The following is a 57,671-nucleotide window of genomic DNA, read 5'->3' as shown; positions in this document are numbered from 1 at the left end:
AATTGTATAAAAAAGGCGGTATTAGGGGTGTGGAGATTGGCAGCGTAATGTTTGGGAAAAAGGATAAAGAAACTGGAGAGGAGATTCCAGCACCAATGGAATTGGTAAGGCTTGCCTTTCCAAGAAGGGTTTATACCCAAAGCCATTTTGATTACGCTATTGAAAAGATTATTGAAACCTTTAAAGACAGAGAGAATGCAAAGGGGATGAAGATTACCTGGGAGCCTCCATTTTTAAGGCACTTTACAGCAAAGTTTGAGCCTGTTGAATAGGGGGGTAAAATGGAAAACATAGTTGAAAAGGCTGAAAAACTTGTAAATGAGTATGTAAAAAGCGATTCATTGAAAAAGCATCTTAAAGCGGTTGCCTGTTCAATGAAATGGTATGCAAGAAAGTTTGGGGAAGATGAAGACAGGTGGTATGCCTGCGGATTATTACACGATTTTGATTATGAAAAATACCCTGACGCAGAAAACCATCCGTATCGAGGAGCAGAGATACTTGAAAAAGAGGGGTTTGACAAAGAGTTTGTTGAGGCTGTTTTAGGCCATGCGTCATACACAGGGGTTGAAAGAAAAACTTTAATGGCAAAAACACTCTTTGCTGTTGATGAATTAAGCGGTTTTGTAATTGCAGTTGCCCTTGTAAGGCCTTCAAAACTTATTGGTGATGTAAAGGTTAAATCGGTTAAAAAGAAGATGAAGGATAAGGCTTTCGCAAGACAGGTAAACAGGGATGAAATAAAACAGGGGGCAGAGGAATTGGGAATCCCCCTTGAGGAGCACATTCAAAATGTTATTACAGCTTTAACAGAGTGTGCTAAAGAGTTGGGATTTGAGGGATAATTTACTCTAAAAATAAACTTTTCCTTTAAAAATAATAATTTTGTGTTAAAAAAAGAATGGGTTTTTGAAAAAAGTAAGGGGAGGAGATTGTGGCTATACCAATTGATAGAGAACTTTTTAAAAAAAGATTAAGTGAAAGTTCAATAAACAGCCTTTCAACCGCTTCAATCAGGGAAATAAAAAAGCTTGCAGACATACTTGAAAGGGATACTGGAGAAAAGTTTATAAGAATGGAAATGGGAATTCCAGGCCTTCCACCTTTGAAAGAAGGGGTTGAAGCACAGATTGATGCTTTAAAAAAAGGGGTTGCTGCAATCTATCCAGATATTCAGGGTGTTCCTGAATTAAAAAGAGAGATTTCAAGGTTTGTAAAACTTTTCTTAAACATAGATGTTGACGCTGAGCATTGCGTTCCAACTGTTGGTTCAATGATGGGGGCTTTTGTTTGCTTTATGACAATAAACAGGATGTGGCCGGACAGGGAAGGCACGCTTTTCATTGACCCGGGGTTTCCAGTTCAAAAACAGCAGTGCAAGGTTTTAGGCCACGATTATATGAGTTTTGATGTTTACAATTACAGGGGGAAAAAGTTAGAGGCAAAGTTGAGGGAATTCCTTGATACCGGGAAGGTTTCCTCAATTTTGTATTCAAATCCAAACAATCCAACCTGGATTACATTTACAGAGGAAGAGCTTGAAATTATTGGCAGGCTTGCAAATGAATACGATGTTATTGTTATTGAAGACCTTGCATATTTTGGAATGGACTTCAGAAAAGATTACTCAAAGCCTGGAGAACCTCCATATCAGCCAACAGTTGCAAAGTATACAGATAACTATGTGCTTCTTATCTCTTCTTCAAAGTTTTTCTCCTATGCAGGGGAGAGAATTGCAATGATTGTTGTTTCAGACAAGTTGTGGGATAGAAGGGAAAAAGGGCTTTTAAGGTATTACACTTCAGAAAAATTAGGAGATGCTTTAATTTTCGGTGCTGTTTACTCCCTTTCTTCAGGCACCTCTCACTCGGCACAGTATGCACTTGCTGCAATGCTTAAAGCGGCAAACGACGGCAGGGTAAACTTTGTTGAATATGTTAAGCCTTATGGAGAAAAGGCAAAGATTATGAAAAAGTTGTTTACAAAGTACGGATTTAAAATTGTTTACGATAAAGATCTTGACAAGCCTATTGCTGATGGATTTTACTTTACCCTGTCCTATCCTGGGATGGATGCTGAAAAGTTACTTGAAGAGTTGTTAATTCACGGAATAAGTGCAATTTCTCTGATAATTGCAGGAAGCGAGAGAAAAGAGGGAATAAGGGCCTGCACTTCCCTTATTCAAATGGAGGAAATGCCCATACTTGAAGAGAGGCTTAAGATTTTTGCGAAAGACAATCCTATTACATAGAATTTTGGATTCTTGATGTTGGATTCTGGATTGAGGCATGATTTCTTTAAATAAAAGGATTTTTACCTTAATCCATAATTCATCAACCAAAATCTAACATCTTCTAATAAAAAATTTTGAATTTTGAATGCTGGATTTTAGATTAAGGAAAAATTTTCCAACAAATTAATTTGTAAAGAAGTCGAAAATATTGCCCAGAGTGCTTGAATCTTTTGCGTAAAATTCAGTGTACCCGCAAACTGTACAACTGATGGTTGTAAACCTTTTATTTTGTACATCAAAAATTTTACTGAAAAAGCCGCCTGTTGCTCTCATTTCACCCTTTTTGTATTCCCTGTTTCCGCATTTTGGACAAACATATCCTTCATTCATTTTTCCCTCCTAAAAAAACTTACTTTATTTTATACGAAGATTTTCTTTTTTGTGTTTTCGGAAAACAAAAAAGGCGGGTAACCCCCGCCTATGTGAAAAAATAATTGTGGATTGTTAAAACTTATACATCACCCTGAACCAGACAACTTTTTCATCCAGTGTCGGGTTATTTTCGTAATTTTTTGCATTGTAAAATGCAGCTTTAGCAAGGCAACTTAAATTTTTATTGATTTTTCTAACAACCAGAATGTCAAGTTCATCTCCGTACTTTTCCCCATATGTTACATTTTCATTTGTATCAAAGCTGTGGTAAACAATTACAAGTTTGTGTTGATAGATTTTTGTTGAAAACTGGACAAAGTAATCGTCAAGTCCATTAACAAGCTTTCCACCATTTGTTCCTAAAAACTGGTCTGCCCAACCATTAAACTTATGGGCGGTTGAGAAAAGGGTGTCAAATGGCCTGTCGTTTCCATCCTGTCCAGAGATTAAATTGCAACCTACTCCAAGTGCAAAATTTTCAAACTTGTATTCAATAAAGGCGTTAACCATATCTCCGCCATGATTTTCACCATCAGCAAAATCATTCTGGATAGCGTATGTTAAGTCGTAGTTGAAATTGTTGATTGAACCTAAAAACCTTAATCCGTATGTGCCACTGTCTCTTGAATCAGGGGAGTCGCTTTCTGTGTCAAGCAGGTAGGCAAATGCTGTAATCTTCATATTTTTGTTAACCTTAAATGTATCGTGTACTGCATAAAGCCCATCAAGATCAACATGGGTTAGAAGAATTGTATTTACCCTGTAAATGTATGCGAAACTTAAATTATTTCTATCAGTATTTACAGCAAGTACCGCTCCGTCAAAAGACTGGCCATTCTGCCTCCAGCCTACATTGCCTATTAACCTTGCGTCATCAAAAATAATCTCCTGTCTTCCAGCTTTAATTGAGAAAATATTGTTAAATTTGTAGGTGAAAAAGAATTGATGCACCCTTGAGCCATCAGGGTCAGCAATAACATCGTATGCTGGGTCTCCACCGCCAGGCCATCTGTAATCATCAACTATTTGAGAAAGGTTGTGCATCTGTAAAAACATTGAAAAACCGTTGTAATCTGCTGTTTTAAAGCCTAATCTTGTTCGTAAGTTAAGCCCTTTTGCACTGTCTAAATCTGCAGGGTCGTCTAAATCTGAGTATTCAAAACTGAACCTTAGTTCAAGTGTTGCCTTGCCGTCTTTTATTGAGTCAAGAAAACCACCTGCAAATGCGGGAATAAATGTAAACATTAATAAAATTGAAATAATGGATAATAGGTATTTTTTCATTTCTGGCTTCCTCCTTGATTTTTTTTAAATAAAAAAGGGGGGATTCCCCCCTTTTTACGGTATCATAAAGGTGCACTTGACATTACAAATGAAACTTCTTCAATCTTGTTATGCTTAATTCTGTAATTATAAATCTCCTGCATATCTTTGAATACCTGGAATAACTGGAAGAATCCATGCCAGTGGGCGTAATCAGGCCCATTCATTGCTGCTCCCATTCTTGCCCTTCTTCCAACATGGTGCCATAAGAAGTAGTAAAGTTCCTGGAAAGAATCTGACCATGGGTCTTTTTTAAGTAAGCCTTTTGCCTTTAAGTCTTTTAACATTTTATCTGCTTTTTCAAAATATTCATTGTAAAGAGCAACTGAATCATCAAGAGTTTCAAATGTTGCATCTGTCTGAGTTTTTGAGTGGCAATTCTGACAAACCTTTTTCATTAAAGGTCTTCCTTTTTTCCCGTTTCCTCTTTCTCCGCTTCTTACAACACTCTTTTTATGCATCAAATCCCAGTGCAACCTTTCGTTAACATTGTGAGTTGTGCTTAACTCTCCAATTCCGCTCATATGGCAGGTTGCACATGTTGGTGCTCTATAATCTCCAGGCTCCCACGCATCAGGGGCTGAATCCCAATTCCACTTTTCACCATCTGTTAAATACATCTGACCGTGCTTGCTCTCGAGATAAATCTCTATATTTGGATGGTCGGGGCCTAAGTGGCAGGATGCGCACGCTTCTGGCTTCCTTGCCTCTTCAATGGAGAATCTGTGCCTTGTATGGCAAACAGAGCAGTTTCCTATGCCTCCATCAGGGTATCTTGTTCCTACACCGGCAGGCCATGTGCCGTTTATTGGTTTTCCGTTTTTAACCTCAACCTTTGTTCCGTGGCACATCTGACAGCCGGAACGCCTTGTAGCAGTATTTTTCCCTATTCCCTTTTTTACACCCATAAATTCTCCACCTTCAAAATGGTACATAAGTTTTTGAAACTTTGCTTTGTCAACCACTGGAGCAGCGGCTAATTTGGCATGTCCACTTTTAAGGAATTGTTCAACTTCAGTTGGATGGCATTTTTGACAGGTTTTTGATGACACCATTGGAGAGATGTAAATGTTTGTCCCCTTAACTCCAGGACATTGAGATGCCATGGGGTTTGACTTTTTAACAACATGGCAGTCATAACAGGAAACCCCTGCATGAGCCATTCTTCCGTCTTTCCAGTCTGCAACTATCCCTGGTGTCTTTTCAGAGTGGCATTGAATACACTTCAACGCTTCTTTTGAATAACCTCTCTTAATTTTTAGATCCGCTTTTGAAAGGTTTGGATAGTTGTTACCTTTTGTCGCATTATTCTCCCCGTAGGCAAAAAGGGCAGTAAATGCGAATAATACCAGAATTAAGACACCTTTTCTCATAAAGCCTCCTTGTTAACAATTTTATTTGAGAGTTTAAGTTTTAAGTCACCGTGCCCCACATCCTGATGGCAGGATATACAGGTTTTATTTGTCTCCCCTAATTCATACTGTCTGTGGGCTTTAAATGCTTTGATGGGAATTCCCGGAGCAACTAAATTTACATGGCACTTTTTGCAACCTGACTCATAGGTAAACTCTTCCCTTCTTTCAAGGTTTTTGATCCAGTCAGGCTGGTAACCGAATATTGTGGCAACAGTATCCTTTGTACCAGAAACACCTTTAGCCCATAGATAATGCACTAAATTGTCGTGGGGAAGATGACAGTCAACGCACCTTGCCACAACAATACCTTTTTTCCCTGTACCGTGTACCCCCTCTTCCCATGCTACATGAAAAACTTCCATTGAATGACAACTGGCACAGAATTCAGGTGTTGAGGTGTGTTCAATTATTCCTATTTGAAAGATTATGAAAACGGTGGCAAATATAACCCCCACAATTAATCCTTTTACAAAGATCCTGTCTTTAAAAAATGATTTAATTTTTTTTATTAACCCTTTTTTTTCATCCAAAATAAACTCACCTCCTTTCCGTTAATTTAAGTTTAAAGTTAATTATGTAAATAGGGTGTTAAAGTGTGTAAATTTTGTTAAGCTATCTTTACATTACTTTTTTTTAATGATAAATTTTACTGTATGGAAAAAGTGAAGATTCTTATATGTGAAGATGATAAAGAGTTGTTGGAGATTTTTAACCTTATTTTAACGATGGAAGGTTTTGAAATCGATATTGCGGAAAGAGGCATTGACTTTAAAAATATGCTTGAAAGAGAAAAATATAGTTTGATATTACTTGATTTAGGGCTTCCTGATATTGACGGTGAGCATTTGTGCAAATTTGTCTGCGAAAACTATGATATTCCGGTTATTGTTGTTTCTGCAAAAGATAATGTTGCAACAAAGGTGCTTTGTCTTGAATATGGGGCGGATGATTATATTGTAAAACCTTTTGAAACTGTTGAGTTGGTTGCCAGAATAAAAAGTGTTTTAAGAAGGAGCAAAAAGAGATTTCTGTCTGAGAATAAGGAAGATTTGCAAAAAAGAATCCGATGGGGGGAGCTTGAAATAAATCCTTTGGGAAGAAAAGTTTTGAAAAAAGGAAAAGAAATTGCTCTTACCCCAAAAGAGTTTGATCTAATATTGTTTTTTGCCAAAAACAGAGGGAAAACTTTTCAGAGGGAAGATATTGTTGAGACTCTTTGGGGAGAAAAATCCCTTTATAGATGGTCAAGGGCTATTGATGTACACATAAACCATTTAAGAAAAAAGATTGAAGACAATCCTGCAAATCCTGTATATATTCAGACAATACCAGGTGTAGGTTACAGGGCAAAAAAATGAAATTAATTTTAAGATTAACAGTTTTTCTTTCAGTAATAATTCTGGTGCTTTCAATCTTTCTATTTTCTATTTTCAAAAATTTTCAGGAGGAAATGCTTTTAAATATTGCAAAAACAAGGGCAAAAACCTTATTTAATATGCTTGTTTTGACAAGACAATGGGTTGCAGACAGAAGAGATGAGGTAAAGCCTGTCCCTGCAATTGTAACCAAGGAATTATCCAATTATGCAAACAATTACTCTAATTTCTCTTTCCACATAACAAGTGATAAATTAATAAATCCAGAAAACAAACCTGATGAATTTGAAAAAAAAGCGATTGCTTTTTTTAAAAAAGGTAGCAAAGAGGTTTATTCTTTTAAAACAGATAAAAGTGGAAAGGTTTTTTTCAGGTATATGGCGCCTTTGTATATAAAGAAAACCTGTTTAAAGTGCCATAGTTATCAAGGTTATAAAGTAGGTGATTTCAGAGGTGGAATATCAATTACAATACCAGTTGAGGATTTAGAAAATTATGTTTACAAAAGCAGTTTTTTTCTGACTTCTTCGATAACCTTGCTCTATATAGCAGTAATTTTCTCTATAATTCTTCTTGTTTATTTTTATGTTATAAAACCTGTTCTTTTAATTAAGGATGCAGCAAAAGAAATTGAGTCAGGAAACTTCAATGTAAAAGTTAATATTAACTATGACAATGAGATAGGAGATCTGTCAAATAGTTTTAACTCAATGGTAGGGAAACTTGCTAAAAGTGAGGAAAAACTAAAAGAGGAAATTAAAGCATTATCGGAAAAATATGACAGGGTTATAAAAGAATTGGAGTTAAAGAGTTTAAAACTTAAAAAAGCTAATACTTATAAGAGTGAGGTGCTTGATCTTATTGCACACGAGATTAGAACACCTATGACAAAAATAATTTCCTACTCAGAGCTTTTAACTAAACCAGAGGTGAAAGAGAATAAAGAGTTGTACCATAAAATAGTAAATACAATTCAGAGAAACGGAAAGATATTAAGCCAGTTATTTGATAATATTCTTGTAATGACCAGGGTTGATTCAGAGTATAAGATAGAGCCTGTCGCAGTTGATATATGCAGGATGTTCATGGATATTATCCAGAGATTCAAAGATGAAATTGAAAGAAAGGGAATTAAAATTGAGATAAATTGCCATAGAAAATTATTAGTTTGTGCAGATGTTGATTTACTCCCCTATGTTTTTATTAACCTTATTTCCAATGCTATAAAGTTTAATAATGAGAAAGATGGTTTAATAAAATTTGAAGGTAGAAAAGTAAAAAATGGTGTAGAATTTTCTGTTTTTAACACAGGTGTTGGTATTGATAAGAGTAAAATAGAAAAGATTTTTAAAAGATTTTTCAGAGATAGGGAAAACTCTGGCAAGGTTGAAGGAGTTGGATTAGGTTTGTCAATTGTATCAAGGATAGTGGAGAGACATAACGGGAATATTACGGTAGAAAGTGAAAGAGATAAATGGGCTAAATTTATTGTATTTTTGCCTTTTGTAGAAAAAAAAGGATAGGCTTAATGGCTTTTATAAACTATGTTGACCTTGATTCTTTTCTTGAAAAATACATTGAGTTTAAATAAAGGGTTATTAAAAAATGAAAGTTATGGTTTTTCCTGTTAATGAGAGAAATATTCTTGCAGGGGTTAGTTTTAAAACAGAAGAAAAAAAGATTGTTCTTGCTGAAAAGATAAAAGATTTTGTAGGTTTTAATGATTTTTCATACCTTAATCAAATTCACTCTGGAAAGGTTGTTGAGGTAAATGAACCTGTTAAAGGAATAGATGGAGATGCACTGTTTACATTTGAAAAAGGGATAATGCTTTCAGTTTTTACTGCAGATTGTGTGCCTGTTTACATCTATTCTGATAATTTTGCAGGTATAATTCACGCAGGCTGGAGAGGATTTGTTAACAATATCTTTGAAAACTTTTTTGAAGAGATTACAAAAAGAGGGGTAAATTCCAAAAGATTAAAGGCAATTATTGGTGTTTCTATTTGCGGTAACTGTTATGAAGTGGGGGAGGATGTTGCAAAGCATTTTTCGGAAAAATTTTTAAAAAGGGGAAAAAATAAATTCCTTCTAAATTTAAAGTTATGCGCCTTTAACAAACTTCTGTCTTCAGGTTTAAAAGAAGAGAGTATTTCTATTTCCCCATATTGCACAATGCACCACAATTACTTTCATTCTTACAGAAAAAATAAAACAGAATTCAGAAATGTGAATTTTATAGGGATAAAGGGGGAATAATCCCCCCTATTTTACCAATGCAAGCTTAAAGACTTCATCAACATTCTTTACATAGTGTATTTTTAAGCCTTCAAGGTATTGAGGCTCAATCTCTTCAATCTCATTCCTGTTTTCTTTAGGTGCAATAATGTCAACAATACCCGCCCTCTTTGCAGCAAGTATTTTCTCTTTAAGACCACCAACGGCAAGTACATCTCCCCTTAAAGTGATTTCTCCTGTCATAGCAACACTTGCCTTAACTTCCCTTTCGGTTAAGGCTGATAAGAGAGAGGTTGCAAGTGTAATTCCAGCAGATGGCCCGTCTTTAGGTATTGCCCCTGCGGGGACATGGATATGAATATCTTTTTTATCAAAGGGGAATTCTTCTAAGCCGTATTTCTTTTCATTAGCCCTTAAATAGCTTAAAGCAGCCTGTGCAGACTCTTTCATTACATCCCCTAATTGCCCGGTTAAAATAAGCCTTCCATTTCCCCTCATAACTGAGGTTTCTATGAAAAGAATATCTCCGCCAAAAGGTGTCCATGCCAACCCTGTTGCAACTCCTATTCTGTTTTCTTTCAGCCTTCTATCTTCAAGTATTTTTTCTGCACCTAAAAATTCTTTTACATCTTTTGCTTTTACTGCGTATTTAATTTCAGGATTGTCAAATTCGTTGTTTTCAACCATTTTAAAGATGATTTTTCTAATCAATTTATTTATCAGTCTCTCTAAATTTCTTACTCCCGCTTCCCTTGTGTAGCCTTCAACAATCTTTTTAATTGCCCCTGAAGTAATTTTTATTTTACCCTTTGGTACACCGTTTTCCTTCATCTGTTTGGGGATTAAATGCCTTTTTGCAATTTCAACCTTTTCCTCAAGCGTGTAACCTGGTATGTGGATTACCTCCATTCTGTCTAAAAAAGCAGGTTGAATTGTGTCTAACTGGTTTGCAGTTGTAATAAACATAACACCGGATAAATCAAATGGCACTCCAAGATAATGGTCTCTGAACGAATTGTTCTGTTCAGGGTCTAAAGCCTCAAGCAATGCGTTTGATGGGTCTCCCCTGAAATCTGCGCCAATTTTGTCCACCTCATCAAGCATAAATACAGGATTCATTGTGCCTGCCTGTTTTATCCCCTGAATAATTCTTCCAGGCATTGCACCAACATAGGTTCTTCTATGCCCCCTGATTTCTGCTTCATCTTTAACACCGCCTATTGACATTCTTATAAACTTTCTATTTAAAGCATTTGCAATTGAGCGGCCTAAAGATGTTTTCCCGACTCCTGGAGGTCCAACAAAGCAAAGAATAGGGCCTTTCATATCCTTTTTTATTTTTCTCACAGCAAGGTATTCTAAAATTCTCTCTTTAACCTCTTTTAAACCGTAATGCTCTTTGTCCAGAATTTTTTTGGCCTTTAAAATATCAAGGTTGTCTTCAGTAAATTTCCCCCATGGTAGGTCAAACAGCCAGTCAAGGTATGTTCTAACAACGCTTGCCTCGGCAGAATCACCGTGCATTCTTGCAAGCCTTTTAATCTGTTTTTCAGCTTCCTTCCTTGCTTCCTCGTTTAAAGGGGTCTTTTTTAATTTTTCCCTGTATTCTTCTAATTCCTGTTCAAAGTCTTCTGATTCGCCTAATTCATGGAGAATGGCTTTTAATTGTTGCCTTAAAAAGTATTCTCTCTGGGATTTATCAATTTCATCCTTTGCTTCAAGGGTGATTTTTTGCTGCAACTCAAGGACTGCAATTTCCTTTGCAAGGTAATTGTTTATTTTTTCAAGCCTTTTAATAGGGTTTGTTTCCTCAAGCAATTCAATCTGTTCTTCAATTTTAAGATTAAGGTGATTTGTTATAAAATCTGATAGTTTCCCCGGTTCTTCAATTGTTGCGATAAGGCTTAAAAACTCAGGGGGGACTGTTTTTCCTAATTTTACTGCCTTTTCAAACTGTTCAAGAACTGTTCTCATTAAGGCTTCAACCCTGACATCCTTCTCAATTACCTTGTCGTTAACCCTTTCAATTGCGGCTTTGTAATAAGGCTTTCCGTCGTTTAAACTTTTAATCTTTGCCCTGTGAATTCCCTGAACCAGTATTCTCAGTGTCCCGTCAGGCATTTTAAGCATTTTTATTATCACTGCAACAGTTCCTATCGGGTACAACTGGTCTATGGTAGGCTCTTCAATTTCAGGATTTTTCTGGGTTGCAAGAAATATAAACCTCTGTCCTTCAAGTGCAGCATTTACAGCTTCTATTGAGGCAGGCCTTCCAACAGATAAAGGAATTAAGAAATAGGGGAAAACAACAACATCCCTTAATGGTAACACCGGCAGAATGTCCGGAGTATTTATTTCTGGTTCTGTAAAATTTTCTAACTGCTTCTCCATACCTACTCCTCTTCTTTGATTTTAACTTCCACTTTTTTTGCTTGTTCTTGAACAAATGGGATTGTTACTTTCAAAACCCCTTTTGATAAAACCGCTTCAATTTTCTCTATGTCGGGGGTATTTCCAAGGAAAATTCTTCTTTCAAAATTACCGAACTTACGCTCGATACATATGAAATTTAAGTCCTTATCCCCTGTTTTGTCAATTCTTTTTATACCGCTGATTTTCAAATGTCTTCCTTCGCTTTCTATTTTTATATCCTTTGCATTGAATCCAGGTAGATCCATGTAGATAATAACCTTACCTTCTTTTTCAAAGATATCCATAGGTGGAACAAACCCTGTTACCTGTCTTTCAGGGGAAAGAGATATTATTCTTTTTATTTCATCTTCAAGGTGTTTAAGTTCATAGAAGATGTCATTAATCACTTTTGCCCCCCTTTTTCATTAACCTTTGAATTTCCTTTAAAAATTCTTCAACATCTTTAAAGTCTCTGTAAACAGAGGCAAAGCGCACATAGGCAACGGAATCAAGGCTTTTTAGCTTTTCCATAACTATCTCACCAATCTCTGTCGCTGGTATTTCCCTGTCCCCCTTTTGATACAACTGAACTACAATGTCATCTATTAAATTTTCTATATCTTCAATTTTTACAGGTCTTTTTTCGCAGGCTTTTAAAATTCCTCTGAGCAATTTGTCCCTGTTAAAGCTTTCAATTCTTCCATCTCTTTTAATAACCCTTAAAGGGTTTTCTTCCACCCTTTCATAAGTTGTAAACCTCTTTCCGCAGTTTAAACACTCTCTCCTTCTTCTTATAACCCTTCCTTCGTTAATCTCTCTTGAATCTATTACTTTATCTTTGTTTTCACGACAATACGGACACCTCATACTCTAATTATAAGTTTAAAGTGATAAAAATCAAATTTATTAATTTAATGCAATGCTTGAGTTTTTTAATGTTAAAATTAAAAAAGAAACATACTTAGAGGGGGTATTATGAAAAAGGTTGTTGTAATGTTATTTGTCCTTTTTGCTTTCAACCTGTTTGCCGGGATATACAAGGTTTACTTTATTAACGGCGGAATTCTGGTTTTAAAAGAGAAGCCTGATTTTTCTAAAAAGGTAATTATAGGGATAACTCCTGATGGGAAAAAGATAAGTTTCCCAAAAAAACTGGTAGATTTTAAAAAGACAGAAGAGGCAAATAAACCTGAGAAAAAGAAAAAAGTAGTAGAGACTCAGAAAAAAACAATAAAAATTTTAGACTCAAAAGAGACAATTGAAAAAAAATCGAAGAAAAAACCATTGATAATTACAGAAAGCACAGTGAAGTTAGAAAAAAAAGATAAAAAAAAGGAAAAGAATAAAAAGGCTAACCCCTATATGTCCTGGAAAAATGAGGAACCAGAGGCAGATATAACAAATGATAGTGCTGCTGCAATGTCTCCAACTGAAGGGATGAGTGAAGAGCAGGCTGAAAAGTATTGGAGGGAGAAATTTATCACCCTGAATAATTCAATTAAGAAAACTAAAGAGGAAATTGATGCAATACAGAAAGAGCTAAACAGGTTGATGACGGAAAAACTTAATACCGATGATAATATTGTGATAATGAATATAAATGCCCAAATGACAAAACTTGAAAAGAAGAAGAAAAAACTTCAAGAAAGATTAAAAACACTAAAAAAACAAAAAGAGGATTTACAAGAACAGGCGAGAAAATCGGGGGCTCTTCCAGGTTGGTACAGAGATTTGATTTAATATGAACAACAATTTTTACGAAAAATTGTTAACAATCTGGGAAAGGTTAAACTCAGAGTTAGATATTGATTTTGTGCTTACAAATGCTATGAGTTTACTTGAAGAGGAGATAGGGGCTGAAAGAAGTTCAATCTGGGAAATTGATTCTGATAAAAATGAGATTTTTTTCAGAATTTTAAGTGGAGATGAGAGCGAAAAACTAAAAGAAATCAGGCTTAAAATGGGTGAAGGTGTTGTAGGTCACACAATATCTGAAAAAAAAGTTATTATAATCAACAATGTAAAACAATCACCTTATTGGTCAAAGAAAGTGGATAGCGTAAGCCATTTTGAAACAAAGTCAATTTTATCAGTCCCCCTTGAATACAAAGGGGAGGTTATAGGTGCTATCCAGCTAATTAATAAAATTAAGGGAGATGGTTTTTCGAAAGAAGATTCTGAAAAGGTTAAAATGATTGCAATCCCAATTTCAACAGCCCTTGTTAACGCAAAAATGTATAATGAGCTTAAAAATATTTTCTTTGAAACATCACTTGCTTTGGCCGATGCTATTGAAAAAAGGGATTACTATACAGCCGGGCACACAAGAAGAGTTATGAAGTATAGTGTGATGATTGGGGAGAGGTTAGGCTTTTCAAAAGAGCAGTTGTACTGGCTTTCTCTATCTGCAATTCTTCACGATATAGGCAAGATAGGTATTCCGGATGCAATCTTAAACAAGCAGGCACCATTGGACAGTGCAGAAAGGGAAATTATGAAAAAACACCCTGTTTTAGGATATGAGATTGTAAAAAAAGTTGAAGGGTTGAGAAAGGCTTTAGACGGTATTTTGTATCACCATGAAACAGAGGATGGAAGCGGATATCCTGAAGGCTTGAAGAATGGAGAAATTCCTTTGTTTGCAAAAATAATATCTGTTTGTGATACATTTGACGCAATGACAACTGATAGGCCTTACAGAAAAGCTTTAAGTTATCAAAAAGCAATTGAGGAAATTGATAAATATTCTGGAAAACAGTTTGACCCAAGGGTTGTTGAAGTGTTCAAAACTATTATCAATGAAAAGGTTATGAGGGAGTTGAATGAAGGTTGAAGTATTAGGTTGCTCAGGCGGAAAAGACAAAAATTCGAATCTTCCTTCTTTTTTAATTGATGGCAAAATTCTATTTGATTGTGGTTCTGTATGCTCTTCACTCTCTGTAGAGAGACAGGGAGATATTGAAGTTTGTTTTATATCACATGCACATTTTGACCATATATGCGACCTTCCCTTTGTTGCAGATAATCTATCTATTTCTGGGAAAAATCTTAGAATTTTTGCGACAAAAGAAACATTGAAATTAATCTCAGAAAATGTTTTTAACGGGAAAATATGGCCGGATTTTAGAAAAATTCCAGACAGAGAGAATCCTACTTTGATATTCGAAGAGGTTTCAGATGGAGAGGTTTTGAAAATTGAGGGATACGAGATTGAGTTTTTTAATGTATATCACACAGAGGGAAGTATAGGTTTTATTATAAGTGATGAAAAATCAAAACTGGCATATACGGCAGATACATACCAAACAAACGGGTTATGGAAAAAACTTTATGAAAAAGGGGTAAAGTCAATTATTACTGAATGTTCTTTCCCTTCAAAGAGGGGAAAAATCGCTGAAGTAAGCTATCACCTCTCTGTTGAAACATTTATTCAAGAATTAAAAAAGATGGACAAATTTGACAATATCTTTGTCTTTCACTTAAAACCACATTATAAAGATTTGATTGAAAAAGAATTGAAATCGTTTGATGTAAAAATTTTGAAGGACGGGGAAATTATTGAGATTTAACTTCAAAATAAAAGGCTTTGTCCTTGCTGCAGGGTTGGGAACAAGGCTAAAGCCAATCACTGATAACATACCCAAACCTCTTGTAACATTGGGAGATAAAACTCTTATTGAATACGGATTAAATCTGTTTAAAAAAAATAGAATTAAAGAAATTGGGTTAAATATTCACCATAAAAGAGAGCAATTGGAAAAATTCGCTAAAGAAAACGGTTTAATTCCATTTTACGAAAAAGAGATTTTAGGAACAGGTGGCTATCTTACAAATTTAAGGAAATTCTTTGATGCATATATGGTTACAATAAACTGCGACACTGTATTCTTCAATGATGAAGGCATATTAGACAGACTCATTAAAAGTCACATTGAAAATAAAAACCTTATAACACTTGTTTTGAAAAAATTAAAAGGTGAAAAAGCCACTCCTTTTCAGGTTGAGGGACAATCAATTAAATCAATAGGTAAAGGGGGAGATTATTTTTTCACAGGATTGCAGATGCTCTCCCCTGAAATAATCCCATTAATAGAGTACTCTATTGTTGATGTTTACAAAAAACTTATTCCTACTAAGAAAATAGGCTTTGTAGAATTTAGGGGGACATGGTTTGATTGCGGAACACTATCAGGCTTGATAAACGCAAATAAGTATATTTTTGGTTCTGGAAATTCAGTTGTTTATCCGGGTGGTGATGTCTCAAAAAATATCACTCTAAAAAATTCAGTAATCTATAATGCAAAGGTTGAGGGATACGGGGAAATAATAAACTCAATAATCTATGAAAATGCGTACTTAAACTTGAAAGGCGAGCAAATAGAAAATAAAATAATTGTATGAAACCGAGAGAAAAATTAATTGAATGTGGAGCAAATAAGTTAAAAGACGAAGAATTGCTTGCCATTCTTTTGAGGACAGGGATTAAAGGAAAGCCTGTTGTTCAGTTTTCAAAGGAAATTTTAAAAGAATTTGGTGGATTTTCTGGTTTGCTTGACGCAGATATAAAGGATTTAATCAAAGTAAAAGGATTAAATACTTCAAAGGCAACTTTGCTAAAAGCATTATTGGAGATTGTTCACCGATATTTCAGGGAAAAGATAACATTATCTGAGTTTAAGTTACAAAATCCAGAAAGTGTATATAAGTTTTTAATGTCTTCAATTAAATGGGAAGATAGGGAAAAATTCAGTGTCCTCTTTGTAAACAATGCTTCAAATCTAATAGATTGTGAAACACTTTTTATGGGAAATGTGAACTCTATCCCCCTTTTTATCTCAGAGATTTTAAAAAAGGCTTTAAGAAAGGGAAGCAGGGGGATAATTGTCGCCCATAACCATTTAACTGAGAATATTAAGCCAAGCAATGAGGATATCAGGTTTACAAAAAGGCTTTTAGATGCATGCAATATAGTAGAAATTGAATTGATAGACCACATAATCTATAACCCTCAGGGGTATTTTTCTTTCAAATCAGAGGGAATTATTTAGTATAAGTTTTAACATTTTGCTTGAATTCTGGTAAACTTTAAATTTGAGAACCAAAACTACGGGAGTGGGATATGAAAACTTTTCTGGATTTAGTTGGGAACACACCTCTTGTTGAATTAAAGAGGTTTTCAAAACCTGAAAAAAATGTGCGTATTTTTGCAAAATTGGAGATGTTTAATCCTTCTGGTTCATTAAAGGACAGGATTGTTAAATACATGATTGAAAAGGCTGAAAAAGAAGGAAAATTAAAAAAGGATATGATAATTGTAGAAGCATCAAGTGGAAATACAGGTATTGCCCTCTCAATGATATGCAATTTAAAAGGATACAAGTGCAGGATTTTTATGCCTGAAAGCAAAAGTATGGAAAGAAGGGTAATGATAAGGGCCTGGGGAGGAGAGTTGATTTTGACAGATCCAACCAATCAGAATAGCCATATTGAGGCTGCAGAGGAGTTGTGCTCAAAAGATCCTGAAAAATACTATTACTTTAACCAGAATGGAGACCAGGGCAATACAGAAGCCCATTATATAACTGGAAAAGAGATTGCACGGGATTTAAAGGATGAGGGGGTTGACTACTTTGTGGCAGGATTGGGAACAGGTGGCACTTTAATGGGTGTCTCAAAAGCTTTGAAAGAGGAATTTGGAGATAGAGTAAAGATAATAGGGGTTCACCCTGCCACTCCGATAAGCCATATTGAAGGTTTGCTGCACCTTGACGGAAGTTATGTCCCACCTATCTGGGATAAGGATAAAATAGACTCACTTGAAACTGTAACAGACGAGGAAGCATACAAATACACAAGAGAATTAGCACTTAAAGAAGGTATTTTTGCCGGGATATCAAGCGGGGCGAACCTATGTCAGGCATTAAAGATTGCTGAAAAGGTTGAAAATGCGAATATTGTTTTTATATGCGGGGATAGAGGAGAAAGATACCTTTCAACGAAACTCTGTGATGTTTACAGGTATTAGAAAGTAAAAAATATTAATCCGATATTTCGAAAAAATTTTGCCAATAAAGATTACTGCGTGTGTTTTAATTTTTACAAAGCTATTAAAGGTAAAAGTTATTGCAAAATGTAATTTAAGGTATTATCATATAAAAAGATAAGGTTTTATTAATGAGCGTGGGGTTTCTGGTACTAACCTTCTTAAATTCGAAAGGAATGGAGAGGTTATGAGGAGGTTAACTTTAATTTGTTTGGTTGTCGGGTTTGTGTTATTTTTCCCAAGCCTGGCAATTTCTGCCGACAAAGGTTTTGTCGGAGTGGACACATGTTCAGGTTGCCATGAAGATGTGGTAACGGCTTTTGATAAGTCATTCCATGCCACTTACTTTAAAAAAGGCGACCAATTTAAGTGCGAAGCATGTCACGGTCCTGGCGAACAGCATGCAGATGAAGAGGACCCGTCTTTGATTTATGGCCCTTCTAACAACAAATTTAAACTTGAAAAACAGTGCTTAAAATGCCACTCTAATGTTCTTCATGGATTAAAAGAAAAACATGTTATTGAGTATGGAGTAGGCTGCACAGATTGTCACAAGGTTCACCAGCCTGCTTTTAAAGGTAGTCTGGTAAAAGAGGAGAACAAACTCTGTATTTCCTGTCACAAAAAGGAAAGAGCACAGTTTTTACTTCCTTCTCACCACCCGGTTGTAAAAGAAGGAAAGATGAAATGCATTGATTGTCACAAGTTTGATGGCTCAGAAGAAAACAAGCTGGATGAAAGGGTAAATGCAAAGTGCTTAAGCTGTCATCCACAGTACAGAGGTCCATTTGTATTCGAGCATGCTCCAGTTGCTGAGAATTGTACAATATGCCACAATCCTCATGGAGCAGTTGCTGATAATCTTTTGAAGAAAAATGAGCCTTTCCTGTGCTTACAGTGCCACCAGATGCATTTCCATGCAACTTTACCCGGATATGAGGGAACTTCAACAGAGCCTAACCATCCGGATAGGGTTGTGCGTTCAGATAGGCAGTCTTTTAAGAGAGCGTTTACTACCAAGTGCACCCAGTGTCATACAAGGGTTCACGGTACAGACCTCCCGTCCGAGGGCTTAAGCGGACAGGGTAAGGCATTAACCAGGTAAGGAGGGAATTATGAGGAAGTTAATTGCACTTCTCGCAATATTGTTTGTTTCTGCCTGGTGTTTTGCCGGTGAACCCAAAAAAGAGAGCGCAAACTACGCTGAAATTGGGGCACACGGTAGCTCAGTAACTAAAGACGGCACCAAGGCAGCTGAATATGATGAAGCTATTACTCATGCTGAAGGAAGTTTAAAGTTCAGGTGGGTTAAAACAGACGGTGATGTAAAGATAAAATGGGAAGGTGAAGTTGAATCCCATTCTGATATGAATTTCAAACTTGTTATAAACAGTGGAACATGGTTTAAATCTACAACCACCTATAACAAATTCTTCCACAGGCTTGGACATGATAAATTAGCAAACCTGGAAGGAAGAGAATCGGTTGATCCAGTTAATAACACCCCTGGTGGAAAATTCGTATTTCACGAAGATTATGACCCTGATGTAGATTACTACACTGTTTATGAAAAATTCAGCCAGGTATTTGATTTTAACCTTGACAATGATAGCCCATTTAAACATGTTCAGGTTGGTTTAAGCTCAATGGGCAGAAAAGGTTATCATCAGATTAATGGGTTGTCTCACTGTGATTCCTGCCACATCACTTCCAAGGCAGGGAAGACTGATGAAATGACTTATGATTTATGGGTAAAGGCAGACGCAAAGGTTGGTAATACTGATATTTCTTACAAAGGAACATACTCAAAATTCAACAACAGGGCTGATCAATACTCCTTTTACTATGATTTACCAAGACACCCTGTAAAAGGCACTCTGGTAGATGAATTTGCCTCAAGGACAATCTTTGGTGGGGAAAGACTTCCTGCAGATTACAACAATGATAATGAGATGTTTGAAAATGCAGTTTCTATTGAAAGTGTAATTTCACCAAAAGACACAATTTATGCTAAACTTCTCTATTCTACTCAGAAGAATAAAGCCATTGACCTGCAAATGGACACTAAAGCAGGTTCTCTCCGTTACACAAGAAAATTCTCTAAAAACTTCAGATTTGATGCTTATTTCTCCTATTACACAATAGACAATGACGATTACTTTGTTGATCTTCCAAACTGGAGAGTAACCGGAGACCCAATGGCTTTCACAAGATACTCTTCTTTTAACAGAGATGTATCTTACTTCAAATTAAGGGGAATATACAAATTCTCTCCAAATCAGAGGTTAACCTTTACCTACAGGTACCAGCAGATTGATAGGGATAATCTGATTGTTAACTATGAAAACAAATCAACTGACACAACAAAGAACCTGTTTAAAATAAGGTATGACGGAAGGTTTGAAGGATCAAGGGCATTCTTTGAAGTATCCTACGAAGACATTGATCATCCTTTTGAAAGCTATAATGGAATTTACGAAGAATCCTATCACAACTATAGTAATGGACCACTTTGGTACTATTTAAGGGAAAGAAGTGGAGAGGCTACTTCATTGCCCAATCAGGACTTTAAAATTAAGGGTTCATTTACAATTGATTTAACTGACAACTCCTCTTTGAATATCTACGGAAATTACAGAGACGGCGAGAATGACGAGTTAAACACTTACAAAATGGATTTGACAGCTAAAAATGCTGGATTTGATTACTTTGTTCAGTTGAATGACAATACCGTTATTACTTTAGGGTACGATTATTCAAACGGCTCTCAAACAACGCTGTTTGCCGTGCCCATAATGGATGGGTGAGGCGGCGCAGTTCTCTCCGACGGTGTCGGAGGATGGTTACATTACGGTACAGCTACCTCTTTAACAGAGTACCACCAGACTGCAAACACTTACTATCTTTCATTGAATTCAATGCCGTTTGAAAATGTTGAGATTAATTTAACAACATCTATTTCTAATGCAAAAGCCCACTTTGACCCAATAACAAGCTGGGATGGACCTATTGATTCAATTGAGCACCTTGATTTTGAAGGCTATTCAGAAATTGACCAGTACTCTGATCTTGATTTTGAAATCCTTCAGTTCAAGGCAGAATTTTACTACTACATTACCAAAGACCTCTCCATTCTTGCTGAGATTGATTACAACAAAGCCACCGATGATCAACCGTATGTTTACGGTGATCAGGATGGAAAATGGGTATATGGTAGGTTAGGATTCAGGTTATTCTTCTAACCGCTTATCCTTTATGTGGAAGTTTAGCCCCGGTTTTGCCGGGGCTTTTTTTGTGGTAAATAAAAATATTTTCTCTGTGCTATACTTTAATCTGAAATTAAATTTGAGGGTTGTACTATATGGGGTTTTCTCCTGATTTTATAAGGGAATTAAAATCGTTGATAAATATTGAAGACTTGATAGGGGAGTATGTGAAGTTAGAGAGGGCAGGAAGCAGGTTGAGGGCTTTGTGTCCATTTCACTCTGAAAAAACCCCATCTTTTTATGTCAATCCTGATTCTGGGTTATTCCATTGTTTTGGATGCAAGGCTTCCGGGGATGTAATTTCTTTTGTTGAAAGGATTGAAAACCTTGATTTTAACGAGGCTGTTAAATTTCTTGCAGAAAAGTACAATATCCCTATAAAGTACACCTCAGATGGGTATGATAAAACAGAAAAAGATGCAATATTTGATGTTTTGCAGGAGGCACAGAACTATTACAGGCAAAATCTAAAAAAAGATTCAAAACCATACAAATATTTGACTGAAAGAGGCATACTTGAAGAGACTATTGAATTTCTTAAATTAGGTTTTGCCCCTGAAAGTGGGGTGATAAACTACCTTTTGAAAAAAGGATTTGACAGAGATGTTATAGAAAAAGCGGGGTTAACTATTTCAGGGGGTATAGACAGGTTTAGAAAAAGGATTATGTTCCCTATATTCAACCTCTTTGATAAAGTTGTTGGGTTTGGGGGAAGGATTATTGAAAAATCAGAAAATGCTCCCAAGTATTTAAATTCTCCTACCACCCCGGTTTTTGAGAAAAAGACACTTCTTTACGGTTTGAATTTTTCAAAGGACTATATCAGAAAAAGGGATTTTGTAATACTTGTTGAAGGGTATATGGACTTTGCTTCCCTGTTTCAAAATGGGGTTTTTGAGGTTGCTGCGGCATTAGGTACCGCATTTACAGAAAGGCATGCAAAGTTGATAAGAAGGTTTGCCTCAAAGGTTTATTTAAGTTTTGATGCAGACCAGGCAGGCTTAAAAGCGGCAATAAGAAGTTTTGAAATACTTGCAAACGAAGGATTATTTGTCTATGCCATAGATTTGCCTGAGGGGGAAGACCCTGACAGTTTTGTTAGAAAATTTGGTAAGGAAAGTTTTTATATCCTTCTTGAAGGCGCAAATGAAATTCCAATATTTCTAACAAAGTATTTTCTAAACAAAGAAGATTTTCACTCAAAATCATTAAGGGAGAAACTTGAATCAATTAAATTAATTCTTGAAACAGTTTCAAAAATTGATGACAGGGTAAGGCAGGGTTACTATGTAAGGGAGATTGCCTCAATGCTTGATGTCCCTGAAAACAATCTTTTATCTGAATTGAAAAAAATATCCGATAAAAATAGCTTTAGAACCTATGTAAAACAGGAGGAGAAAAAAGGAAAAGTTTTGTTTTCAGAAGAGGAAAAGGCTCTTTTGTGCTTTATTGCATTTAATTCCCAAAAAAAGAGTGAGATTGATAGAGAATTAAAGGGCTATATAGAAACTTTACCCTGTTATCCTTTTTATCAAAAACTTATGGAATTGGATTATGAAATAATTGGGCATATTGCACACGAATTGCCTGAGGAATTAAAAGAAATTCTCTCATCCGTTGATTCTGTCACAAGCGATTTAAGGGTTATTTTAAAAACCATTAAAAGGCTTTCAATTAAGAAACAGATTGAAAATATAAATGAAAAATTGAAAACATTTGCAGATTCCTTGACTGACGATGAAAAGCTTATGCTTTTAAATCAAAAGGTGCAATTGCAAAAAGATTTTCATAAGCTTTGATTTTTTCGAATTTCATTCCTTGCAATTTTATCTGCAAGCTCGTTGTATTTCTCCCCAGAATGTCCTTTTATGTGCTTAAATTCGATATTTTTAAATTGATTTACAATTAAATCTAATTCTTTCCACAAGTCTGTGTTTTTGACCTTTTTCCACCCTCTTTTTTTCCAGTTTTCAATCCATTCTGTTAAACCTTTTTGCACATAAATTGAATCTGTATAAACCACTACAGGGAGATTTTTGTTTTTTATAGCCTTAAGCCCTTCTATAACTGCTTTTAATTCCATTCTGTTGTTGGTGGTTTCTTTTTCAAAACCTGAAATAATCTTTTCTCTGTCTTTGTACAACAAAATAGCGGCAAACCCACCGGGTCCCGGGTTGCCGCTGCATGCACCGTCTGTATAAATTAGAATTTTATTTTCTAATGACATAGGTTTTTGCTAACATATCGTGCAAAGTCTTATGCTCAGGGTTAAAGAATGCCATTATATACCCTATAAAGAAAATACCGCTTAAGAAAAACTGTACCAATGCCCTTATAATTCCCTGAGACATTGTTGGAGTGGTTAGTTTTTTCTGGTCAACAATGTATAATTTGAATAACTTCTTTCCTATTGTTGTTCCATACTTTCCATATCCTATTGCATAGTATGCAAAAACACCTACAAAAAGCACAAGGTTTATCAATATAGAAAGCCAGCTTGCAAGCCCCACAGGAAGAATTCTGAAAAATATAAATGAAAAAATACCACTTATAATTGAAAAACTTATCCCAACGATAATCCCGTCTACTAAAAGTGCTAAAAACCTCTGTAAAATACCACCGTATTCAATATTTCCCCTGTAAGGCTCACTGTGTTGATAAGATTGTTGCTGAGGCTGAGGTGCAGGAGGGATAGGTTGAGTTTGGGGGAGTGCCTGTACAGGAGGTGGAGTAACCACCTGTTGAGGTTGAGGTGGAGGAGGGGTTTGAGCCACTGGTGGTGGGGTGGGAATTGCTCCCTGAACTGTGCCCTGTTCTTCTTGTTTTAATTTTTCCTGTAACTGTGAAGCATCAACCCGGACTGTTCCCTGAAAATCTTCAGGCACTTCTATAACAAGGGTTGTTTTTCCTAAAAGTATGTGGTCGTTTGTTGTAATGGGTGTTTTTTCAGAAATTCTTACATTATTTACAAAGGTTCCATTTGAGCTGTTTAAATCGGTAAGAAAGAATTTTCCAGTCTCATCTCTTTCTAAAATAGCATGCCTTCTGGAAACACTTAAATCGTCAATCACAATATCATTATCTTTGCTTCTCCCTATTGAAATGTAGGGTTTGTCAATTTCATGTTCAAATTTACCTTTTGCGGTAACGACAACAATCTTGGTATTCATTTTTTCCTCCTGCAAGTTTTGGGGTAACTACTTATAGTTTACTCTCCCATCACCTTTACGACAACCCTTTTTTTCTTTTTCCGTCAAATTCTGCATAATACACCTGTTGCCATGGGCCAAAATCAAGTTTTCCATTTGTTATTGGAATGATTACCTGGTGATGTACCAGAAGACTTTTAAGGTGAGCATCTCCATTTGTTTCCCCTGTCCAGTGGTGTCTGTAATCATCTCTGTAAGGCGCTAATTTTTCAAGCCATTCATCTATATCCTGCAAAAGCCCGTCTTCTGCATCGTTAACCCATACCCCCGCTGTAATGTGCATTGCAGAGACAAGCATCATTCCCTCTTTTATTCCGCTTTTTTTAAGTATTGAATTTAATGTTGAAGTAATGTTTATGTACTCCCTCTTTTTTTCTGTGTTAAACCACAGGTATTCAGTATAAAACTTCATAACTTAACCCTCCTTCCCTCAGTAATAATCAAAGAAATCAATTGAATAGGTTTTAAATTAAAGTAAAGTCCTGTTTGTGTTTTCTTTATTATTTCAAAAAGTTCAAAGATAAAATCAGGAGAGGTTTTTGCGGAAATTTCTTCTATTTTTTCTTTAAAATCCCTGTTTATTAAATTTTCACTCTCGCTTTTCACAGCAAGAATGTCCCTTAAAAATGTATAAATAATGAAAAAAAGCCTGCTATTGTCCTCTCTTGTGTTTTTTTCAATTTGAGGCTGTATTTCTTTCTCAATTTCAATAAAACTTGATTTGTTAAATATGCTTTCCAGTATAAAAAGAGCGATTTCCCTTTCTCTTTTTAATTCCTCAATGTCATCTTGAGATTGAATATAGCCGCTGCCTGAGTTTATAAGAGCCTTAATCTCTTCCCTTGAAAAACCTGGAATATCAATGTATTTCTCAAGACCTTTAGGATTAAAGTATACCTGCTGACACCTTGAGACAATGGTGGGCAACAAAGCGTCAGGTTTTGAAGTAATAAGAAAAAAGTATGTGTTTTCAGGTGGCTCTTCAAGGGTTTTTAAAACCATATTTGCAGATGTTTTGTTCATCAAATGGCAATTGTCAATAATAAATATCCTTGCTTTCCCTTCATAGGGGGGGAAGTTGGTTGTTGTTAAAATTGTCTCTATGTCATCAACAGTGATTTCGTTTTTGCCTTCCATTGGTTTTATCTCAATTAAATCAAGGTGTGGGTTGTCTGTATCAGGGTTTTCAATCATGTTTTTTATCTTTAAGCAGTGTTTACAAAAGCCACAGGGGGAGTTCCCTTTGTTTTCGCACAGAATCATTGCTGCAACCACTTTGGCAAAAAGCCTTTTTCCAATCCCCTCTCTCCCCTTGAAAAGATATGTTGTGTGAAGTTTATTGTTTTTGTAGGCATTTTTGAAAAATCTTTTTATATGCTCGTGTCCTTTAACAATATCAAACATTTTTCAGCCTTTTTTCAACTATTGATACTATTTCCTTGTGAATATCTTCTATACTCTTTTTTCCGTCAATTACCACAAAGTTGTTGTTCTCTTTTGCAAGGGCTAAAAATCCCTGCCTCACCCTTTTGTGAAAGTTTTTATGCTCAATTTCAAACCTTGAAAGCTCAATATTTTCAACTTGAGCCCTTTTATTTACCCTTTTTAAAGAAGTTTCTTCGTCAATGTCAATTAAAAAAACTATATCAGGTTCAATGCCTTCAACAATGTTTCTGAAAACCCATTCAATTTTTTCAATATCAAGCTCTCTTCCATAGCATTGATAAGCCAAAGAAGAGTGCTGGTATCTGTCGCAAATTACCACATATCCATTGTTCAGGTGAGGGATTATCTTCTCCTTCAAATGCTGATTTCTGTCAGCCTGATATAAAAGAGCTTCTGTTACAGGGTGGAGTATGCCTTTGTATTTTGGGTCTACAAGTATGTTCCTTATTTTTTGCCCTATCTCAGTTCCCCCGGGCTCCATTGACAGAATTGTTTTAAGCCCTTTTTTTTCAAGGTATTCTTTTAAAAGTTTTGCCTGAGTGGATTTTCCGCACCCTTCAATTCCTTCAAATGTTATAAACAGCCCTTTTACCATTAAAATTCCTTCTTTCCTTTTTTTATCTCTTTATCGGTTATTTTTTTTGCACCAATATTGAAGATAACAACCTTTTCAACAAAATTTTCCAATTCTCTGATATTCCCCTTCCACTCAATTTCTTTTAAAACTTTAATTGCACTCTTAGTTAATTCCGGTTCTGGAATATTGTGTTTTTGAGAGGATTTTTTTAAGAAAAATTCAGCAAGTTCTGGTATATCTTCCTTTCTCTCCCTTAAAGGGGGAAGGTTAATCGGGATTACATTAAGCCTGTAGTATAAATCCTCCCTGAAATCCCCGTTTTTTACCATCTCCTCAAGGTTTCTTGAAGTTGCTGATACAACCCTGACATTTACCTTTATATTTTTGTTGCTTCCAAGGGGGGTTATCTCTTTTTCCTGCAAAACCCTTAAAATCTTTGCCTGTAAACTTAAAGGCATATCGCCTATTTCGTCTAAAAATAGGGTTCCCCCGTCTGCCTCTTCAAATTTTCCCTTTCTATCAGCATAGGCATCTGTGAACGCCCCTTTTTTATGCCCGAATAACTCTGCTTCAAGAAGTGTTTCAGGTATTGAGGCACAGTTTACTGCGATAAAATGCTTGTTCTTTCTATTGCTTAAACTATGTATTGCCTTTGCCACCAACTCCTTTCCTGTTCCGCTTTCTCCACGAATTAAAACAGTTGCATCTGTTTTTGCCACCTTTTTTATCATTGATACAATATTTTCCATCACCTTTGATGAGTAAACCATACCGAAGAATGTTTGGTTAATTTCAGGCTTTAATGGTATTCCCTTTTTCTTAAAAATATTTTCAAGGTTTCTCTCATCTTTATCAATAACAATGTAGAAAGGCTTTTTTAGTATTAAATCCCTTAATTCTTTTTTTGAGATTTCATTTTCAGCACAGTCAATAATAACCCTGTTTGTGAGGTAAAAATCCAGACTTAAACTTTCTGCTTTTTCATAGGGGATAATAACAGCAAAAGGGCTTGTTGAAATATCTTCGGTAGAAGAAAAATTTTCTGTATCAAAATAATCTGGTATTATCCAATTTTCTTTGCTCAAGCTTTTGTCTAAAAAAACCTTTTTATTTTCCATTTATCTTTATTTCAAGTTTTTTTATTTTGTTTGAAAGGGTGTTTCTGTGAATTTTAAGCTTTTTTGCAGTTTGCACAATATTAAAGTTGTTTTTTTCAAGCGCCTTTTCAATATAAATCCTCTCAATAAGGTTGGAAAAATCCTGTAACCCTATTCCGTTATCAAGCATTTCTTCAAAAATCTTTTCTAACTGTTTTCTCATTTTTTTATCCTTTTATATACTTTTGTTCCCTTGTCAATAAATAAAGATGCCGTTTTCTTAACAGCATAGTAGGTTTTTGAATTTTTTAAGTCTTTAGGGGCAATGTTTGTTGTCTCAATAATGAGAACAAGAACATAGGCAATCAAAAGCCCTCTAACAAGCCCGAATAAAAGCCCTAAAAGCTTGTCGTAAAATGTAAGCCCCGCTTTCTGAAATAGCTTTTTTGCTAAATAAGAAACAAGTGCAACAATCCCCAATAAAATAAAGAAAATTAACAAAAATGTTATAAACTCCCTTAAAGGCTTTGCAGCTATTATTGATTTAAGGTAGATGCTAAAAGGCCTATAAAACCTGAAGGATAAAACAGTAGCAACAATTAATCCAATAATTGAAAAAGCCTCTCTTATAAAGCCTTTGAAAAAGGCAAAAACTCCGGAAGCGATAATTATTGTAATAACGGCAATATCTATCCAGTTCATAAAAAATATAATAGCATAAATTGATTTTAAATTCAGGTGTCTATTGTCACAATTTTTTGATATTACGGGTATAATTAAGTCAGGCAAAAGAATTTTTGTAATTTTAAAAAAGGGGGTTGGTTTTGAAAAAAAGCATTGTTTTTTTGATTTTTTTAACCTTTTATTTTTCTCCTGTTCTGGCAAAAAGAATTCACATAAGATTAAAGCCTCTCCCTGCATCAATTCGCAGGGTTAATATGGGGGTGAAATACCTTAAAAAAGGCAAACTTGATAAAGCAATGAAAATGTTTGATGCTGCCATTAAAAACTATCCTTCAAACTACTCTGCATACGGATATAAGGGGATTGTTTATCTGAAAAAAAATGATTACAAAAATGCTGAAAAAAATTTTGAAAAAGCCCTTTCCCTTTACCCCTCATACAAAAAAACACTTGAAAAAAGCATAAAGGAAAGCCTGAAAATTCTTGAAAGGAGAAGGAAAAAATTAGAGTCGAAGGTATCTTTAGAGGGGGATTCAGTAAGTGGGACTCAGGATTATATGTGTGGAAGTGCTGCAAGTCTTGAATTAAACAATAGAAAGGCTGAGGAAAAGGCAACTGATGAGATGAAATTGAAACACATTGAGGAGAGGATTTCATACTTAAAAAGAAGGCTTGAAACCTTAAAAAATGAGAAGTATCCATTGATTTTTAGAATAGGCTACGCTGAAACCTTAATGAAAATGAAAAAGTTTGAAAAGGCTGTGGAGCAATTCCAGTTTGCTGCAAAAGACTACCCTGAAAACAAATCCTTTTACCCAAAATACGCCCTCTCCCTTGCCTTTGCAGGAAACTGCGCTCAAGCAAAACAAATAATCTCTCAAGCAACAAAAATCCCCCCAAACATCAAAAAAGCTTTAAAAGAAAGGTGTAAGTAATTTAGTAAAAATTAAAGACTTCTATACCGTATTAAAAGGATAAATATTAAAATGATTTCAAATGAGCAATATTTGTAATTGGAATGATTAAATCTCTAATAATGTCATACACTTGTAAGTTTTGTATGTTAAAATAAATTTAAATATAGAATGGAGTATGTTGAAATTTTAGAGTAGGGAAATTTTATGATAGTGAAAACGAGAAAAAATAAAATATCTGATGATAAAATAAAAATTGAAAGTAATGGTAGCCGTTTAAAAAACTGCAAATGTAAACAATTCAGAGTTTGCTTTACCTTAATGAACAAAGAAAGAAAAAGGGATACAAATAGGAATTAATTTAGGATTGAGTATGGCTGAAAAAGAAGCAAAAGCAAGGATAAAAATTAATAAACTACTTGAAGAGGCAGGCTGGAGATTCTTCGACACTGAAGAAGGAAAAGCAAATGTCCTTTTAGAAAATAATGTTAAGATGACAGAGCAAAAGCTAAACGAGTTTGGTGAAAATTTCGAACATACATCAAATGGTTTTGTTGATTTTCTACTCCTTGATGAAAAGGGATTTCCTTTGGTTGTTCTGGAAGCAAAAGCAGAAGATAAAAATCCGCTATTTGGCAAGGAGCAGGCAAGAAAATATGCGAGATCTCAGGGGTGTAGGTTTGTTATCCTTTCAAATGGGAATATACATTATTTCTGGGATCTTGAAAGGGGTAATCCGCAGATAATTAGCAAATTCCCTACCCCAGAAGCGGTGCAAGGATATGCAAATTTCAAACCGGATCAAAATCGGCTTGTAGAAGAAATAGTTGAAGAAGACTATATTGTTCTAACACAACGGCCTGATTATAAACATGATCCTTCATATTTAAGCGAATCTACAAGACAGAAATTTATAGATGAAAATAAACTACGGTTTCTTAGGAAATATCAACTTATGGCTGTAAAATCTATACAGAATGCAGTAAAACAGGGTAAAGATAGATTTCTTTTTGAAATGGCAACAGGTACAGGAAAAACTCTTGTTTCAGCAGCAGTTATAAAATTGTTTTTAAGAACAGGCAATGCCAGAAGAGTATTATTTTTAGTAGATAGGTTGGAACTTGAAAATCAGGCGTACAGAGCCTTTAATGATTATCTTAAAAATGATTACACCACAGTTATTTACAAAGAAAATAGAGATGATTGGCGAAAGGCTGAAATTGTAGTCTCAACAATTCAAACTTTTCTTTCCAAGAATCGTTATAAAAGGTCTTTTTCGCCGGATGATTTTGACCTTGTAATTTCTGATGAAGCCCACAGAAGTATAGGTGGGAATAGCCGTGCTGTATTTGAATATTTTATCGGCTATAAATTGGGGTTAACTGCTACACCCAAAAACTACTTAAAAAATATTGATGTATCTAAACTTGGAGAAAATGACCCAAGGCAGCTTGAAAGAAGACTTCTTCTTGATACTTATAGGACTTTTGGTTGTGAGAATGGAGAGCCAACATTTCGGTATTCTCTTATTGATGGTGTAAAAGATGGTTATCTGGTAAACCCTGTTGTAGTTGATGCAAGAACTGAAATTACTACTCAACTTCTTTCAGATGAAGGATACGCGGTAACAACAATCAATGAAGAAGGAGAAGAAGTAGAAAAGACATATGTACATAAAGATTTTGAAAAGAAGTTTTTTTCAGAAAGCACCAACAGGGCTTTTTGCGAGGCATTCATGAAAAACGCCCTCAGAGACCCAATAACTGGAGAAATTGGGAAAACAATAGTTTTTTGTGTTTCACAAAATCATGCTGCTAAAATCACTCAGATTTTAAACAAAATTGCGGATAAAATGTTTCCAGGTAAATACAATTCAGATTTTGCTATTCAGGTAACATCAATTATTCATGATGCTCAGCAATTTACAATTAATTTTACCAATAACAATCTTTCAGGTTATGGAAATTTTAACCCGGTATATAGAACAAGCAAAACTCGTGTTTGTGTTACAGTGGGAATGATGACAACAGGATATGATTGCCCTGATATTTTAAATATTTGTTTGATGAGACCTATTTTTTCCCCAACTGAATTTATTCAGATAAAAGGAAGGGGGACGAGAAAGCATAACTTTACTGAAAATCTAATTGATGAAAAACTTAAAGCAGAGATAGGTGAAAAACAAAAAAAATACTTTAAGCTTTTTGATTTCTTTGCTAATTGTGAATATTTTGAAGAAAAATTCAATTATGACGAAATAATAGAGCTTCCTATTGGAAGAGGTAGTTCTTCAGGAACTCAGGGAATAATAATAGATAGTGATGAATACCATAGCAAAAAAGATGACCATATACTATCCTTTGAGCAGAAAGCCATTGGTACTGAGGGGATGAAAATTGACAGAATGTATTTTGAAAAATTTGAAAATAAAATTATAGATCATCCTTATATAAAACAAAAAGTTGAAGAAGGGAATTGGGAAGAGCTACTTGATTACATTGAAAAGAATATTATGGATAAACCTGAAGAATATTTTACTCTTGATAAGTTGAGAAAAGCAATTAACATAGATAGGCGTATTACTCTGAAAGAGATTATTGAAAAAATATTTGGCATAATTCCCTATTTTAAGACAAAAGAAGAACTCCTTGAAGAAGAATTTGATAAATTTGATAGCCGTTATTTACCGAAAGAAGAATATTTTGAATATGCAAAAACAGTTTTTAAAGCCTATATCGTTGACCCGGAATTCAGGCAAATTATAGATAGTGGCAATTATGCCATGTTAAATATTTCACCCTATGGAGAATCTTATAAAAAATTACCACCTGAACTCAGAAAAGCTATACCAGAATACATAAAGGATTATGTGCCATTAAATATATTTAGTGCATAAAAGGAGTAATTAGAAAAAATGGAAAAATTAAATTTATTACCCCCTAAAATTGATGTTGAAACAAAAGCAATTCTTAAACAGCTTTCTCAATCACATAGATACCTTGCCGAACTAAAGGGAATTGCAAAAACAATTCCCAATGAAGCTATTTTAATTAATACTTTACCTTTGCTCGAAGCTAAAGATAGTTCCGCAATTGAAAACATTATAACTACTCATGATGAAGTCTATAAAGAAAGTCTTTTTGAAAGTTTTATATCAAATCCAAATGCTAAAGAAGTCCACCAATACGCAAAAGCTTTAAAAACTGGTTATAATGCTTTAAAAGAAAAAAAATTAATAACCAATAAAATTATATTAGATATTCAAGAAATAATAGTTTCAAACAATGCAGGATATAGAAAACTACCTGGAACTGAACTTAAAAACGCTGCAACAGGTGAAACTGTATATATCCCCCCACAGGATTATGAGACAATTGTTCAATTAATGCAAAATCTTGAAAAATATATAAATAATGATGACTTACACCCTGTAGATTCTTTAATAAAGATGGCAATAATACATTATCAGTTTGAATCAATCCATCCCTTTTATGATGGCAATGGAAGAACAGGAAGAATACTTAATATACTATATTTAGTTCAAAAAGATTTGCTTGACTTACCAATACTTTATTTAAGTAGTTATATTATTAGAACAAAAGGGGATTACTATCGTTTGCTTCAGGAAGTCAGGGATAAAGAAAATTGGGAAGAGTGGATTTTATATATGTTGAAAGGGGTAGAAATTACATCTAAAGGAACAATTTACCTTATTAATGAAATATCAAAGTTAATGAAAAAATATAAACATGAAATAAGAAACCAGTATAAATTTTATTCTCAGGATTTATTAAATAACCTTTTTAAACACCCTTACACGAAAATTGATTATTTGCAGAAAGATTTAAATATCCATAGGCAAACGGCAGCAAGTTATCTTGATGAATTGGTAAAAGGAGGTTTTTTGAAAAAGGAAAAAATTGGTAGAAATAATTATTATATAAATGAACCTTTGTTTAAGCTATTTAAAGATTTTAATTTAATATCAGAAGAGAATTAATATGTCGAAAAAAAATGTAAATTTCAACATGTTTTTTTTATATGTCGAAAAAAAGGCTAAATTTCAACATGTTTTATAAATATGACGAAATGAGTAGTACAAAGGGGAGAAACTATGCTTGATGCTGAGACTAAAAGAAGAATTGACACAGCCCGTGACATTCTCGTAGGGAAGGTACCTGACCCCAAAAGTCAGGTAGAACAAATTACAATTGCCCTTATTTACAAGTTTATGGATGACATGGACAGAGAATCAATAGAAATGGGTGGAAAGCGTAGCTTCTTCACCGGTGATTATGAAAAATATAGCTGGCGCAATATCTTTAATCCTCGGCTTGGTGGTTTTGAAATGCTTAATCTATATGCAGAAGCAATAACTAAAATGAGCCACAACCCCAATCTTCCAGAGCTTTTCCGTAATATTTTCAAAAATGCTTATTTGCCATATAGAGACCCTGAAACTCTAAAACTTTTTTTAAAAACAATAAATGAATTTGAATACGACCATTCAGAGCGCCTTGGAGATGCTTTTGAATACCTGCTTTCTGTTTTAGGCAGTCAGGGTGATGCTGGCCAGTTTAGAACCCCCCGCCATATAATTGATTTTATAGTTAAAATAATTAACCCCAAAAAAAATGAACTCATACTTGACCCAGCATGCGGGACTGCTGGATTTTTGATTTCAGCATATAAACATATTTTATGTGAAAATACTTCAGAAAAATATAAATCCCACAATGGAATTTGTATGGGTGATTTGCTTACCACTGATGAGCGTAAAAAATTGTATAAAAATTTTAAAGGCTATGATATTTCACCAGATATGGTGAGGCTTTCACTTGTGAATATGTATTTACACGGTTTTGTAAATCCTCAAATATACGAATATGACACTCTAACCAGTGAAGATAGATGGAACGAATATGCTGATGTAATCCTTGCCAATCCACCTTTTATGTCGCCAAAAGGTGGAATCAAGCCACACAGGCGTTTTAGTGTTCAGAGTAAGCGTAGTGAAGTGCTTTTTGTAAACTATATAGCTGAGCACCTAACACCCACGGGAAGGGCTGGGGTGATTGTGCCTGAAGGTATTATTTTCCAGAGTGCCAAAGCATACAAGCAACTACGCAAAATGCTTGTAGAAAACTATCTTTATGCTGTGGTATCACTTCCTGCTGGAGTTTTTCAGCCCTATTCTGGTGTAAAAACCTCAATTTTGCTTATGGATAAGGTACTTGTCAAAAAGGCTGACAGTATTTTGTTTATAAAAATTGAAAACGACGGCTTTGATTTAGGCGCTCAGCGCCGCCCAATTGATAAAAACGATTTGCCCGATGCCCTGAATGTTATAAGAGAGTACATTGAAAAGGTGATAAGTGGGAAGGTTGACGAGTTTAATCCAGATGAAAACCCCTGCTCAGCCCTGCTGGTAAAGAAAGAAAAACTTGCCGAAAATGGCGATTATAACCTAACCGGCGACAGATATAGAGTAATAGAAAAACGGATAAATCAGAAATGGCCAATGGTGAAATTAGGAGATGTATTAATTTATGAACAGCCTGCTAACTATATTGTTAAATCTGAAAATTATAGCAATGAATTTAAAACACCAGTACTTACTGCAGGTAAAACTTTTATACTTGGTTATACAAATGAAGAAGATGGTATCTTTCCAAAAGAAAAATTACCAGTAATTATTTTTGATGATTTTACTACAGCAAGAAAATTTGTTGATTTCCCTTTTAAAGTGAAATCATCTGCGATGAAAATTTTATTAGCTACTGAAAGAATTAATATTAAGTATGCATTTTATATAATGCAAAAAATTAATATTGATACAACTCAGCATAAAAGGTATTGGATATCTGAATTTTCAAACCTTTATATTCCTCTTCCTCCCCTTGAAGTACAGAAGGAGATTGTATCAGAGATAGAAGGCTACCAGAAGATTATTGATGGCTGCAAGCAGGTGATAGACAACTGGAAGCCTGATGTAGAAGGCTATCTTGACGAGGAGTTAAAAGAATACCTTGCTCAGCACCCAGAAAAAAAAGAAGAACTCTCCGACGGCTGGCCAATGGTAAAACTGGGAGAAGTATGTGAGATAAATCCAGAATCAGCAAATCCTTATGATTTATATGGTGATTGTGAAGTTATTTATATTGACATTAATTCAGTAGAAAATGGAACAGGTAAGGTTTCTTTTGATAACAGAATTTTAACCAAGAATGCCCCCAGTCGTGCAAGAAGAATAGTGAAAGAAAATGATGTTTTATTGTCAACCGTTCGGCCAAATTTAAAAGCTTTTACTATTCTTAAAAATTTGCCTCAGAAGATAGTAGCATCAACAGGTTTTGCTGTATTGAGAAGTAAGAACTATATCATACCAGAATACCTTTTTAGCTGTATATATTCTGAATTTATCATTAATCAAATGATAAAAAAAATGGGAAAAGGGGCATATCCTAGTATAAACTCGAACGATGTAAAAAATTTAATTATCCCCCTCCCCCCGTTGAAAGTACAGCAGCGTATTGTGGGAAAAATAGAAGCAGAGCGAAAAGTGATAGATGGCTGCCGCAAGCTTATAAAAACCTATGAAGAAAAGATTAAAAAAGTAATTGATAAAGTTTGGGGTGAGTGACAGAAATATTTTTGTTTATAGTGCAAATAAAAAAGAAAAAGAAGACTGCTTTAAAGTGTTAGAAATGTAGCACCAATAAAAAAATCAGAATGTTATCTTTTTGGTTTTTTACTTTATCCCAATGAATGAGGTGAAGTTTATCCACTGGAAGAAGGGGGTGGTGTAAGAGAAGCCTGCGTTTTTGAGGAGTTGAATGTTCTCGTTAATTGTGAAGGGGATTAATACATTTTCAAGTGCTTCCCTTTTTTTTGCAATTTCAAGCTCTGAATAGCCCTGTTTTTTCTTGAAGTTATAGTATATTTCAACAAAGTTTCTATTTAGTTTTGGGTGTTCAAATATCACCTTTTCACTCAGTATAAAAATTCCATTTTCTTTTAGTCCGTTGTAAATTTTTTCAATTATCTGCGGCCTTTTCAAAGGCCTTATAAATTGAAGTGTGTAATTCATAATTACCGCATCTGCGTTTTTAATTTCAATCTTTTCAATGTCTGAAACCACAAATTCTATCTTTTTGTTGTAAGCCTTTGCCTTTTCCCTTGCCTTCTCAACCATATCCCTTGAGTTGTCAACTCCTATAAGTTCAGGTTTCTTGTCTTTTAAAATAGAGGCAAGGTAAATCAATGTGTTGCCTGTTGAGCAGCCTAAATCGTAAATCTTTGGATTGTCAGGCATTGTTTTTAAGAGGATTTCCCCTGTTGCCTCTATAACCTGTCGGTAAAAGGGAATTGAGCGGTTAAGCATATCGTCAAATATGTTTGCAACCTCTCTGTCAAATCTGAAATCGCTTTCTATTTTTTCAACCTGGAATATCCTGTCTTTTTTTTCTTCCATTTTATATGTTTACCGTAATGTCTTTGTAAAAGAGTTTTTTCCTTGCAATTAAAAGTGCAACAGAACTTCCAATGCTTACTGCAGATGCAATCATATACATAATTACCAGTTGAAACATTGCAGCCTTCATCGGGGAAGCGCCGGCAATAAGCATTCCGGTCATTGCGCCGGGCAACTGAATAATCCCGACAATCTTTAATGTATTTATTATCGGTGTCATTGCCGCTTTGATTGATTTTCTAACATAAAAAACTGAAGCGTCGCTTGTGCTCATTCCAAGGGATAGTGCAAAGAGTATTTTAGGCAGATTTGATTTTAACTCACTGTGAAACCTGTCAAGTGCAAGGGCAGATGCCGTCATTGTATTGCCTATTACCATTCCCCCTAAAGGGATAAGGAATTTTGGCTCTGGTTTTATAAACCCAACGGCAAGAAGCAAGCCTATTGAAACCGTTGTTCCGCATACAATTCCAATAAAGGAAAACAGCCCTGCGTTTTTTACCTCCTTTGCCCTTCCCTTTGCTGTGTGTGCAGCAATAAGGCTCATTACAAATAGAAGAAGCAACTGTGCCCAGAGTTTGTTAAGGTCAAATATGTAATGAAGGATATAGCCTATTATTACAAGTTGAATTGCCGCCCTGATTCCGCCAACAATTAAATCTTTTTCTGCCTTTAATCTATTAAAGTATGATACTGCAATTGCAAGGATGAGTAATACTGCTGAATATATTACCTTTTCGTACATTGTGATTCATCCTTTCCAAAGCATTCAATTAACTCTTTGATTTTCCCCATCTTTACAATTTGCCCGTCTTTTAAGAATACCCCTCTTTCCCCAACCTCAACAGCATTTTCCATGTTGTGGGTTATACAGATAATTGTTTTTCCCTGCTTTTGCAACTCTTTCATTTTTTTTCTAACCAAAGCTCCCATTGTAATTGACAAGGCTGATGTTATTTCGTCAAGAAGTAAAACTTCAGGGTCTTTTGCTATTGCAAGGGATATTGCTATTAATTGCCCCTCTCCCCCTGATAGATTTTCCGTTTTCTTTTCAAGGTTTGAGTAATCAAGCCCCATTATGTCAAGTATCTGTTTCGGAGTGTATTTCAATTTTAATTTTTCAATATATGTTTCAAGCACATTTTTTACCTTTCCCTCAAAAAGTGTTGCCCCCTGCAAAATCATAATCACCCTTTCTCTCAACTCGTGAATTGGAATTTCCTCAATTGGCCTGTCTTTAAAGAATATTTTTCCCTTTGTGTTTATTTCAAGCCTGTTGAATAGTTTTAAAAGGGATGATTTACCGCTTCCGTTTTCACCTAAAATTACAAAAAATTCATTGGGATAAATTTCAAGGTTTATATTTTCAAGAATTGTTTTGTTTTCCTTTTCAAGATAAACATTTTCAAAGCGAAAAATCGGTGTACTCATTTTATCTCCAGGGAATTAACAAAATCTCTGTTTTCAATATACCACTTAACCGTTTTTTCTATTCCCTCTTCAAGGCTAACTTTAGCCTGCCAGTTTAAAATCTCTTTCGCCTTTTCAACATTTGCCCAGGTGTCTTTCATATCTGCTTTGTGGAATGGTTTGTAATCAATTTTAGTCTTTTTGTTTAACCCCTTTTCTATCAATTCAATCATATAGTTTAACTTTTTCGGGTTGTCGTTTCCCAAATTTATAATTTCATAGCCTGTTTTTGTTAAGGTTGCTTTAAATGTGCCCCTTGCTATGTCGGTTATAAAGGTAAAATCCCTGCTTTGTGTGCCGTCTCCAAAGAGAGTTATTGGCATATTGTTGTCTATCCAGTAAATAAACCTGAAGTATGCCATATCAGGCCTGCCAGCAGGCCCGTAAACTGTGAAGTATCTCAATATTGTTGTGTCAACGCCGTAAAGATGATGGTATGAATAGCACATTGCCTCAGCACCCTTTTTTGATGCAGCATAGGGAGAAATTGGTTCGTTTACCGGTAAATCCTCTTTAAATGGCATTTTCTGGCCGGCATAAAGGGAAGATGTTGAAGCAAGTACAAACTTTTCAATACCCTTTTTTTTCCCTGCTTCAAGAAGGTTTAATGTACCGTAAGTGTTTGTCAGGGAATAAACATAGGGGTTTTCAATTGAATAGCGCACCCCGGCCCTTGCAGCAAGGTTTACTATGTGAGTTATTTTATGATTTTCAAAAAGGCTGTTTACATCCTCTGTTTTTTCAATGTCAAGCTTGTAAAAGGTAAAGTTGTTGTGCTCTTTCAAAAATTTTAGCCTGTACTCCTTCAATTTAGGGTCATAGTAATCGTTTAAATTATCAACACCAATTACCTCATACCCGTTTTCAAGAAAAAGTTTTGCAGTCTGGCTTCCAATAAAGCCGGCACACCCTGTAACAAGTATTTTCATTGGTTTTCCCCTTCATTTGTTTCAATAACAGCAGGTTTCTTTCCTGTTGTTATCTGATTCTTTGAGTAATCAAATTCAGAACCCCAGACAGAGTGGGGGATTAGATATATTGAAAACATTACAATTATGGCTATTGCTGTTGAGACAATGCTTCTCTTTGAGTATTCTCTCTTTAAAAAGAAAAGTGCCGGAAGCCAGAATAAAAAGGCAATAAGTGTTTTATTGTCAGTTAAATCCCAGCCAAAGGGAATGCCTGTCCACAATTCCCCAAAGGCAAATTTTTGAACAATTGGGCCTAAAATTAACCCACCAATGAAGAATAATCCCACACAGGTGTAAACAAGGTTTTTGTATGGCTCTTTGAATATTAAAGCAAGCCCAATCCTTACACACAACAGTAATGAAGAAAACATAAAGATTATGTGGGGAATGAGAATGTATAATGGCACGGCACCCTTAAACCTGGTAACCACGCTTTTTGCAGGGATACTGTAGTACTTTCCGTCAATATTTACCTTAACATAGTATTCTAACTTTCCTGCTGGTGGCTGGTGGGGCAAAAATGCTGTGTAATTTTTGCCTATTTTTTGCATTTTCACTTCCACCCAGTCTTCTTTAACCCTGTACCTTTTGTAAACAAGATAGGCTGAGATAGGTTTGTCCCCTTCAAGGAAAATGCTTACCTCCTGGTCTCCAGGCCCCCCGTGGCTTCTGTTAAAGGTATAGTCAATTTTTACGCCGTCAATCTTTAAATGCCCTGAAACAGGGTAGGTTGGCCCTGTTCTTTTTTGATATATGGCAAGGGTTACTGTAATCAAAAAAGCAAGAATCCATAAAAATGTTTTTTTCATATTAAACCTCTGGGATTAAAATGGCGGAAGCGCGTGGGAATCGAACCCACCGACCTATACCCCCGTATAGGCCCACCGGTTTTGAAGACCGGGGGGGACACCAGCCCCCATTCGCTTCCGTAAGGTATAAACCTTTCAGTAAATTATATTATAAACCGCTTTTCTCCGCAATTATCTTTGCCGTTTCTAAAAATTCCTTTGTAACAGGGGATTCAGGGTACCCAACTACTATTGGCAATCCTTTATCGCCACCTTCTCTAATAGCAGAGTCAATTGGTATTCTTCCTAAAACAGGAAGCCCTAATTTATCACCAGTATCCATCTCATTTCCACTGAAAATAAAGTGCTTTGTTCCGCAGTTGTGGCAGATAAAGTAACTCATATTCTCAATAACACCCATAACTGGAATGTTTAATTTTTCAAACATTGTAACAGCCTTTTTAACATCTAAAAGCGCAACATCCTGAGGAGTGGTAACTGCTATTGCCCCCTTTACCTTAACATTTTGCGCAAGGGATAGTTGAATGTCTCCGGTTCCAGGAGGCAGGTCTATTAAAAGGTAATCAAGTTCTCCCCATTCCACATCTTCAAGAAACTGTGTCAATGCCTTCATTAAGAGAGGGCCTCTCCAGATTACCGGGGTATCCTCTTCTAAAAGAAAGCCTAAAGACATAACCTTTACCCCGAATTTTTCAAAGGGTACAAGTTTTTCTTTTTCATTTACAACAGGCTCTTCCTTTATGCCAAACATCATAGCAATGCTTGGGCCGTAAAAATCAGCGTCTAAAAGCCCAACTTTATGCCCTAATTTTGCCATTGCTATTGCAAGGTTTGATGATACAGTTGATTTCCCAACTCCGCCTTTGCCGCTTCCTATAAGTATGGGGAATTTTACATTTGGGATAAGGTTTTTAAACTCAACTGTACCGTAAGGCTTTTCGTTGACAGAGATATTAACCTTAACCTCTTTCACATTTTCAACAGATTTTATTGCTTTAACAACACTTTCTTCAAGCTCTTTTAAATTGTTTTCAGCCTGCTTTGGTACCTCAACTTTGATGTCAACATTTCCGTCTTCGTCAATTTCAAGGCCTCTAATCCCCTTATATTTTACAAGCGAAACATTTGCGCCCGGGATAATAACTTTATCTAACTTTTCATAAATGTCTATTCTTGAAACTTTAACCATTTGAACCTCCAGAATACTAAATTTTCCGATTGATTATAGCACAGAAAAAGGATAGATTTTTGATTTGAGGCAAATTTTTACTTTTTTTTAAACTTTTATTTCTCTTCCCAGATTGAGTCTTTATGCCTTCCTAAAATATGGTCTGCAACATCAATTATTGCAAAGTAATTTAGAATAGCCCCTGTAAGAATAAATGAAGTGCCGTATTCAAAGGTGAAGGATTTAACAACACCCTCTCTCAATGGAGTGAAGGAAAGTATAAAGTAAACAGGCCCCATCCCCAATTCAAATAAAGAGCCTAATTGAAATAATTGCAACTGGTCTGAGGGGGTGTAAATATGCCCTTTTAAGTAAAGGCCGTATGCTATCATAAAGATTACAATTCCGCCTAAAATGTAGGCCTTTTTCTTTAATCCTAAAAGGTAATGCCCCAATCCAGGAAAAAGCCACGCAAAAATCAGGTATTTATAGTCTTCAAACTCAAGTTTTTCTTTTGTCATTACTTCCTCTTTTTCTTGATTATGTACTTAATCTGGGATTTGCCTATTTCAGGATGCTCCCCCTCAATAAGCAGGGTATAAACTCCATCTGGTAATTCAGGAATTTTAAACTTTGCTTTAAATTTCCCATCATTATCTGTATACCCCTCTGCAAGGAGAGCTGGGTTTGTATCAAGGCTTAAAATCTTAATTAAAATTTTTGTTTTTGGAATTCCATTGTAAGACTCTCTGTTGTAAGCGTTTACAGTAATTTCAACATCTGAATTGTCGTAAAATTCCATTCCCTCTTCATCTAAAAGAAGCACTAAATCATCTTTGAAGGTTGTGGCAAGCAGGTATTCAAGAACAACATCATCAAGGTTTTTATTTGAAATAATGTTTTCAATCTCTTCATTGTCTGTATCGTACTTTCCGGTTTTAATATCCCTTATAACCTTCTGGTGTTGCTCTTCCATCATTTGAGTTATCAAGTCTTCATTATATCCATCTTTTATCTTGTCAGAGTAATCCTGCCTTATAGAGTCAAGAATCTGTCCGCCAACATAGATAAGGGTTTCTATGCGGGGGTTATTTATTCCCTTGTCTTCAGTCTGCACATGAAACACCTTGCCTGCGTGCTTTACATCAGTATTAAACCCTGTAATCATGCTTCCCCTTCGCAAAAACTTTTATCTAACTTATTATAGATTTATTTGTTTTGAATGTAAATAATAAAAAAGGTTATGGTATGTGGGAGATATGTCTATCATTAAAAAATAAACAATTTCCGGTTGTGCGGTGTTTTTCCTGGTTGATTTTTTTATGTTTTTTAATTAGCTTTTTTAACAACAACCAGAAATGTCATTATTTTTTTAATCGCGGTATAATAAAATGGCAATGTTAGGAGTGGTAGATGGGTAAAGCAAAGATTCTTTTTTTATTTCATATGCACCAGCCATACTATGTGGATATAGCAGAAGGAAAGGCTATAATGCCATGGGTAAGGCTTCACGGGATTAAGGGGTATTATGATATCCCCTATCTTATTGATAAACTTAAAAATACTAAAATAACAGTCAACCTTGTGCCCTCATTGATAGAGCAAATAAATCTTTATTCTGAGGGAAAGATAAGTGATTTGTACCTTGATTTAACACTTAAAGACCCTGCTTTAATGAGTGATAATGAGAAACTTTTTCTTATAGACAACTTTTTCTCGGTGAATTTTAAAAACTTTATTGAGCCTAATTCCAATTACAAGAGGCTTTTTGAATTGAGGGGAGACTCAGATGATTTGGATGAATTAAGGAAAAGGCTTTCCTATTTTACAAACTCAGATTTAAGGGATTTGCAGGCATTGTTCAACCTTTCATGGTTTGGTTTTGCTGCAAGAAGGGAGTTTAAAGAGCTTAAAACTCTTTTTGAGAAACAGGGCAATTATTCAATAGAAGATATAAGGCTTATAGTTGATATTCAATTTAAGGTTTTAAAAAGGATTATTCCCCTTTATAGAAAGCTTTTAAAAGAGGGAAAGATAGAGATTTCAATTTCCCCTTATTTTCACCCTATTTTACCCCTCATTATTGATTCTGATATTGGAAAAATTAGTTTGCCTGACAAACCTTTTCCTCCAAAGTTTTCATATCCTGAGCATGCAAGGATGCATGTAACTGAGGGTATCAGGCTTTTTGAAGAGGTTTTCGGAGAGAAGCCTTATGGTATGTGGCCGTCTGAAGGCTCAGTTTCAGACGATGCCCTTGAATTGATTTCAGATTGTGGGTTAAAGTGGATTGCAACAGATGAAGAGATTTTAAAAAAGAGTGGGTTTGGAAACAGGCATAAGTTTGAGTTTTTATACAAACCGTATAGTTTTAGAGATAAATTGTCGTGTTTTTTCAGAGATAGAGAGATTTCAGACAAAATAGGCTTTGTTTATTACAATTTCAAAGTAGATGATGCGGTAAAGGATTTTTTAGCCCATATTGAGAAAATTTATAATTTTAACAAGGATAAAGGTGTTATTGTTCCTGTTATCTTTGACGGGGAAAATCCATGGGAGTTTTATCCTGATTTAGCGGTAAACTTTCTTTTTTCTCTCTTTGAAGGAATTGAGGGGAGTAATTTTGCAGAAACTTCAACCTTTTATCAGGTTGTTGAAAGCTTTAGGGGAGAACGTTTAGAGTCAATCTGGCCTGGTTCATGGATTAATGCAAATTTTGCTATATGGATAGGGCATCACGAAATGAATACTGCATGGTCTTATTTGGGAAGGACTGCTGCCTTTTTTGAAGAGAAGTCAAAAGGTTTTGAAGATGAGGTATTACTTGAAAAGGCTAAAAAAGAGTTGATGGTAGCCGAGGGTAGCGATTGGTTCTGGTGGTATGGAGATGATTTTAAGGTAAAGGGTCAGGAGAAGTTTGATTTGTTATTTTTAAAACATCTGTCAAATGTGTACAGGTTTTTAGGGGAAGAGGTTCCTGTATTTTTAAAAACACCTATAAAGAAGCCTACATCATTGCCAAAACCGAAAATGCCTGTTTCTCTTATCTCTCCCGACATAGATGGGGAAATTACAAACTTCTTTGAATGGAATGGGGCAGGAGAGTTTACCCCTCAAGGTAAAGGGGGGGCAATGTTTGAGGGTGAAACACCTGTTGAAAAAATAATGTTTGGCCAGGATTTAAAAAACATTTATTTTCTTATTGCTTTAAGAGATAAAGTAGAATCAATAAAACTTTTTTTGCAGGACAAAAACTTTTTTTGTCTCAATTTTCCTTTAACTCAGGGCGTTTTTAAAGTTCCTCTTTCTATTTCAAAGGGGAGAGATTTTGAAAATACTGAGTTTTTTGCAAAGGTTGGAGTGGATAAAGTGGTTGAAATAGAAATTAATGGAGATGTTTTTAACTTTGAGGGTAGGGATACACTGAAGTTTGCATTAAGTGTTATGGGAATGAAAGAAACAAGAATTCCTGAATTTGGCTTTTTTGAAACAGGCATAACTTTTCCTCCCTTTGAAAGATTTTTAATCAATTTTTAATTGTTCTTATTTTTTTTTGTTTTTTAATCATTTTTTTTCTTGTGTTAAAATATTAATGGGAGGCATTTATGGTTGTTTCTTACAATGATAATTTACAGTTCGGCAACAGTGTTTTCCATGTGCAAACTGAGTATTACAAGGCAACAGGAACAATTATATGCAATATCTTTAAAGACGGTAAAGCGTTAAAAAAACTTAAAAAAAAGGTTGAAGAAAGCCAGGATTTAAATCAGCTAATTTCCGAGTTTCATGATTTTGTTTTAAACAGATTGAAAGAGGGAGCTAAGCTTAAAGAGGTTAAACAAACTACCGCCTTTAAATTTTACTTTCCTGAAGAATTAAAGGCAAAAATTGTAGATATAATTGCTCCTTATTTTGGTGCGGCTATGAATGTTATATGGAATGATGCCGTAAATAATTCTCCAGATATTGAGGCGTTTGTTTCAAACCTTTTAAATGACCTTGACGAGAATTTGAGGGTAGTGATAGAGCATAAGGTAAGGTTTATAATAGCTAACTCTCTGAATTTTAAGGCAGGGAAAAAGGGTGTTTTTATCGGTAATGTTGAAAGGGACAAGGTTTTGCTTGCAATTTCCCCTTTTTTTGGAGTAAACGCAAACTCTGTTCTTGACATTGCTCAGAGTCTGTACAGCGGAGATATTGATAAGTTTAAAAATATAATTTTGAAAAAATACAATGGAGATAAAGTTTCTGAGCTTGAAAATAGTTTAAACAGGCTTTTCGGTTAAACATTTCTTTTCTTTTTAGCCTCATTTTTGTTTTAATCTTCTAATACTTTTTTTATAATTTTTACATGCTTGAAAAGATAATTTATCCTGAATGTTATTGCTGTAAAAAGGTGGTAAAGAGAATTAAATTTGGTCTATGTGAAGAATGTCTTGGGTCTTTAACTAAAGTTGAGTTTGAATCAAGGTGTAAGTATTGCTCTTTTCCTTTGCCTTCTGGTTCAAATATATGCGGAAGGTGTTTTAAAGAAAAGAGGGAGTTTGACGGGGGATTTTTTCTGTTCCCCTATAATGATTGTGGGAAAGCGCTTATTCATAGTATAAAGTTTAAGGATAAAATTGAATATCTGAAAATCCTTGAATCTTTTAATTTACAAATACACGAGTTTTTGCAAGATAAGGAGATTGAGGTTTTAACTTATGTTCCTTCTTCAATTTACCATTATTTGAAAAGAGGATATTCAGTTCCCAGGGAGATCGGGAAAATTTTATCAAGCAGTCTGGGAATTCCGTTAAAAAAATTGGTTTTCACTAGAAAACCTTTTAAAAAGCTTTTGTCATCAACAAAAACAGCTTCAGAGAGGAGAAAAATTGTAAAGAGTTTTTTCAGGGTAAGGAGCAAACATCAGTATAAAAGTCTGCTTTTGGTTGACGATGTGTTTACAACAGGGGCAACGGTAAATAGAATTTCAAAATTGTTAAAAAGAGAAGAAATAGCGGAAAAAGTTTATTTTTTAACTTTGGCAATGGTTATTGATAGATGATTATTCACTTTCAACAGGGACAATTACAGGCTGCCAGGTTTTAACTGCTGTTTTCCCCTTATAAAGGGGTGGGGAGAATTTCCACTTTTTCACAGTTGTTAATACCCTGTTTATTAAAATTCCCCTGTCCACTTTGTCTTCAGGGATATTTGAAGAAATAAAATAAGCATTTTTTACTTTTCCATATTCGTCTATTAGTGCGTTTACAACTGCAAAACCTTTAACCTTTGAAAACAGTCCCCTCGTTTTTATTTTTGCAGGCATAGATATTAATGGTTTGGCAAGGGTGAGCATCTCTGAAGAGGGCACCAGATCCCCTTCTTCTACTGTCTCAAGTTTATAAATCTTTTTGTTAAGTTTTTCAATTTTAGTTTTTAATTCAAGGTTTTCTTTTAATAGTTTTTGGTTTTTCTTTTGTTCAGAAATTAACTCTGAAATGAGTTTTTTTGAAGCAGTTGACTCCATTGAGAATGTTTCTCTAAGGTTTTTTAAGGTTATTGATTGCTGTTCAAGTTTGTTGGAAATCTCTTTTATTTCTTTATCCTTTTTTGCAATCATTTTGTCTTTCTCTTCAACTATTTTCTCAAGTTTTTTCTTTTCAGTTTCTAATTTTTTATTTTTGTTTTCAAGCCTTTTTAATTCATTTTGGAGGCTGGTTATTTTCTTTGATAATTTTTTAACTTTTTTCTTTTGTTCTTTTACCTGGCTTTCAAGTCTGGTTATGTTTTTTAGCAATTCTTTTTTGTTTTTGCTTGTTTTTGAGAAAACAGACTGAATATTTTCAAGTTTTTGTGAGATTTCTGCCAATTCATTTTCTTTCTGGGACAATTTTTTATTTAAAACTTCTATTTGCTTTTTTAATTTATTAATTTCATTCTGGCGGGTAAATTCTCTGTATCCTAAAAATGCTATCCCTGCTATAAGTAAAACTATAATTAACACATAGATATAGTTCCTGTTTTTTTTAGGTAGTTCTTCTATATTTCTAATCTCAACAGGATTTTCAAACTCTAAATCCTTTAAAACATCTTTCTTATCCATCAAACTTAATTATACCTTTTTGATAAAGTTCAGCAAATATTGTTCTTGCTTTGTTTTCCTTTATTGGAGAAATTTTAATAATTGAGTTTATGTCCCAGCTTCCATTAATCCTTGAAATTAAAAATCCCTCTTCAGGTGAAAAAGTCATTGCAGCAATTTCATTAATTGTTTTTGTTAATTTTGGTATTTTGCTTCCGTCTCCCACAATTTCCTCAACCTTTTTCTGGAGTACTTTGTTTAAATCGTTTGCAAGCTTGGGGTCTCTGTATTTAAAGGATAGTACTTCAATAAGTGTAAATGCTTCTAAAAATGAACCCTGTTCTATTAATTTAAAAACTTTGTTTCTAATGCTTTTTTTGGCGAGCGAAAGGTCTATTTCGCCTGGTTTTTTAAACTTTATATAACCATTCTGGTAGCAATCAAAAAGGTTTTTAAACACATAAAATTCAGGAGAGCGGAATTCCATTGCAATATTTTCAACACTTTTTTTCCCGTTTATGGCTCTCAAAAGTTTGGCATGGTTGGGAGAAAGAGGTAAAGAGTCAACAACTTTGTCAAAGATAATAACTGGAATGTAATCTCTTGAAGGAATTACCTTTCTTATCCTCTCCCATTCGTCAACCCTTCTGGCTGCTTCTAAGATAACTGCGTTAGGATCTACCTCTACCTCCAGCATATCAAGTTCAATAGTTTCTCCAGGGACAAACTCGTATTCCCCTTCTTCCCATGTAAAAGCACTGTATATGGTTTCTTCTATTTTTGTTTTAATAAAGGCTTTCATTTTTTCTTCGCTAACAATTCCTTCTTCAACAAGCATCTTGCCTAACATCATTTTTTTTTCTTTTTGTGCATCTATGGCTTCTTTTAACCCCTTTTCTGTAATTATTCCATAACTTATTAGGAATTGTCCCAGGTATTCGTTTGGGTTTTCTGAAGCAGTTGCTATAATTTTTCCATTTTTAAAATAAACCTTTTTGGTTTCTTTATAATTTGTAATTTTTAAAACACCTGTGTCGCCACTTACAGACAGGAATTGCATTGCATCAGCAATTCCCATTAATTCTAAAGAGCCTTTTAATTGTGGCATTTTTTACCCTTTTTTTTAGGCCAGCCTTCTATTACCTTTTGTTTTGCCCTTGATAAAGCAAGACTACACTCAGGGACATTGTTTGTTATTGTTGAGCCAGCACCTATGTATGAAAAATCTCCTATTTTCACCGGGGCAACAAGTTGAGTATCGCTTCCTATGAAGCAATTTTTTCCTATAATTGTTTTGTGTTTTTTCTCACCGTCGTAGTTGCAGGTAATTGTTCCTGCTCCTATATTTGTGTTTTCTCCTATTTCACAATCTCCCAGGTATGAAAGATGAGAAGCTTTTACTCCATTTTTAAGTATTGCTTTTTTTGTTTCCACAAAGTTTCCAACCTTAACATTGGTCTCAATTTCTGTTCCAGGCCTCAGCCTTGCAAAAGGTCCAATTGAACAGTTAGAGGAGATTTTAGCTCCTTCTAAATGAGAGTATTCAAGAATTGTAGTATTGTTCCCTATTAAACTTTCAATAATTACACAACCAGATTTTAAAACACAGTTTTTACCAATTTTACTTCCCTGTTCAACAATTACTCCCGGGTAGATTATTGTGTCATTTCCTATTTCAACATTATCCTCTATCCTTACAGTTTCAGGTTGATAAATTGTTACACCGTTTGCCAAATGCTTTTCTATATTTCTGTGTATAGCTATTCTGTCAGCATCTGCTAATTGTTTTCTATCGTTTACACCGTAAAAATTTTCTTCCTTTTCTGTTTTGTAAACCACAACCGAATAGTTTTTATGTTTAAGTATTGCAGGTAAATCTGTTAAATAGTATTCCCCCTGCGCATTATTGTTTGATATCTCTTTTAAATATTGAGTTAAAAGGGAATTTTTAAAGAGGTAGATTCCTGAATTTACCAGATTGTTTTTCTTCTCTTCTTCATTTGCGTCTTTTTCTTCAATTATGTTGAAAAACTCTCCGTCTTTTTCAAAAACCCTTCCGTATCCTGCAGGGTTTTTAGTATAAAACGCCAGAATGGAAGCATCGGTATCCCTTTCCAAAGTGAATGTTATAAAGTTTTCTATATCCTCTTTTTCTAAAAGCGGTATATCCCCTGGAGTAATTAAAGTGTACCCTTCTGGATTAGAGTAAAATTCAGAAGCGCACATTACTGCGTGGGCAGTTCCCAATCTCTCCTTTTGTTCAAATAGCTCCACAGGAATGTTTTGTAAAAATTCTTTTGCTTTGTTAATATTTTTGCCTAAAACCACTCCTGTTTTAATTCTTAAGCTTTCCCCTATTCTTAATATTCTAAAAAGTATAGGAATCCCTGCTACTTTATGGAAAACCTTGGGGATTGAGGATTTCATCCTCTTCCCTTCTCCTGCGGCAAGAATAAGCCATTTAATTGTCATTTTATTTCTCCGCTATTTTTACCGCAATGTCTTTTAATAAAGGTTCTTTTAGGGCTAAATGAATAATAGATGGATTGTGACTTATTGCTTTTTGTAAATATTTTTTGGCATTTACATGATTGTTGCTTCCTGCTTCTGCTATTGCGTAAAGATAATAATAGGTATCGGTTTTATCTTTTTTCTTTTTAAATGTTTCTTCAAGTATCTCCTTGCTTTCTTCAAATTTCCCGTTGTTTATAAGGTAAACAGCGTATCCGTAATCGATCTCTTCATTCTTTTTTTCTGTTTCTTTAATTTTTTCTTTACATAAGTTAATAAAACTTTTGCATTTTGCTACAAGTTGAAGATTATCTGTTTGTTCAACAGTTTTATTAAATTTTTCCATAGCTTTTTTATAATCCTTTTTTGCAAGCAGTGATAATCCTTCCTCAAATAATTTTACAGCCATATTACTCCCTCCGTTGCTATCATCTCTTAAAAAAGATTAGCATAATAAAGAGCTTTTTGCAATTTGCCACAATGGGTAGAGTTCTTGTGTTATTTGAATGTTGAAAAAAAATAAATAGATAGTATTATTTAATTACTAAGAGGTGAGAATGAAAAAGAGCAAAGTCCCTTCTATTCTCAATAAATTTTCAGTAGCCTACCTTGTTCAAATACTTGTTGCTTTTACCATAAGCGGTTTTCTTTTTATGGGGGTTTCATATTTTCAAAAGAATAAAACATTTTTAAAGGAGATTAACAGTTATGCTGAATCTTTTGCAAATGTAATTGCATATCCCCTTTGGAGTTATGATTTTGACGCAGTAGGGAGATATACTCAGGTTTTTGCAGAAAACAAAGATGTGTATGCAGTTAGTGTTTTTGATGATGCTGGTAAAACTGTTATTTCCTGGGTTTCTCCATATTCTAAAGAGGCAATTCCCGCAGAATTGAGTAAAAAAATTATTAAGCCTGTTTTTTTTAATAATAAAAAAATAGGTGCTGTGGAGATTCTTTATTCTAAAGAAAGGTTAAAGAGTTTTGTCAATTCTTATATATTGCTAATGCTATGTTTGATTGTTGTGCTTACAATCATTATGTTAATAGGAAGCAGGTATTTAATTAAAAATTATATATTAGTTCCATTTGAAATATTAAGTGATGCTATTGAGGAGGTTGAAAAGGGTAAGTATGAGTATGATGCTATTGGTCGAGATGTGAAATTTAGAGAATTTGGAAAACTTCTAAATGAGATAGAAAAGATGGTAAATGCAATAAAAAGCAGGGAGGATGAATTAAGCGAGGTTAATGAGGAGTTAAGCATACTATTAAAATCGATGCCTGATGGGTTTGTTTTAATGGATTCAGGGGGGAATATCCTCCAGGTAAATGAAAGCTTTGTTGAAATGTTTAAATATTCAGAAGAAAAATTAAAAAATATGAATGTTATGGATTTAAGTGATGAAACATTTTCAAAAAACCTGTTTAAAAATTATTTAGAGGAAGCATTAAAAAATGGGTTAACCAGCTTTCGTTGGATTGCAAAATCCAAAGATGGAAGGTCATTCTGGATATTTGTCAGATTAAGTGTGGTGGTTTTAAAGGGTGAAAAATATTTTATTGCCCTTGTGCATGATATAGACGAAGAGGTAAAATTGCAGGAAAAATTAAAGGAAAGTGAAGAGAAGTTCAGGGCTTTTGCAGAAAATACCAAAGCTGCTGTTTTCCTTTATAGCGAGTATTTTGAATATGTGAATCCAGCAACATGTCAGATATTAGGCTATTCAGAAGAAGAGATGTTAAAAATGCATTTCTGGGAGGTTGTTCACCCGGAAGAACAGATGCTTGTGAAAGAAAGGGGATTAAAGAGGTTAGAAGGAGACGAAGTCCCGCAATCATACGAGTTCAGGATTGTAAGAAAAGACGGCAAAGTGAGATGGATTGAATTTGTTGCTGATCACATAGAGATAAAAAATAGAAAATTAGCATTAGGTACTGCCATTGATATAACCCCAAGAAAGGTTTACCAGGAAGGGCTAAAACAGGAAAAAGAAAAGCTTGCCGCAACTTTACGAAGCATTGCGGAAGGAGTTGTTGTCCTTGACGAAAAGGGAAGAGTAAGTATAGTGAACAAGGCTGCGGAAAAATTGTTTAACCAGAAAGAGAAGGATCTTGTAGGCCTGAATTGCAACGAGGTGCTTTCTTTTTATTTTGAGGATGAATTAGGCACAAGGGAAATTAAGAAAGTTTCCCTGAGTTTTAAAGAAATTATTGAAGGTTATCAGAATGATAAGCTTTTTCTTTATAAAGATAATGGAGATGAGCTTTTTGTCGCTGTTTCAGGCTCTCCTGTCAGGATTAATCAAAAAATTTTAGGGGGTATTGTAGTAATAAGTGATATTACCGAACATGAGATTTACAAAAGAGAAATTGTAAAACAGAAGAAACTTGAATCACTGGCTACCCTTGCTGCTGGTATTGCACACGATTTTAACAATTTACTACAAGTTTTGCAGGGTAATATTGAATTAGCTTTGATTAAGGCGTCTGATGATTTAAAACCTATTCTTGAAAGGGCACAAATTTCTTTAAAGAAGGCAACAGGATTGGCTCAAAGGCTTTTGACTTTTGCCAAAGGAGGAGCACCAATAAAAAAGAAAATTGAAAATGTGGGAGAATTTCTGAAAAATATGGCAAATCTTTTCCTTGCAGGCAGTTCAATAAAGACAATTTTTGAAATTGCTCCTGATCTGTATCCAATTGAAGCAGATCCCACTCAGCTGGAACAGGTTTTTAATAATATTTTTACCAATGCAAGGGATGTTTTAAAAAACAAAGGAACAATTACAATAAAAGCAGAAAACTTTTTCTACGATAAAAAAAAGTATGCTTCATTGCCATTAAAAGAGAAATATCTAAAATATATTCATATAACGATTGAAGATAATGGCCCAGGTATTCCCCATGAGATTCTTGAAAGAATTTTTGAGCCTTACTTTACAACCAAAAAATACGGTACAGGGCTGGGTCTTGCAGTTGCATATTCTGTAATTTCAAAACATGAAGGATATATAACCGCTGAAAATAATCCATCAGGTGGAGCAATTTTTCATATTTATTTGCCTGTAAAAGAAGGGTTAGAGGAAAAACCTAAACCAAAAATTGTAAAAATTGAAGAGAAAGATGTTCCCCATAGTGTTCTCAAAAAAGGTGGGAAAGAGACTATAGAGGATTTTGATTTTTCAAGCTTGAACATACTTTTTATGGATGATGAAGAAGATGTAAGGGATGTTGCCGAGGATTTTGCATATGCTTTAAATTGCAACATAGTATGTGTTGCCAATGGAGAAGACGCTGTAAAAGAGTATAAAGATGCACTTAATAGAGGTGAAAGGTTTGATATTGTTTTTGTTGATTTAACAGTTGTTGGTGGGATGGGTGGAGAGGAAACATTAAAAGAGTTAAAGAAAATTGACCCTGATGTAAAGGTTGTTGTCTCAAGCGGTTATGCACATTCAGCTGCCATGTCTCAGTTTAAAAAGCTGGGTTTTGTAAATGTTCTGCCTAAACCTTATCTGCTTGAAGATTTTAAAAGAGTAATTTTTGAAAGTTTGAGTGATTAAATCAAATTTCTCTTTTTTAATTGTTCTTTTATTTCAGGGCTTATTTTATTTAATAATTGCTCCTGCAAGGATAAGCCAGTTTTGGGGTTTGAGAAAAATTCAATTACCACTGCTATATTGTCTAAATGAATTCCTTTTTCTATAATTAATTTTAGAATAGATACAGGAGTAAGCCTTGAGTGTACTATTCTTGCCACAACATCTTCTCCTGGCTTAAATTCTGTAAGAAGAGTTTCGAGCAGTTTTTCATCGTTAAATATAACACTCCACAGCTCTCTAAAAATTTCTCCGTTTGTATCAATAATAAACTTTGCCTTTTCATAGTTGGACATTTCATTAAATTTTTTCAAAAGGGTAGAGTATGCAACATTTTTGATTTCAATAGAGGCAATCTTTTTATCTCTTAAAACATCAAGCAAGTCTTTTAAATCTGTTAATTCCTTTACAAACTTTAGCCCATATTGTTCAGGGAGGTTTTTGTTATGTAGCATTGTTGAGATAACTTTTATGTCTTTATTCCATTTCGGTGAATTAGCAAGAATTAAAAGCTTTCTTGTATTAAAAGAATGAATAAAAGGGATTAAGTTTTCTCTTTTTAAGTTGGGATTTGCAAGGGCATTCCTAAATACATTTAAATCATTATAGTTTATTAGCATTTCCAATTCTTTCGGGTCATTAGAAAAGGCTGCTCTCTGGATAAGTTTAAATATATCTGATTCTTCAAGTTTCTGGCTTAATTCAATTTCTTTTTCAATTGTCTCTCTCTCAAACAACCCCTTTTTATCCATAAAGTTGTAAACAATCTTTATAATGTTGAGCAAGTTAGGCCATCTTCTCTTAACACCAACGGTAATGTATTGAAGTTCAAGCTCAGAGCAGGTTTTTAGTTCATCAACAATTAATTCTATTGTTTTATCCCTTTCTGAAATATTTCTCTTTAGTTTTGAAAGTTTTTCAAACAGTGTTAACACATGTTCACTCTTCCTTATAGAAAATTTAACAGCTTCAGGAGTTGCACTATGATTTTCAATAGCTTTCCTCACCGATTCTTTGAAAAACCACCTTGGAGTGTTGAAAATATAGGTAATTACTTCAGATTTATCAGTTTTATTTAAAACTTCAATTATCTCTTTTTCCTCAAGGTATCTGTTAGATATAGCTGTTTCCCATACCCTTCTATCAGGATCTAAAGCAAGAGCCATCAACTCTTTAGAGTCCGTAGAGGTTTTTGCCTTTATAATTTTCTCTTCTATAGTTTTTTCATCTATTGAGAGCGATTCTTCTTTCTGGAAGTAGTTTTCGTAGACCTCTTGAACCTTTTTTAGAAAAGCTTCGTCTGTCTCTGGGCAACCCTTTTCAGTTAATGATTTTGTAAGGTATTTTTTGAGAAATTCTTTGTCTATATCCATTAGATGATCAATTATCAGTTTTGCTCTTAAGAGTAATTTTTCTTTCTCCTCTTGGTTTTGAGATTGCCCCGCCTGTTTGAAAAGGTCAATAACACTTAAAACCTTTCTAAAGTAATTTTTTAAACCTGATGGTATCAACTCGTGGTGGGAAAGCACTTCTTTTATCTCAGGCCTGTTGTACCACTTTGGACAGGCCATAATAAAGGCAAGCAAAATAGGGGATGAAGTAAACCTTGCTACATTAAGGACGAAACCTAACTCTTTGTCGGAAAAATCCTGTCTTCTCATTTGATTTAAAACTTTTAAGTAGGATTGCTCAATCTGAGACAGGCTTTCAAATAGTTCCATATTAACCATCCAATAAAAAAGGGCAGGTAAAACCTGCCAGATTGCAAGGAGGTATTTCTACCTTTTTAAATTATTGGATAAAAAAAGAATTAAGTCAAGAACTATTATCTGGTTAGAAATAAAAGCAAAAGAAAGTAATAGGGAATATTAGAAATTTGTTTATACGGGTTTTATATTTTTTGTTTCTTTATTGAAATTGATATGTTAATTTGATTTTGATGAAAAAAGGTGAGTTGACTTTAAAGTATATATTCAAATTCTGGTTCCCAATTGCCCTGACATGGCTTATGATGTCTTTTGAGGGGCCATACACTACAGCTGTAATTGCAAGGTTAAGTGATGCTAAATATAACCTTGCTGCATACGGAATTGCGTTTTCTTTTGCTTTAATAGTTGAAGCGCCAATTATTATGCTTATGACAGCCTCAACAGCACTTGTGAAAAACAGGCAATCTTATAAAAAATTGCGTAATTTTACCTTTCTTTTAAACTTTTTAATCACTTTAATTATGGGGATTGTTCTAATCCCTAAGGTTTTTAATTTTATTACCATTACCCTTATGGGGCTGGAAAAAAGACTTGCCATTCTTGTATACCATGCAACTGCTTTATTACTCCCCTGGCCTGCGGCAATTGGTTTTAGAAGGTTTTATCAGGGAATTCTAATTGCAAACAATAAAACAAAAAGAATTGCTTATGGTACTGTAATCAGGATTCTAACTGTCATAATTTCAACCCTTTTACTTGCAAATTTTACCAATTTTAAAGGTGTTTATGTTGGCGCAATATCTCTTTCCTTTGCTGTGATTTTTGAGGCATTTGTTATATATGCAATGACTTACGAAATTATAAAAGATAGAGTTTTAAAAACAGAAAGTGATTTTAATCTTACCTATGGTTATCTGGCAACTTTTTATATCCCCCTTGCTTTAACCTCTTTTATTGCCTTAGGTGTTCAGCCTATTGTTACCTTTTTTGTTGCAAAAAGCAGGCTTGCCCTTGATTCCCTTGCGGTTTTGCCTGTTGTTACCTCTTTTATTTTTATCTTTAGGAGCATGGGGCTTTCTTTCCAGGAAGTGGGTGTTGCTTTAATGAAATACGATGACGAAAACTTTAACACATTGAAAACATTTGTTTTTATGCTTTCGGTAATTGTTTCTTTTACCCTTGCTGCAATAATGCTTACCCCTGCAAGATATTTATGGTTTCAGAAGGTAGCCGGATTGTCGCCAGACTTAATACCCCTTGCAGTTCAAACCGCATCCATTCTTGTTCTATTGCCTGCTTTAAGCATTTTAATCTCATGGCAGAGAAGTGTTCTTGTAAATGCTGCTTTAACGAGGCATATAACATATGGCACAATTGTTGAGTTTGTATCAATTGTGGTTTTAATGCTTGTTTTTCTAAAAATGAATTTAATTGGAGCGCACGCTGCGGCACTTTCTTTTATTTTAGGAAGGGCAGCGGCAAATATCTATTTTCATCAGATATACAAAAAGGGAATTCGCAACCTTGTTTTGTTAAAGGATTAGCGAATCCCCTTTTAAAATAGGATTTTCTAAATTAATAATTCCAGAGTAATACTCCATAGTTTCCAACAGAAATCCATCTGCCGTTATTTATGTCAGCGGCTACAGGATAGTTTAAGTCTGCAACAGGCCCCTGGTCAGAAAGTGCATCCTGGGAGTAAGAGTATGTATAAACTGATTTGCTTGTGGCACAGATAAAGTTCCCGTTTTCATCCATGCTGAAAGATAGGTAATCCCCTGAGTTCATAGCATCGTATATCTTTGAATTATTATAGTAAAGGCCATATGTTCCAACAGCAACCCAATTTCCGTTATTGTCAATTGCAACTCCAACCATTTCATTCTGTGCTGTTACTGGAGAGTAGTTCTGGTCGTTTACTATAAGGTAATCGTACCCAGAGGCAATAATGTCTCCATAATTATTAATATCTGCTGAATGGTATTCAACAAGTGCTTTTATGTCTTTTATAGCTTTTCTTGTTTTTAATTTTTTGAAAAGCGGGGTGTAATGGTAGTTTAATTTTAATTTTGACTTTGTGCTTTTCTTAATTGAACTTACAGCTATCGGGATATCTTTAAATTTTGATAAATCAACCTTAACCTCTTTTTTCCTTAAAACTTTGGCGGTTTTATTGTTTGTTTCACTTGCATTTCCTAATATTGTTTGAATACTTCCAGTTGCAATAAAATTTCCGAATGTATTTATATCAACCCCGGGCATGTCGTAATAAACAGAAACAGGGTCTGATGAGTATAGATTTACATTGCCATCTTCATCAACATTGCCGTATAAAACCTGCAAACTCCCGGCAACAACAAATTCATCGTAATTGTTTAAGGCAAGCTTGGTAGGCTCCCCTTCATTTGCAACATAGTCTAAAAATACCGGAGTCTGGTCTGCAATTCCTATTAATACACCTTCGTCTGATGACACAACCCATAGCCCATTGTTGTTTATTTTTGCTGAAAGGTATTCCCCCTGACTTGAAGAGTCAAGCTGAACAAGATAGCCTGTTAAATCTCCGTAATATATCCCTGTATCAAATACTGCAATAAATTCACCGTAATCATTTAGGGACACTATTTTATCAAACTCTTTTGGCCCTGTATTCATTGAGATAATGTGGTAATCGAACCTTGAGCCATTGCCGTATGCGATCCCCTTTGAGCCGCATGCAACCCATTCCCCCTTTGAGTTAATTGATGCACCTACAAAGCTGAATCCAGAGGAGATGTCGCATATAAAATCATCGTCTCCTCCTATTACCACTCCCCCGTCAATATAAACACTGTCCGAAGAACAGGACAGGTTGAAAATTAATAGTAAAACCGCAAAAGCAAGTAAAATCAAGTTTTTGTCTTTCATATTGCCTCCTTTTATCTATTCTAAAAAACTATTTTGCAATATTTGTTCCAGATATTATACTAAAACTTGAAAAATATTAATGAGGTGAGAAATGTCACTATTTGGACTGTTTAGAGAGAAAGATTGTGAATTTTATAAACAAAAGGGAGAAAAGCTTTTCCACAAGCAAGACTTTTACAATGCTTTGATAAACTTTGAAAAGGCACTTGAAAAGGATTGCGAACAATCTTTGAAGGAAAAAGTTGAAGAAAAGATTGAAGAATGCAAGAAAAGGCTTGCAGAAAAAAACCTTGAGCTTGCAAAGGCTTACTTTGAGGC

54 protein-coding genes, 1 tRNA gene and 1 pseudogene (2 of these 56 only partly in view) are annotated in these 57,671 nt (G+C 34.7%); 26 read left to right on the top strand and 30 right to left on the bottom strand.

Translation table 11 applies throughout. The annotated features are described in order from the left end of the window. The 3 genes from TTHT_RS07425 to TTHT_RS07415 all read left to right on the top strand — a co-directional run. Positions 1-272 carry the 3' end of a tryptophanase gene (locus TTHT_RS07425; protein ID WP_201327341.1) on the top strand. 1,102 nt of this gene lie to the left of the window's left edge, so the window shows 272 of its 1,374 coding nt (coding positions 1,103-1,374); its start codon lies off the left edge, out of view; the stop codon is at positions 270-272. A gap of 9 nt (positions 273-281) precedes the next feature. After that, positions 282-845, top strand: coding sequence for an HDIG domain-containing metalloprotein (locus TTHT_RS07420; RefSeq protein WP_201327340.1), 564 nt, complete (start codon positions 282-284; stop codon positions 843-845). 86 nt (positions 846-931) lie between these two features. Beyond that, complete coding sequence (locus TTHT_RS07415; protein WP_408033912.1) at positions 932-2,251, top strand: aminotransferase class I/II-fold pyridoxal phosphate-dependent enzyme; 1,320 nt, start codon at positions 932-934, stop codon at positions 2,249-2,251. A gap of 165 nt (positions 2,252-2,416) precedes the next feature. Here the strand turns inward: TTHT_RS07415 and TTHT_RS07410 are convergent, their stop codons facing one another. The 4 genes from TTHT_RS07410 to TTHT_RS07395 all read right to left on the bottom strand — a co-directional run bounded on the left by TTHT_RS07410 (position 2,417) and on the right by TTHT_RS07395 (position 5,933). Next, on the bottom strand, positions 2,417-2,623 hold the full coding sequence (locus tag TTHT_RS07410) for a zinc ribbon domain-containing protein (protein WP_201327338.1): 207 nt from the start codon (positions 2,621-2,623) through the stop codon (positions 2,417-2,419). 114 nt (positions 2,624-2,737) lie between these two features. After that, positions 2,738-3,949, bottom strand: a complete 1,212-nt coding sequence (locus tag TTHT_RS07405; protein WP_201327337.1) for an alginate export family protein — start codon at positions 3,947-3,949, stop codon at positions 2,738-2,740. A gap of 62 nt (positions 3,950-4,011) precedes the next feature. Continuing rightward, positions 4,012-5,361, bottom strand: a complete 1,350-nt coding sequence (locus TTHT_RS07400) for a multiheme c-type cytochrome (protein WP_201327336.1) — start codon at positions 5,359-5,361, stop codon at positions 4,012-4,014. Then, the gene (locus TTHT_RS07395; protein ID WP_201327335.1) at positions 5,358-5,933 is read right to left on the bottom strand and encodes a cytochrome c3 family protein; all 576 of its coding nucleotides are present in this window, start codon (positions 5,931-5,933) and stop codon (positions 5,358-5,360) included. Before TTHT_RS07395 ends, TTHT_RS07400 begins: the two co-directional genes overlap by 4 nt. 123 nt (positions 5,934-6,056) lie before the next feature. Here TTHT_RS07395 and TTHT_RS07390 point away from each other — a divergent pair, with 123 nt between their 5' ends. From TTHT_RS07390 to TTHT_RS07380, 3 genes are all read left to right on the top strand, one after another. Continuing rightward, positions 6,057-6,761 (top strand): response regulator transcription factor, encoded by a 705-nt coding sequence (locus TTHT_RS07390; protein ID WP_201327334.1) that lies wholly within the window; start codon positions 6,057-6,059, stop codon positions 6,759-6,761. Then, on the top strand, positions 6,758-8,302 hold the full coding sequence (locus tag TTHT_RS07385; protein WP_201327333.1) for a sensor histidine kinase: 1,545 nt from the start codon (positions 6,758-6,760) through the stop codon (positions 8,300-8,302). Before TTHT_RS07390 ends, TTHT_RS07385 begins: the two co-directional genes overlap by 4 nt. A gap of 82 nt (positions 8,303-8,384) precedes the next feature. Continuing rightward, positions 8,385-9,038: a polyphenol oxidase family protein gene (locus TTHT_RS07380; protein WP_201327332.1), complete on the top strand. Its 654-nt coding sequence runs from the start codon at positions 8,385-8,387 to the stop codon at positions 9,036-9,038. 6 nt (positions 9,039-9,044) lie between these two features. Here the strand turns inward: TTHT_RS07380 and lon are convergent, their stop codons facing one another. The 3 genes from lon to nrdR are packed head-to-tail and all read right to left on the bottom strand — an operon-like array spanning position 9,045 to position 12,296. Beyond that, complete coding sequence (gene lon, locus TTHT_RS07375) at positions 9,045-11,408, bottom strand: endopeptidase La (protein WP_201327331.1); 2,364 nt, start codon at positions 11,406-11,408, stop codon at positions 9,045-9,047. 2 nt (positions 11,409-11,410) lie between these two features. After that, on the bottom strand, positions 11,411-11,836 hold the full coding sequence (locus tag TTHT_RS07370; RefSeq protein ID WP_201327330.1) for an Hsp20/alpha crystallin family protein: 426 nt from the start codon (positions 11,834-11,836) through the stop codon (positions 11,411-11,413). After that, complete coding sequence (gene nrdR, locus TTHT_RS07365; protein WP_201327329.1) at positions 11,829-12,296, bottom strand: transcriptional regulator NrdR; 468 nt, start codon at positions 12,294-12,296, stop codon at positions 11,829-11,831. Before nrdR ends, TTHT_RS07370 begins: the two co-directional genes overlap by 8 nt. A 108-nt stretch (positions 12,297-12,404) precedes the next feature. Here nrdR and TTHT_RS07360 point away from each other — a divergent pair, with 108 nt between their 5' ends. The 10 genes from TTHT_RS07360 (at position 12,405) to dnaG (ending at position 22,537) form a co-directional block, all read left to right on the top strand. Further along, entirely contained in the window at positions 12,405-13,169 is a 765-nt protein-coding gene (locus TTHT_RS07360) for a hypothetical protein (RefSeq protein ID WP_201327328.1), read from the top strand. A 1-nt stretch (position 13,170) separates the two neighbouring features. Then, on the top strand, positions 13,171-14,262 hold the full coding sequence (locus TTHT_RS07355; protein WP_201327327.1) for an HD domain-containing phosphohydrolase: 1,092 nt from the start codon (positions 13,171-13,173) through the stop codon (positions 14,260-14,262). Then, positions 14,252-14,998 (top strand): 3',5'-cyclic-nucleotide phosphodiesterase, encoded by a 747-nt coding sequence (locus TTHT_RS07350; RefSeq protein WP_201327326.1) that lies wholly within the window; start codon positions 14,252-14,254, stop codon positions 14,996-14,998. Before TTHT_RS07355 ends, TTHT_RS07350 begins: the two co-directional genes overlap by 11 nt. Further along, positions 14,988-15,830, top strand: coding sequence for a nucleotidyltransferase family protein (locus TTHT_RS07345; RefSeq protein ID WP_201327325.1), 843 nt, complete (start codon positions 14,988-14,990; stop codon positions 15,828-15,830). Before TTHT_RS07350 ends, TTHT_RS07345 begins: the two co-directional genes overlap by 11 nt. After that, on the top strand, positions 15,827-16,477 hold the full coding sequence (radC, locus tag TTHT_RS07340; RefSeq protein ID WP_201327324.1) for a RadC family protein: 651 nt from the start codon (positions 15,827-15,829) through the stop codon (positions 16,475-16,477). The genes TTHT_RS07345 and radC overlap by 4 nt, the downstream gene beginning before the upstream one ends. 71 nt (positions 16,478-16,548) lie before the next feature. After that, entirely contained in the window at positions 16,549-17,454 is a 906-nt protein-coding gene (locus TTHT_RS07335; RefSeq protein WP_201327323.1) for a PLP-dependent cysteine synthase family protein, read from the top strand. Between the two features lie 205 nt (positions 17,455-17,659). Next, the gene (locus tag TTHT_RS07330) at positions 17,660-18,577 is read left to right on the top strand and encodes a GSU2203 family decaheme c-type cytochrome (RefSeq protein ID WP_201327322.1); all 918 of its coding nucleotides are present in this window, start codon (positions 17,660-17,662) and stop codon (positions 18,575-18,577) included. Between the two features lie 10 nt (positions 18,578-18,587). Beyond that, positions 18,588-20,279, top strand: coding sequence for a GSU2204 family CXXCH-containing (seleno)protein (locus tag TTHT_RS07325; RefSeq protein WP_201327321.1), 1,692 nt, complete (start codon positions 18,588-18,590; stop codon positions 20,277-20,279). A gap of 111 nt (positions 20,280-20,390) precedes the next feature. After that, complete coding sequence (locus TTHT_RS07320; protein WP_201327320.1) at positions 20,391-20,714, top strand: hypothetical protein; 324 nt, start codon at positions 20,391-20,393, stop codon at positions 20,712-20,714. Positions 20,715-20,833: 119 nt separating this feature from the next. Next, positions 20,834-22,537 (top strand): DNA primase, encoded by a 1,704-nt coding sequence (gene dnaG, locus TTHT_RS07315; protein WP_201327319.1) that lies wholly within the window; start codon positions 20,834-20,836, stop codon positions 22,535-22,537. On the opposite strand, the gene rnhA is transcribed toward dnaG, so the two are convergent. The 8 genes and pseudogenes from rnhA to TTHT_RS07275 all read right to left on the bottom strand — a co-directional run bounded on the left by rnhA (position 22,525) and on the right by TTHT_RS07275 (position 27,769). Beyond that, positions 22,525-22,965, bottom strand: a complete 441-nt coding sequence (gene rnhA, locus TTHT_RS07310) for a ribonuclease HI (RefSeq protein ID WP_201327318.1) — start codon at positions 22,963-22,965, stop codon at positions 22,525-22,527. The two genes, dnaG and rnhA, sit on opposite strands and share 13 nt — an antisense overlap. After that, entirely contained in the window at positions 22,949-23,908 is a 960-nt protein-coding gene (locus TTHT_RS11000; protein WP_201327317.1) for an FHA domain-containing protein, read from the bottom strand. Before TTHT_RS11000 ends, rnhA begins: the two co-directional genes overlap by 17 nt. A gap of 38 nt (positions 23,909-23,946) precedes the next feature. Further along, positions 23,947-24,359, bottom strand: a pseudogene (locus tag TTHT_RS07300) (secondary thiamine-phosphate synthase enzyme YjbQ). Further along, positions 24,356-25,351, bottom strand: a complete 996-nt coding sequence (locus TTHT_RS07295; RefSeq protein ID WP_201327315.1) for a DNA polymerase III subunit — start codon at positions 25,349-25,351, stop codon at positions 24,356-24,358. The pseudogene TTHT_RS07300 and the gene TTHT_RS07295 overlap by 4 nt, the downstream one beginning before the upstream one ends. Further along, positions 25,344-25,988, bottom strand: coding sequence for a dTMP kinase (gene tmk / locus TTHT_RS07290; protein WP_201327314.1), 645 nt, complete (start codon positions 25,986-25,988; stop codon positions 25,344-25,346). The genes TTHT_RS07295 and tmk overlap by 8 nt, the downstream gene beginning before the upstream one ends. After that, positions 25,988-27,088, bottom strand: a complete 1,101-nt coding sequence (locus tag TTHT_RS07285; protein ID WP_201327313.1) for a sigma-54 interaction domain-containing protein — start codon at positions 27,086-27,088, stop codon at positions 25,988-25,990. Before TTHT_RS07285 ends, tmk begins: the two co-directional genes overlap by 1 nt. Next, positions 27,078-27,290, bottom strand: coding sequence for a helix-turn-helix domain-containing protein (locus TTHT_RS07280; RefSeq protein WP_201327312.1), 213 nt, complete (start codon positions 27,288-27,290; stop codon positions 27,078-27,080). The genes TTHT_RS07285 and TTHT_RS07280 overlap by 11 nt, the downstream gene beginning before the upstream one ends. Further along, entirely contained in the window at positions 27,287-27,769 is a 483-nt protein-coding gene (locus TTHT_RS07275; RefSeq protein WP_201327311.1) for a CvpA family protein, read from the bottom strand. The genes TTHT_RS07280 and TTHT_RS07275 overlap by 4 nt, the downstream gene beginning before the upstream one ends. Before the next feature lie 122 nt (positions 27,770-27,891). Between TTHT_RS07275 and TTHT_RS07270 the strand changes: the two genes are divergently transcribed. The 4 genes from TTHT_RS07270 (at position 27,892) to TTHT_RS07255 (ending at position 35,308) form a co-directional block, all read left to right on the top strand. Beyond that, positions 27,892-28,686, top strand: a complete 795-nt coding sequence (locus tag TTHT_RS07270) for a tetratricopeptide repeat protein (RefSeq protein WP_201327310.1) — start codon at positions 27,892-27,894, stop codon at positions 28,684-28,686. Positions 28,687-29,038: 352 nt separating this feature from the next. Then, a complete protein-coding gene (locus TTHT_RS07265) occupies positions 29,039-31,561 on the top strand; it encodes a DEAD/DEAH box helicase family protein (protein ID WP_201327309.1) in 2,523 nt (840 codons plus the stop codon). A gap of 18 nt (positions 31,562-31,579) precedes the next feature. After that, positions 31,580-32,665, top strand: a complete 1,086-nt coding sequence (locus TTHT_RS07260; protein ID WP_201327308.1) for a Fic family protein — start codon at positions 31,580-31,582, stop codon at positions 32,663-32,665. 114 nt (positions 32,666-32,779) lie between these two features. Continuing rightward, positions 32,780-35,308 carry an N-6 DNA methylase gene (locus TTHT_RS07255; protein ID WP_201327307.1) on the top strand — a complete coding sequence of 843 codons (2,529 nt, stop codon included), beginning with the start codon at positions 32,780-32,782 and terminating at the stop codon, positions 35,306-35,308. A gap of 108 nt (positions 35,309-35,416) precedes the next feature. Here the strand turns inward: TTHT_RS07255 and cmoA are convergent, their stop codons facing one another. The 9 genes from cmoA to TTHT_RS07210 form a co-directional block, all read right to left on the bottom strand. Next, positions 35,417-36,139, bottom strand: coding sequence for a carboxy-S-adenosyl-L-methionine synthase CmoA (cmoA, locus tag TTHT_RS07250; protein WP_201327306.1), 723 nt, complete (start codon positions 36,137-36,139; stop codon positions 35,417-35,419). A 1-nt stretch (position 36,140) separates the two neighbouring features. Continuing rightward, entirely contained in the window at positions 36,141-36,884 is a 744-nt protein-coding gene (locus TTHT_RS07245) for an ABC transporter permease (RefSeq protein ID WP_201327305.1), read from the bottom strand. Continuing rightward, positions 36,869-37,570 (bottom strand): ABC transporter ATP-binding protein, encoded by a 702-nt coding sequence (locus TTHT_RS07240; protein ID WP_201327304.1) that lies wholly within the window; start codon positions 37,568-37,570, stop codon positions 36,869-36,871. Before TTHT_RS07240 ends, TTHT_RS07245 begins: the two co-directional genes overlap by 16 nt. Then, positions 37,567-38,538 carry an SDR family NAD(P)-dependent oxidoreductase gene (locus TTHT_RS07235; RefSeq protein ID WP_201327303.1) on the bottom strand — a complete coding sequence of 324 codons (972 nt, stop codon included), beginning with the start codon at positions 38,536-38,538 and terminating at the stop codon, positions 37,567-37,569. The genes TTHT_RS07240 and TTHT_RS07235 overlap by 4 nt, the downstream gene beginning before the upstream one ends. After that, positions 38,535-39,389 carry a hypothetical protein gene (locus TTHT_RS07230; RefSeq protein WP_201327302.1) on the bottom strand — a complete coding sequence of 285 codons (855 nt, stop codon included), beginning with the start codon at positions 39,387-39,389 and terminating at the stop codon, positions 38,535-38,537. Before TTHT_RS07230 ends, TTHT_RS07235 begins: the two co-directional genes overlap by 4 nt. Positions 39,390-39,410: 21 nt before the next feature. Beyond that, positions 39,411-39,508 (bottom strand) — tRNA-Sec (locus TTHT_RS07225). Between the two features lie 29 nt (positions 39,509-39,537). Continuing rightward, the gene (locus tag TTHT_RS07220) at positions 39,538-40,578 is read right to left on the bottom strand and encodes an Mrp/NBP35 family ATP-binding protein (RefSeq protein ID WP_201327301.1); all 1,041 of its coding nucleotides are present in this window, start codon (positions 40,576-40,578) and stop codon (positions 39,538-39,540) included. 95 nt (positions 40,579-40,673) lie between these two features. Continuing rightward, a complete protein-coding gene (locus TTHT_RS07215; RefSeq protein ID WP_201327300.1) occupies positions 40,674-41,078 on the bottom strand; it encodes a DUF6677 family protein in 405 nt (134 codons plus the stop codon). Then, positions 41,078-41,725: a hypothetical protein gene (locus TTHT_RS07210; protein WP_201327299.1), complete on the bottom strand. Its 648-nt coding sequence runs from the start codon at positions 41,723-41,725 to the stop codon at positions 41,078-41,080. The genes TTHT_RS07215 and TTHT_RS07210 overlap by 1 nt, the downstream gene beginning before the upstream one ends. Before the next feature lie 245 nt (positions 41,726-41,970). On the opposite strand from TTHT_RS07210, the gene TTHT_RS07205 reads away from it, so the two are divergent. The 3 genes from TTHT_RS07205 to TTHT_RS07195 all read left to right on the top strand — a co-directional run bounded on the left by TTHT_RS07205 (position 41,971) and on the right by TTHT_RS07195 (position 45,604). Continuing rightward, positions 41,971-44,094: a glycoside hydrolase family 57 protein gene (locus tag TTHT_RS07205; RefSeq protein ID WP_201327298.1), complete on the top strand. Its 2,124-nt coding sequence runs from the start codon at positions 41,971-41,973 to the stop codon at positions 44,092-44,094. A 68-nt stretch (positions 44,095-44,162) separates the two neighbouring features. Next, a complete protein-coding gene (locus TTHT_RS07200; RefSeq protein ID WP_201327297.1) occupies positions 44,163-44,843 on the top strand; it encodes a hypothetical protein in 681 nt (226 codons plus the stop codon). A 65-nt stretch (positions 44,844-44,908) separates the two neighbouring features. Continuing rightward, positions 44,909-45,604, top strand: a complete 696-nt coding sequence (locus TTHT_RS07195; protein ID WP_201327296.1) for a ComF family protein — start codon at positions 44,909-44,911, stop codon at positions 45,602-45,604. On the opposite strand, the gene TTHT_RS07190 is transcribed toward TTHT_RS07195, so the two are convergent. From TTHT_RS07190 to TTHT_RS07175, 4 genes are read right to left on the bottom strand one after another with little or no spacing between them, the layout of a single operon-like run. Beyond that, positions 45,605-46,645: an energy transducer TonB gene (locus TTHT_RS07190; RefSeq protein ID WP_201327295.1), complete on the bottom strand. Its 1,041-nt coding sequence runs from the start codon at positions 46,643-46,645 to the stop codon at positions 45,605-45,607. Beyond that, positions 46,638-47,732: a DUF4388 domain-containing protein gene (locus TTHT_RS07185; protein WP_201327294.1), complete on the bottom strand. Its 1,095-nt coding sequence runs from the start codon at positions 47,730-47,732 to the stop codon at positions 46,638-46,640. Before TTHT_RS07185 ends, TTHT_RS07190 begins: the two co-directional genes overlap by 8 nt. Further along, positions 47,720-49,096 carry a bifunctional UDP-N-acetylglucosamine diphosphorylase/glucosamine-1-phosphate N-acetyltransferase GlmU gene (gene glmU, locus TTHT_RS07180; RefSeq protein ID WP_201327293.1) on the bottom strand — a complete coding sequence of 459 codons (1,377 nt, stop codon included), beginning with the start codon at positions 49,094-49,096 and terminating at the stop codon, positions 47,720-47,722. Before glmU ends, TTHT_RS07185 begins: the two co-directional genes overlap by 13 nt. A gap of 1 nt (position 49,097) precedes the next feature. Further along, positions 49,098-49,544, bottom strand: coding sequence for a hypothetical protein (locus tag TTHT_RS07175; RefSeq protein ID WP_201327292.1), 447 nt, complete (start codon positions 49,542-49,544; stop codon positions 49,098-49,100). A 148-nt stretch (positions 49,545-49,692) separates the two neighbouring features. Here TTHT_RS07175 and TTHT_RS07170 point away from each other — a divergent pair, with 148 nt between their 5' ends. Beyond that, the gene (locus tag TTHT_RS07170) at positions 49,693-52,701 is read left to right on the top strand and encodes a PAS domain S-box protein (RefSeq protein WP_201327291.1); all 3,009 of its coding nucleotides are present in this window, start codon (positions 49,693-49,695) and stop codon (positions 52,699-52,701) included. Here TTHT_RS07170 and TTHT_RS07165 read toward each other — a convergent pair. Next, positions 52,698-54,458: a hypothetical protein gene (locus TTHT_RS07165; RefSeq protein ID WP_201327290.1), complete on the bottom strand. Its 1,761-nt coding sequence runs from the start codon at positions 54,456-54,458 to the stop codon at positions 52,698-52,700. The two genes, TTHT_RS07170 and TTHT_RS07165, sit on opposite strands and share 4 nt — an antisense overlap. Positions 54,459-54,676: 218 nt before the next feature. Between TTHT_RS07165 and TTHT_RS07160 the strand changes: the two genes are divergently transcribed. Continuing rightward, positions 54,677-55,990, top strand: a complete 1,314-nt coding sequence (locus tag TTHT_RS07160) for an MATE family efflux transporter (protein ID WP_201327289.1) — start codon at positions 54,677-54,679, stop codon at positions 55,988-55,990. A gap of 31 nt (positions 55,991-56,021) precedes the next feature. Here TTHT_RS07160 and TTHT_RS07155 read toward each other — a convergent pair whose 3' ends face one another. Beyond that, positions 56,022-57,353 carry a hypothetical protein gene (locus TTHT_RS07155; protein WP_201327288.1) on the bottom strand — a complete coding sequence of 444 codons (1,332 nt, stop codon included), beginning with the start codon at positions 57,351-57,353 and terminating at the stop codon, positions 56,022-56,024. A 91-nt stretch (positions 57,354-57,444) separates the two neighbouring features. On the opposite strand from TTHT_RS07155, the gene TTHT_RS07150 reads away from it, so the two are divergent. Next, positions 57,445-57,671: the 5' end (the start) of a tetratricopeptide repeat protein gene (locus TTHT_RS07150; protein WP_201327287.1), read on the top strand. 931 nt of this gene lie beyond the right edge of the window; only the first 227 of its 1,158 coding nucleotides appear in the window; it begins with the start codon at positions 57,445-57,447; its stop codon lies beyond the right edge, outside the window.

The sequence above is a fragment of the Thermotomaculum hydrothermale genome, from assembly GCF_016592575.1.
GTDB lineage: Bacteria > Acidobacteriota > Holophagae > Thermotomaculales > Thermotomaculaceae > Thermotomaculum > Thermotomaculum hydrothermale.
Note: the sequence above shows the minus strand (reverse complement) of the source record. Positions and strands in the feature narration are given on the sequence as shown.

Coding starts and splice junctions, on each gene's coding strand:
- TTHT_RS07420 (WP_201327340.1), top strand. CDS start 282: ATGGAAAACATAGTTGAAAAGGCTGAAAAACTTGTAAATGAGTATGTA.
- TTHT_RS07410 (WP_201327338.1), bottom strand. CDS start 2,623: ATGAATGAAGGATATGTTTGTCCAAAATGCGGAAACAGGGAATACAAA.
- TTHT_RS07405 (WP_201327337.1), bottom strand. CDS start 3,949: ATGAAAAAATACCTATTATCCATTATTTCAATTTTATTAATGTTTACA.
- TTHT_RS07400 (WP_201327336.1), bottom strand. CDS start 5,361: ATGAGAAAAGGTGTCTTAATTCTGGTATTATTCGCATTTACTGCCCTT.
- TTHT_RS07390 (WP_201327334.1), top strand. CDS start 6,057: ATGGAAAAAGTGAAGATTCTTATATGTGAAGATGATAAAGAGTTGTTG.
- TTHT_RS07385 (WP_201327333.1), top strand. CDS start 6,758: ATGAAATTAATTTTAAGATTAACAGTTTTTCTTTCAGTAATAATTCTG.
- TTHT_RS07380 (WP_201327332.1), top strand. CDS start 8,385: ATGAAAGTTATGGTTTTTCCTGTTAATGAGAGAAATATTCTTGCAGGG.
- lon (WP_201327331.1), bottom strand. CDS start 11,408: ATGGAGAAGCAGTTAGAAAATTTTACAGAACCAGAAATAAATACTCCG.
- nrdR (WP_201327329.1), bottom strand. CDS start 12,296: ATGAGGTGTCCGTATTGTCGTGAAAACAAAGATAAAGTAATAGATTCA.
- TTHT_RS07360 (WP_201327328.1), top strand. CDS start 12,405: ATGAAAAAGGTTGTTGTAATGTTATTTGTCCTTTTTGCTTTCAACCTG.
- TTHT_RS07355 (WP_201327327.1), top strand. CDS start 13,171: ATGAACAACAATTTTTACGAAAAATTGTTAACAATCTGGGAAAGGTTA.
- TTHT_RS07350 (WP_201327326.1), top strand. CDS start 14,252: ATGAAGGTTGAAGTATTAGGTTGCTCAGGCGGAAAAGACAAAAATTCG.
- radC (WP_201327324.1), top strand. CDS start 15,827: ATGAAACCGAGAGAAAAATTAATTGAATGTGGAGCAAATAAGTTAAAA.
- TTHT_RS07335 (WP_201327323.1), top strand. CDS start 16,549: ATGAAAACTTTTCTGGATTTAGTTGGGAACACACCTCTTGTTGAATTA.
- TTHT_RS07330 (WP_201327322.1), top strand. CDS start 17,660: ATGAGGAGGTTAACTTTAATTTGTTTGGTTGTCGGGTTTGTGTTATTT.
- TTHT_RS07325 (WP_201327321.1), top strand. CDS start 18,588: ATGAGGAAGTTAATTGCACTTCTCGCAATATTGTTTGTTTCTGCCTGG.
- TTHT_RS07320 (WP_201327320.1), top strand. CDS start 20,391: ATGCCGTTTGAAAATGTTGAGATTAATTTAACAACATCTATTTCTAAT.
- dnaG (WP_201327319.1), top strand. CDS start 20,834: ATGGGGTTTTCTCCTGATTTTATAAGGGAATTAAAATCGTTGATAAAT.
- rnhA (WP_201327318.1), bottom strand. CDS start 22,965: ATGTCATTAGAAAATAAAATTCTAATTTATACAGACGGTGCATGCAGC.
- TTHT_RS11000 (WP_201327317.1), bottom strand. CDS start 23,908: ATGAATACCAAGATTGTTGTCGTTACCGCAAAAGGTAAATTTGAACAT.
- TTHT_RS07295 (WP_201327315.1), bottom strand. CDS start 25,351: ATGTTTGATATTGTTAAAGGACACGAGCATATAAAAAGATTTTTCAAA.
- tmk (WP_201327314.1), bottom strand. CDS start 25,988: ATGGTAAAAGGGCTGTTTATAACATTTGAAGGAATTGAAGGGTGCGGA.
- TTHT_RS07285 (WP_201327313.1), bottom strand. CDS start 27,088: ATGGAAAATAAAAAGGTTTTTTTAGACAAAAGCTTGAGCAAAGAAAAT.
- TTHT_RS07280 (WP_201327312.1), bottom strand. CDS start 27,290: ATGAGAAAACAGTTAGAAAAGATTTTTGAAGAAATGCTTGATAACGGA.
- TTHT_RS07275 (WP_201327311.1), bottom strand. CDS start 27,769: ATGAACTGGATAGATATTGCCGTTATTACAATAATTATCGCTTCCGGA.
- TTHT_RS07265 (WP_201327309.1), top strand. CDS start 29,039: ATGGCTGAAAAAGAAGCAAAAGCAAGGATAAAAATTAATAAACTACTT.
- TTHT_RS07260 (WP_201327308.1), top strand. CDS start 31,580: ATGGAAAAATTAAATTTATTACCCCCTAAAATTGATGTTGAAACAAAA.
- TTHT_RS07255 (WP_201327307.1), top strand. CDS start 32,780: ATGCTTGATGCTGAGACTAAAAGAAGAATTGACACAGCCCGTGACATT.
- cmoA (WP_201327306.1), bottom strand. CDS start 36,139: ATGGAAGAAAAAAAAGACAGGATATTCCAGGTTGAAAAAATAGAAAGC.
- TTHT_RS07245 (WP_201327305.1), bottom strand. CDS start 36,884: ATGTACGAAAAGGTAATATATTCAGCAGTATTACTCATCCTTGCAATT.
- TTHT_RS07240 (WP_201327304.1), bottom strand. CDS start 37,570: ATGAGTACACCGATTTTTCGCTTTGAAAATGTTTATCTTGAAAAGGAA.
- TTHT_RS07235 (WP_201327303.1), bottom strand. CDS start 38,538: ATGAAAATACTTGTTACAGGGTGTGCCGGCTTTATTGGAAGCCAGACT.
- TTHT_RS07230 (WP_201327302.1), bottom strand. CDS start 39,389: ATGAAAAAAACATTTTTATGGATTCTTGCTTTTTTGATTACAGTAACC.
- TTHT_RS07220 (WP_201327301.1), bottom strand. CDS start 40,578: ATGGTTAAAGTTTCAAGAATAGACATTTATGAAAAGTTAGATAAAGTT.
- TTHT_RS07215 (WP_201327300.1), bottom strand. CDS start 41,078: ATGACAAAAGAAAAACTTGAGTTTGAAGACTATAAATACCTGATTTTT.
- TTHT_RS07210 (WP_201327299.1), bottom strand. CDS start 41,725: ATGATTACAGGGTTTAATACTGATGTAAAGCACGCAGGCAAGGTGTTT.
- TTHT_RS07205 (WP_201327298.1), top strand. CDS start 41,971: ATGGGTAAAGCAAAGATTCTTTTTTTATTTCATATGCACCAGCCATAC.
- TTHT_RS07200 (WP_201327297.1), top strand. CDS start 44,163: ATGGTTGTTTCTTACAATGATAATTTACAGTTCGGCAACAGTGTTTTC.
- TTHT_RS07195 (WP_201327296.1), top strand. CDS start 44,909: ATGCTTGAAAAGATAATTTATCCTGAATGTTATTGCTGTAAAAAGGTG.
- TTHT_RS07190 (WP_201327295.1), bottom strand. CDS start 46,645: ATGGATAAGAAAGATGTTTTAAAGGATTTAGAGTTTGAAAATCCTGTT.
- TTHT_RS07185 (WP_201327294.1), bottom strand. CDS start 47,732: ATGCCACAATTAAAAGGCTCTTTAGAATTAATGGGAATTGCTGATGCA.
- glmU (WP_201327293.1), bottom strand. CDS start 49,096: ATGACAATTAAATGGCTTATTCTTGCCGCAGGAGAAGGGAAGAGGATG.
- TTHT_RS07175 (WP_201327292.1), bottom strand. CDS start 49,544: ATGGCTGTAAAATTATTTGAGGAAGGATTATCACTGCTTGCAAAAAAG.
- TTHT_RS07170 (WP_201327291.1), top strand. CDS start 49,693: ATGAAAAAGAGCAAAGTCCCTTCTATTCTCAATAAATTTTCAGTAGCC.
- TTHT_RS07165 (WP_201327290.1), bottom strand. CDS start 54,458: ATGGAACTATTTGAAAGCCTGTCTCAGATTGAGCAATCCTACTTAAAA.
- TTHT_RS07160 (WP_201327289.1), top strand. CDS start 54,677: ATGAAAAAAGGTGAGTTGACTTTAAAGTATATATTCAAATTCTGGTTC.
- TTHT_RS07155 (WP_201327288.1), bottom strand. CDS start 57,353: ATGAAAGACAAAAACTTGATTTTACTTGCTTTTGCGGTTTTACTATTA.